We start from the raw sequence: 57,671 nt of genomic DNA, 5'->3' as shown, positions 1-57,671 counted from the left end.
AACTTTCGCTTGAATCTAGCTCTATTTCGAAATTCATGCTCTCACCCCAACCTCTCGCCCACTGCGGCGGGCGAGAGAGAGTCCCTTCGGTTCATCATGGCGGGTTTTCTCCTCGCTCGGCGGGAAGAATGAGCACATACATTACTCGCCAGGAATCCGTTTGAGAAAGACTAATTCGTGATCGGGCAAAAGTTCGGGGTGCAATATACTGACTGCATCAGCAAGCAGTTGATCAACATAGACCGCACCATTGCTAAAGTAATCCTCGGCACGGCCAAAACGATGGAAACTATTACCCTTTTGTAAGGCGCTAAAGCTGGCGTTTAATGGGTTCGTGGCAATAAATTCACTGGCAGTATTGTCGCTGGGAACATAAACCAAGTTGAACCAGAAATCAGCATTTGCGCCAATTTCAATTGCTTTTTCGAGATCGATACTGCTGCTAAAGCCAGTGCTACCGCCGCCAAGATTCAATTCGGTATCAGTCAACACTAATTCGCCGCCTGCGTCACGCATCAACACTGATTCTAACCGATCAAGGTTGCGTGTGCCAAAGCGACCATCTTGGGTTACATTGCCAATAAGCACGCTTGGTTTGTTGGTTGCTGCTTGAGCTTTTTCGCGTAGTGCCAAATATTCACGCTCGATTGGTGTAAAAATCGCGTCAGCTTTGGCTTCGAGGTTGTAGAACAACGCTAAGAATTTAACTTGCTCAGCCGAGCCAAGTGGTGATTCGGAGAATGGTGAGTAGTGTAGTGCTGGAATACCTACTTGGCGAGCGTTGGTCATCCATTCGCGGCCATTGGTGTTGAGGTAGATATCGGGCTTGCCAGCAGCGATTAATTCGAGATCTTCGCCATAGCTGGCTTCTTTGATCACACTAGCTTTGGCAACTTGGGCTGCAATCGAAGGCAGATACTCGTTGGCACTCCCAGTCATCGAGCCAACCACACCGCTCAAGCTATCGACCACGCCCAAGGCATCCATAGCGGCAAAGGTGCTGCTACCACCTTCCCACACTCGGGTAATTGGGATGGTTACGACCATGGCATTGGCTAAATCGCCTTCAAGTACGGGCGCTGGTGTGCCACACTGCACCAAGATATAGCGATCAAAATCGGTTTTAACTGGGTCAGTATCCAGATCAACCGTGACAACTTTGTAATGCTTAGCATACTCAACCGTCCACTCTTTGGCATAGCTTGGGCTAGTTTTGGAGCTGAAGTAATCGGTTGCGCTATCGTAATTGCTAACACAGGCACTTGGGCTGGGTGCGCTGGTTGCTGGGGTTGTTGCTGCTGGCACAGCACTCGCTTCAGCTACAACAGTTGGTGTGCTACTAACAGGCGCAGCAGGGCTAGTTGGATTTGTGGTTGGTGTAGTTTGAGTGCCACAAGCGCTAATCAAGCCTGCTACCACAAATAAGGCGATCATTCGCTGCTTAAACATTGGGTTCCTCGCAAAATCTATACTACAACAGCAATACGTGTAGCATGCTGGGGGATGATGCTACACGTATTGCCAAAACATTAAGTTAAATCAGGGCTAAGCCGATTGGTTGGCTAGCGCTTGGCGTAAACTTAATGGCCGCATATCAGTCCAAACCGCTTTAATGTGATCTAAACAGGTTTGTTTATTGCCGCTCACTCCAACATTACTCCAGCCCAGCGGGTTTTCGCGTTCGGCAGGCCAGATAGAGTATTGTTCTTCGTGATTGATCACAACGTTATAGATTGTTGTATCGTCATCTGTTGTTTGCACGTGGCATACCCCCTTGAAAATGGATCACAATCACTAAGTATAGAAAACCTCAAGAAATAATGTTGTCTGATTAAGCACCAAATATTGGTGTGATATATGACAAGAATATTGTTTGATTTGCGACTGCATTAGGCCTCAAACCTGTTTAGAATGCTCGCTTGGACGAGGTGTGTATTTTAGGAAGCCTCCCCTATGCTTCCAGAATGATAGATTTCAGAAAGCGATAGTGTCTGTGTTAGAGCATGCGAATCTCCCTCCGGCTACAACGCTGGTGGATGTGCTGCGTTTGAACGCATTGGAAGCGCCTGAACAGCAGGCGTATCGGTTTTTAAATGGTCAATTCGCAACCGAAGATTTAAGCTATGCCGAGCTGGATCGGCGGGCGCGGCAGGTGGCGGTTCGTTTGCAAGCGCTGAATGCGCAGGGCGAACGGGTTGTATTACTCAATGACCCAGGCCTTGACTATATTGTGAGTTTTTTGGGCTGTTTGTATGCGGGGGCGATTGCTGTACCATTGTATCCGCCAAAATTGCAACAGCTTGAGCGCCATTTACCGCGTTTGTTGGCAGTTGTTGCCAATGCCACACCACGCTTTGCGCTGATTGATCGGCAGTTTGTCAGCCAAATTGAGCGGTTGCTGGCTGTCGCACCGCAATTGCAAGCACTCCAATGGCTAATCTGCGATGAGAAAGTTGATGCTGGAGCGTGGCAAGTGCCACAACTTGAAACCCATAACTTAGCTTTTTTGCAATATACCTCTGGCTCAACTGGCCAGCCCAAAGGTGTGATGGTCAGCCATGGTAATTTGCTGGCCAATTTGGCGCAGATTCAGCAGCGGTTTGGGCATGATGCGACCAGTCAAGGGGTGATTTGGCTGCCACCTTACCATGACATGGGTTTGATTGGCGGAATTTTGCAGCCATTGTATAGCCGGTTTCCAGTGGTTTTGATGTCGCCTGTGGCTTTTTTGCAGCAACCATGGCGTTGGTTGCAGGCGATCAGCGATTATCGCGCCACAACTAGCGGCGGCCCGAACTTCGCCTATGAATTGTGTGTGCGCAAAATCACCCCAGCCCAACGGGCTACGTTAGATTTGCGTTCGTGGCGAGTGGCCTTCAATGGTGCTGAGCCAATTCGGCCAAACGTCTTGCGTCAATTTGCCGAAACCTTTGCTGATGTTGGTTTTGATCCAGCGGCATTTTACCCAACCTATGGCATGGCCGAAGCAACCTTGATGGTCAGCGGTGCACATTTGCCCCGCTTGGCTCAGCCTGAGCCAGAATTAATTAGTTGTGGCACGGTAATCGACGAGCATGAGTTGTTAATTGTTGATCCTACGAATCTAGAGGTTTTGCCTGAAACTGCAGTTGGCGAAATTTGGTTGCGCGGGCCAAGCGTCGCCCACGGCTATTGGGCGAGTGCTGAATTGAGCAAGGCAACCTTTGCCGCCCAACCACGCGAGCGCAACGAGCACTTTTTGCGTACTGGCGATCTGGGCTTTTTGCGCAATGGCGAGCTGTATATCAACGGGCGCTTGAACGATCTGATCATCATTCGCGGGCAAAATCATTATGCCCATGATTTAGAATTGAGTGTTGATCAGGCTCACCCTGCCTTGCAACCCCAAGCCTGTGCAGCGTTCAGCCTCGATGTCGCTGGCGTTGAGCAATTGGTGCTAATGCAGGAGTTGCGGCGTGAACAGCGTCAGCATGATCCAGCCCCAATTATGGCCGCCATTCGCCAAAGCTTAGCCCAAACCCATGGCTTGCAAGCCTATGCGATTGTGTTGTTGCGGCCTGGCCAATTGCCACGCACCTCAAGCGGCAAACTTCAGCGCTATCGTTGCCGCGAATTATTTCTCGGCGGCGAATTAACTCCAATTGCCCAAACGATCGTTGCCAGCGTCGATCACGATTCGCTCGATTCTCAGCAGATCAGGGCATTGCCAACCACTGAGCAACCAGCAGCCATCGCCACTTATTTGCGCCAACAATTCAGCCGCCAGCTTGGTTTTGAAGTTGACGTAACGTTGCCGATCCAGCAGCTTGGGCTTGATTCGCTAGCGGCAATTGACCTGCAATATCAGCTAGAGCAGGATCTTGGGCTAGTCGTCGGTTTTGGGCAACTGTTGGGCCAACAATCGCTGCTGGAGCTTGCCGATGAGCTAGCCCAGCAATTGCACGAACAAACCTTGGTTGTTCCAACAATTGCGCCAAGCGCGGTTTCGTTTGGTGAGCAAGCCTTATGGGCGCTCGATCGGCTGCATCCCAATAGCACGGCCTATACGATTGCGCGGGCTTGGCGTTTTGAGCAGCCGCTTGATCCAGCGCACTTCGCCGCAACATGGGCAAGCTTGGCCGAGCGTCATGCGGCGCTGCGCACCAATTTTGTCGAGGTTGACGGAGTGGTGCAACGGGTGGTGCATGCCAAAGTTGAATCACTGGTACGGCTGGTTGATGCCAACGCATGGGATGCCACCCAACTTCACGATTATCTCCAAGCCCAAGCCAAGCAACCCTTTGATTTAGCCAACGATCGTTTGGTGCAGGTTCAATTGATCGCGCACCCCAAAGGTCAGGTGTTGTTATTACTGGCCCAACACACGGTTGTCGATTTACAATCGTTGGCGGTGTTGCTCCACGAAGCGCAGCAACTGTATCAGGCCTTGGCTGAACAACGGGCTTGGCACTTGCCGCCTGCTGCCGATTATCGTGAGCATGTCGCTTGGCAACAGGCTTGGTTAGCCAGCCCCGCCGGCCAAGCCTCCCACCAGTTTTGGCAACAGCAAACTGCTGAGGGCTTGCCAACGCTTGAATTGCCCAGCGATTACCCACGCCATGCCCAGCCAAGCCAGGCTGCCAGCTATCATTATTTGATTGAAAATAGTCTGCTGAACAAAATAAATGCCCAACCCCAAACCTTGCTGAGCACACTCTTGGCTGGTGTGGCGCTGCTGCTAAACCGTTATAGTCAGCAACGGCAGTTTGTTTTGGCTACCCCAACCTTGGGGCGCAATGCCCAATCGCGCTCTGGCGTTGGCTACTACGTTAATCCGGTGCTGATTAACTGGCAGTATCAGCCGAATCTCGCGAATACTGAGCTGTTGGCTTATACCCAAAACCAAGTCTTGGCGGCCTTTGAGCATCAAGCTTATCCGTTTGATTTGGTTTTGCGTTCGTTGCAGCACGACCGCCACAATCCGCCGATTCGGGTGATGGTGGTGTTACAACAAAGCCCGCTGGGGCAGGCCTTGGAGCTTGGGGGCTTGGCACTGGGCCGCGAGCAAACCAGTATGTATTTTGCTGACCACCAAGCCCAAATCATTGAGCTAGCGCCAAACGACTTGCAATTTGACATAACCATTACCTTTGCGCCACTAGAACAGGGCTTAGGCCTGCGGATCGATTACGATCAAGGCTTATTTGCTACGGCCACGATCGCGCAATGGAGCCAGCATCTCAAGCAAACGCTGGAATTTTTGGTGAGCACGCCGCAACCTATGGGTGAATTGAGCTTGAGCACGCCAGCCTTAGTGCCTTCGCAAGCCTTTGAAACCGGATGCTTAAGCCAATGGTTTGAAGCGCAAGTTGCCAAAACACCTGACGCGATTGCCCTGACCGACGGTCAGCAGCATTGGACCTATCAGCAGCTTAATCAACAAGCCAACCAATTGGCGCACTATTTGCACGATTATGGGATTGGCGCTGGTAGCTTGGTTGGCTTGTATCTCGAACGCTCGGCGTTGGTCGTGCTTAGCATTTTGGCAGTGCTCAAAACTGGCGCTGCCTACCTGCCGATCGACCCGATGTATCCAGCTGAGCGGGTGCAATTTATGCTGGCCGACGCTGATGTGGCATTGTTGTTGGCCGATGCTCGGCTGGCCGAATTTAGCGGCACGCTGATCGATCTCAAGCAGCACGCTTGGCACAATCAACCAACAACCAACCTTGAACTAGCGCTTGATCCGACGCAATTGGCCTATGTGATCTATACCTCTGGCTCGACTGGCCAGCCAAAGGGTAGCCTGCTGAGCCATGCCAATGTGACGCGCTTGTTTAGCAGCAGTCAGCAGCATTTTAATTTCAATGCCAATGATGTGTGGACACTGTTCCACTCGTATGCTTTTGATTTTTCGGTCTGGGAAATGTGGGGAGCGTTGTTGTATGGCGGGCGTTTGGTGGTTGTACCGCAAGCGCTCAGCCGCAATCCCGAAGATTTTTATGCGCTGTTGCAACGCGAACGGGTAACGGTGCTCAATCAAACACCCTCGGCTTTTCGCCAGTTGATCCAGGTTGATCAACAACGTCAGGTCAATTTAGCCTTGCACTGGGTGATTTTTGGTGGCGAGGCTTTGGATGTTGCCACACTCCGGCCTTGGTTTGAGCGCCATGGTGATAGTACACCGCGCTTAGTCAATATGTATGGCATCACCGAAACCACGGTGCATGTGACCTATCGTCCGCTAAGTTTGGCCGATACTGTGAACTATTCGAGCGTTATTGGTCAGCCCTTGTCCGATTTACAGGCCGTGGTGCTTGATGCGAATTTGCAGCCTGTGCCAACCGGAGTTTATGGCGAGTTGTATATCGCTGGGGCTGGTTTGGCAATGGGCTATTTGCGGCGACCTGATCTGACGGCTGAGCGCTTTATGCCGCATCCATGGAGCAACCACGCTGGCCAGCGCTTGTATAAAACTGGCGATCTCGCACGCTGGAATCAGCAGGGCGAGCTGGAATATCGAGGTCGCAGCGATCAGCAAGTCAAATTACGTGGCTTTCGGATTGAATTGGGCGAAATTCGGGCAGCGCTCTTGGCCCATCCAGCGATTCGCGAGGCGGTGGTTGATGTAGCTGAGCTAGAAGTTGCTGCGCCAATTGCCGATGCTCAGCCCAGCCAACCAACGCTCAACGAATTACGCCCATTCATTAAAACTGCCCAGCGCCAAGCCCCAACGCTAGAGCAACGCTTGGTGGCGTATGTTGTGGCGAGCGAGCCAGCACCGACGACAATTAGCGCATTGCGCCGATTTTTACGCCAACGCCTGCCCGATTATATGCTGCCTGCCCATCTGCTTTTGCTTGAACGCTTGCCCCTGACCAGCCATGGCAAACTTGATCGAGCAGCCTTGCCAGCGATTAATCAGCAACGCCCTGAGCTTGAAACGGTTTATCGTGCGCCGACCACTGGTTTGGAGCAGCAGCTTGCCAGTATTTGGAGCGCCGTTTTGGGCGTGCCAACGATTGGGCTTGATGATAATTTCTTCGATCTTGGTGGTGATTCAATTTTGAGCATCAAACTGCGAGCGCAGGCTGCTGAACAAGGCTTGCACTTCAGTTTACAACAATTGTTTGCCAACCCAACGCTTGCTGAGCTGGCTCCCTTGGTCGAGCAAAGCAGTGATCAAGCTGAACTGATTGCGCCGTTTAGCCTGATCAGCGCCGCTGATCGCCAGTTGCTGCCTGCCGATATTGAGGATGCCTATCCTTTGGCGCGAATGCAGGCAGGCGTAATTTTTCACTGCCAGCTTGAGCCAAATACGCCGCTGTATCACGATATTTTTATCTATCGCATCCGTGTTGCGTTTGATGCCGATTTGTTGCGTCAAGCAGTCCAGCAGTTGATCGATCGTCATGCCGTGCTGCGAACCTCGTTCCATATGCATGGATTTAGCCAGCCCTTGCAATTGGTACAGCGCCACGTCGTCGCACCGCTCACGATTGAAGATTGGCGCGATTTGGACGAGGCAGGCTATCAAACTCGCCAAACAGCTTGGATTGAACAAGAAAAGCAGCGCCACTTCGATTGGCAAACTGCACCATTGATTCGCTTTATTGTGCAACGAGCCAGTGACGATAGCTGTGATTTGGTGCTGAGCTTCCACGACACGATTTTTGATGGCTGGAGTACTGCCTCATTGCTGACCGAATTGATGCTGCGTTACGATGGCTTGCTCAATCAGCAACCGCTTGATCCAACTCCGCCGCTAGTGCAGTATCGCGATTTTGTGGCTCAAGAACAGCGGGTGCTCGCTGATCCGCAGGCGCAAGCGTTTTGGCGCGAAGCTTTGGCTGATGCTAGCGATACGCCATTGCCACGCTGGCCGCGTCCTGCCGCAACCAGTGCCGTGCCCGACGTGGCAGTGCTTGATGTACCAGTCTCGGCCCAGCTTTCGCAGCAATTGCATGAATTGGCTCGCCAAGCCCATGTGCCAGTAAAACATGTCTTGTTGGCGGCGCATATGAAGGTGATCAGCCTTGTAACTGGTCAACGCGAGGTAATCAGTGGCCTCGAAACTAATGGGCGACTCGAACGCCACGATGGCGAAAAAACCATTGGGGTGCATTTGAATATGCTACCATTTCGCCAATACTTAGCTCCGATGAGCTGGCTGAGCCTGATTCAACAAGTCTTTGCGGCTGAATTGGCGCTCATGCCCTATCGCCAAATGCCTTTAGCCGAATTGCAACGCGAACGGCGCGGCCAGCCATGGTTTGAAACGGTCTTTAACTATACCCATTTTCATGTGTTCGAGCAGCTGCAACAGCTCAAACAACTTGAGGTGATCGGCGGACGAGGCTTTGGCCAAACCCACTTTAGCTTGCTTGCCGAGTTGAATCTCAATACCTTCACTGGGCAATTGCAAATCGATTTGGTTGGTAATTTGCACGAGCTAACTCCTGAGCAATTAACCTTGATTGGCAATTGCTATGCGCAGGTTTTAGCAGCAATGGTGGCTGAGCCAAACGCAGGCCATCATCTGCACCATCATTTAACTGCGGCTGATTTGGCGCAATTGCAAGCGTGGAATGCAACCGAGCAGCCATTGGCTTATGCTTCATTGGTAACAGCCTTTGAACAGCAAGCGCTGCAACATCCCCATGCTTTAGCCGTGGTTGCGGCTGATCAAGCGTTGAGCTATGCCGAACTCAATCAACAAGCCAACCAACGAGCGCATAGCCTGCGCCAACGTGGCATCGGAGCCGAAATGCTGGTGGCTGTTTGTGTTGAGCGAACTAGCGATTTATTGATTAGTTTGTTGGCGGTGCTCAAAACTGGTGCTAGCTATTTGCCGCTCGACCCGAGTTACCCCCCAGCCCGTGTGAATTGGATGCTCGCTGATAGCCAAGCGGCGCTCTTGCTAACCCAGCCCCAATTCACAGCGTTATTTGCTGATATTCAAATACCTGTCTGCTACACAGATGAACAACATACTTCAACCGCTAACCTTGCAAGCGCGATTGAACCCAGCCAACGTGCCTATGTGCTCTATACATCTGGTTCGACTGGCCAACCCAAAGGCGTAGCCATTAGCCATGCCGCCTTGAGCAACTTCTTGCAATCGATGCAAACCCAACCAAGCCTCCAGCCAACCGATCGCTTGTTGGCAGTAACGACGGTGGCCTTTGATATTGCGGGCTTGGAGTTGTACTTGCCCTTGTGGGTTGGGGCGACGGTGGTGCTAGCGCCCGCCAATGCTGCTGCCGAAGGTTTTGGCTTGGCCGAATTGCTGCAAAGCCACCAAATCACGGTGTTGCAAGCGACTCCTAGCACATGGCGGATTTTGCTGGCAACAGGCTGGCATGCCCCAACTGGGTTTAAAGCCTTGGTTGGCGGCGAAGCCTTGCCCAGCGATTTGGCCGGGCAATTGCTGAGCGCAGGCGTGACCCTCTGGAATTTGTATGGACCAACCGAGACCACGATTTGGTCAACCGCCGCTGCACTCAGCCAAACGCCTGTCCACGCTGGGCGACCAATTGCCAACACCGAAATCTATATTCTTGATCAGGCTTTGCAGCCTGTGCCGCTTGGTACGCCTGGCGATGTATATATTGGTGGTTTGGGCTTGGCGCGAGGCTATCATCAACGGCCTAATCTCACGGCTGAGCGCTTTATTCCGCATCCATGGAGCCAACAAACTGGTGCTCGCTTGTATCAGGTTGGCGATCGGGGTCGCTATTTGCCCGATGGTTCGCTAGAGCTTTTGGGCCGCAGCGATCAGCAAATCAAGCTGCGCGGCCATCGAATTGAGCTGGGCGAAATTGAAAGCGCCTTGCGAACGCTGTCTACAATTCAGCAAGCAGCGGTTGCGGTGTGGAATGAGCAATTAGTGGCCTATGTGGTCGCTGATCATCATTTTGAGCCTGCCGAAGTGCAACAACAACTGAGCCAACAGCTGCCAGTTTATATGCTGCCGCGTAGCTATCAGCGTTTGGATGCGCTGCCGCTGACTGCCAATGGCAAACTTGATCGCCGCAACCTGCCTGCGCCTGATCAGGCACTTGTACCTGAAACTCACGGCTATGTTGCGCCAACGACTGGCTTACAAACGGAATTGTGTGCGATTTGGGCACAGGTGTTTGGGATTGCACAAGTTGGCATCCACGATGATTTCTTCGCGCTGGGCGGCCACTCGCTGCTGGCGACCCAACTGATTATTCAATTTCGCCAGCGCTTTTTTGTTGATCTGCCGTTGGCGCAATTGTTCAATGCGGCCACGGTGGCGAGCTTGGCAACCTTGATCGAGCAGTTGCAAGCTGATCAGGGTCAAACTGCTGAACTAGCGGCCCTGCTTGATGAGCTTGATCAATTGAGTGATGACGAGGCGCGTGCCCGTTTATTGGCTGATTTTTAGCGAGGCTCACCCATGGATGCTCTCCAGCAACGCTTGGCGCAGCTTTCGCCCGAAAAACGCGCCTTGCTTGAACAATTACGCTTGCAACGCCAAGCAACGCCAGCGATTACGCCGCGTGATCCTGCGCAAATGGTGCCGTTATCGTTGGCACAGCAACGGCTTTGGCTGGTTGAGCAAATGCGGCCAGGCCAGGCTACCTACATCATGCCCTGTTTGCTGATGATCAACGGTTCGTTGGATCGTGCTGCTTTGGCGACGAGCCTGAGTTGGTTGCTCCAACGCCATGAAGTGCTACGCACCAGCATTCAGCCTGACAACCAAGGTGCATATCAACAGATTCACGAGCCTTGGCAGGTAGAATTGGGGTTGGTTGAGCTTGATCAAACCCAGCTTGAAACTCAGTTACGCCACTATGCCCGACAACCATTTGATTTGCAGCACGCGCCGTTATGGCGTGCCGCGTTGTGGCGCTGTGCTCCAGAGCAGCATGTTTTAGGGTTGATGCTGCATCACATTATTGCTGATGGTTGGTCGTTAGGTGTGTTGATGCACGATTTGGCGCTGGCCTATGCGCATTTTGCCACAGGCGCAGCGTTAAACCTTGCTCCGCTGGCAATTCACTATGGCGATTATGCCTGTTGGCAAGCCCAACAGCCAGCAACGCTGACCCAAAGCAGCCGTGATTTTTGGCTGAAGCTCTTGCACGATGTACCAACTCTGGCCTTGCCAACCGACTATCCTCGACCTGCTGTTCAATCGTTTCAGGGGGCACAAATCGCTTGGCGCTTGCCGAGGGAGTTGGTCGAACAACTCAAGCAACTTAGTCAAAGCCAGAGCGCAACCTTATTTATGAGTTTGCTAACGGCATTTTATTGGCTTTTACACTGGCTAAGTGAGCAAACTGATTTAGTGGTTGGCACTGATGTTGCAGGGCGACAACAGCCTGAGACCCATCAATTGATCGGCTTTTTCATTAATCAATTGGTGCTACGTCAACAAGTTCAGCCGCATCAATCGTTCCAAGCAAGCCTACAACAAACCCGCCAGCTCACATTAGCGGCCTTTGACCACCAACATGTGCCATTCGATCAAGTTGTCGAATGGTTGAACGTTGCCCACGACCCCAGCCGCACGCCGTTGTTTCAGGTCAAATTTGTGTTGCAAAACACGCCCTTGCCCAACTTACAACTAGCAGGTGTGCAGCTTGAACGCATGGATCTTGATCCGCACACTGCCAAATTTGATTTGCTGATCAATCTTTGGGAAGAGCATGCAGGCTTAGCGGGAACCCTTGATTACAACACCGATATTTTCGCAGCGCAGCGCATGCAGCAATTACTTGAGCGCTATCAGCTGGTGCTTCAGTTGATCGTGCTTGAACCGACGATCACGCTTGCGGTTGCGGTGCAGCGTTGCCAAAGCCACGAGCGCGAGCTTCAACAGCAACGGCTGGAGCAACGCAAGGCAGCAAATCGTTCCAAATTAATCCTGAATCGGCGACGGTCGAGCACCGAGCCAACCCAATAGAAGGATGATTGTATGCAGCAACATGAAGTTGAGCATTTTCGGCTATCGCCGCAACAAACCCATACATGGTTGGTTCAACCACAAAGCCAGCAACCCTTGGGCACATGGCTGCTGGTTGAGTTAACCACTCCGCTTCGTTATGAACGTTGGCAAGCTGGCTTGAATGTTGTGATCGAGCGCCATGAGGCGTTGCGTACCCGTTTCGAGCAGATCGCTGGGCTAAAGCTACCAGCCCAAGTGCTGCACAACCAAACAGTGGTCTTGCATCAGCAGCAAATAGCCGAATCGCATCAGATTGCTGAGCTTGCAGCGCCAGCTGATGCTGGTTTGATGCAGATTACGTTATTTGAGCATGGCCAACAGCAATGGCTTGGGTTGTGGCTAGCGGCCTTGGTTGGCGATGCCACTAGTGCCCGATTGCTGCTCGAAGAATTGACCCAAGCCGCGTTGGCTCCGCATGAATTGAGCGCAAGCGATGAGCTGATGCAGTATATTGACGCTGCTGAATGGCAAAATGGCTTGCTCGAAGCAGCCGAAAGCGCCGCTGAACGGGCATTTTGGCAAACGCAGGCGATTAAGCAAGCACCGCATGATCTGCGGGGCTTTGCACGCTTGACCCAAACCCAGCCCACTCGGATCAAGCTTAACCTTCCTGCAAGCAGCAGTATCGCGATTAATGCTTGGTTTACTCAACATAATGTTGATTTAGCGAGTACGGTGCTCAGCCTTTGGCGTTGGTTGCTCAGCCGCAGCAATTATGGGCAAACGCCAGCGTTGGCGCTGGCCTGCGATGGCCGTTCGTATGCAGAGTTGGCCAATGCCCAAGGCTTGTTTGAGCGCTATCTGCCATTGTTACCAAACGAACTTGCTGCCGATCAGCCAATCGCCGAGGCTATAACCACGCTAGCCCAACAGCTAGCCGATTTAGCGCAGTTCCAAGAGTATTTCAGTTGGCAGCAACTTGCGTTGGATCAGCCGTTAGCGTTGGCATTTGCCCATTATCGTTGGGAAACAGCGGCGCACTATCAGCTTGAACACCTGACCAGCCATACTGATCTGTTTCGCTGTAAATTAAGCCTGATCGAGCAAGCTACAAGCTGGCAATTGACCTTAGATTACGATGCAACTAGCATGCGCTCTGAGGTTGCCGAGGCCTTGGCTGAGAGCTTAATCACAATGCTGGTTTGGCTTGGGCAACAATCCAACCCGACCTTTGGGCAACTGCCAATCATTGGGAGCAATACCCAAACATTATTGACTAAGCAGGTCAATGCAACCGATCGGCCATTTGCTGCAACGCCAATTCACGATCTGATTGATCAGCAGGCACTACACAATCCGCAAGCAATTGCTGTGCAATTTGGTGCAGAGCAACTGAGTTATGCCGAGTTGGCTCAGCAAGCCAACCAACTGGCCCAACAATTAATCCAACACGGTATTCAACCCGAGCAGCGGGTTGGCTTGTATCTTGAGCGCTCGCCGCTGATGGTCGTGGCCTTGTTGGCGTGTCTCAAGGCTGGCGCGGCCTATGTGCCCTTAGAGCCAGAGTATCCCGCCGAGCGGATTCAGTATATTCTTGCTGATGCGGCGATTCAGTTGGTGTTGAGCCAAACCAGCCTCATGCCTAGTTTGCCGTGTAGCGTTGCCCAATTGGCGGTCGATCAGTTGCAATTTGATCAAGCGAGTGCCGCGCCACGTTTGAACTATCAGCCTGCGCAATTGGCCTATCTGCTGTATACCTCTGGCTCGACCGGCCAGCCCAAGGGTGTGATGGTCAGCCACGCTGGTTTGAGCAACTATGTGCAATGGGCGATCACGGCCTACGATTTGGCGGCTGGTACAGGTTCGTTGGTGCATTCGCCATTAGCCTTCGATTTGACCGTAACCAGTTTGCTTGTGCCCTTGTGTGCTGGCCAAACCGTGCGTTTATTGCCAAGCAATGCTGGGGTTGAAACGCTAGCCCAAGCACTGCGAGCCAGCACTGATCTGAGTTTGCTCAAACTGACACCAGCGCATTTGGCGGTGCTGAATCAATTGATCACTAGTGCTGATTTGGCTCAACGCAGTAGGGCCTTGGTGATTGGCGGTGAGGCGCTTGATGCAACTACGTTGGCTCCATGGCGCACCCACGCTCCTGAAACCCGCTTGTTCAACGAATATGGCCCAACTGAAACAGTGGTTGGCTGTTCGATCTACCAAACCCAAACCACTGATTCGGCTGCTGGCGCGGTTTCGATTGGTTTGCCAATTGCCAATATGCGTTTGTATGTGCTTGATGAGCGCTTGCAACCTGTGCCATTTGGGGTTGTTGGTGAGCTGTATATTGGTGGAGTTGGGGTTGCCCGCGGTTATAATCAGCGCCCTGATCTGACCGCTGCCCAGTTTGTACCTGATAACCTGAGTGGAATCGCTGGCGCACGGCTGTATCGCACTGGCGATTTGGCGTGTTGGGCCTGGGATGGAACGCTGGAATATCTTGGGCGGCGTGATACGCAAATCAAATTGCGTGGCTATCGAATTGAGCTGGGCGAGATTGAGGCAGTGCTGCAACGCTTGCCAATGGTCGCTTCAGCACTGGTCTTGCTGCGTGGCACAGGCGACGATCAACGCTTGGTCGCCTATCTCCAAGCCACACCCGATGCCGACTCCACGCAATTGAGTGAACAAGTGGTGTTGAAATATGCCCAACAATTCCTGCCACAGTACATGTTACCAAGCAACGTTGTGTTGGTTGAGCAATGGCCGTTGACCGCGAATGGCAAAATTGATCGGGCGGCCTTGCCCGAACCAACCGCTATAAACAATTATGTTGCCCCAACGACCCCTGAAGAAGAAATTTTGGCAGCCATTTGGGAACAGGTGCTTGAGCACCCAATGATTGGGATTGATGATAATTTTTTTGCATTAGGCGGCAATTCAATTCGCAGCATTCAGGTGGTGGCCCAAGCCAAACAGCGCGGCTTAAATCTGAGTGTTGAAATGCTGTTCAATCAGCCGACGATTCGTAGTTTGGTTCAAACTATGGTCTGCTCTACAGAAAATCAAATAATCGAATACACACCCTTCAGTTTGATTAGCCCTGCTGATCATGCCTTGCTCCCAAATACTATTGTTGATGCCTTCCCGATTGCCAAGTTGCAGGGTGGCATGATTTTCCACAACCAATTCAACCCTGAACAAGCGCTGTACCACGATATTTTTAGCTATCGGATGCGGGTCGTGCTCGATTTGGCGTTGTTGCAACTGATCGTCGATGATTTAGTGGTGCGGCATCCAGCGCTACGCACTAGTTTTGATCTGACCAGCGCCAGCGAGCCGTTGCAAGTGGTGCATGCCCAAGGCGCAAACCTGTTGAATATTATCGATCTGCGCAACCAGCCTGTTGAACAGCACGATCAATTAATTGAAGCTTGGATCGCCGCCGAAAAGCAGCGCGGTTTTGAGCCAAGTAGCCTGCCGTTATTGCGGTTCCAAGTGCATGTGCGGGCTGATGATGAATTGCAATTTTCGCTGAGCTTTCACCATGCGGTGATCGATGGCTGGAGCGATGCGATAATGCTGACTGAGCTGTTTAGCGATTATGCGCGGCGCTTGCAAGGCCAAACCAGTAGCCTTGTTGCGCCTCAAATTGGCTATCACGAATTTGTACGGCTAGAACAAGCAGCAATTCAGAATCCTGCGACCCAGCAATTTTGGGCTGACCATTTGGCCCAAGCCAGCCCGATGCGCTTGCCGCGCTGGCCGAATGTGCCGCGTTCAAACACCAGCCAATCACAACCAGTTGCAATTAGTGCTGAGCTTTCGCAAGCACTTAAAGCCTTGGCTCGCCAGCTTGCCGTGCCAATTAAAGATGTGCTGTTGGCAGCGCATTTACGGGTGATTAGCATCCTGACTGGTCAGTTCGATGTAGTGACCAGCATGGTTTCGAGTGGGCGGCCTGAAACCCTTGATGGTGAACGGGTTTTGGGCTTGTTTATCAATAGTATTCCTCTACGAATGCAGCTGAATCAGCCAACGTGGCGTGAACTTATTATGCAGACCTTTGCTGCTGAACGTGCCAGTCTGGAGCATCGGCGCTACCCAACTGCCGAGTTGCAACGCCACAACGGCGGTTTGGCTTGGTCGGAGAGTTTGTTCTACTTCACCCACTACCATATCTTCCAAGCCTTGCAAAACATCAGTGAGCTGGAGTTGCTTGATGTGCTGCCCTACGAAGTTTCGAGTTTTCCATTAGTTGCCAACTTCCGCATCGATCCCTTTACGAATGACATTAACTTGAGTTTGACCTGTGATGGGCGAATTTTGACCAATGCCCAAATCGAAGCGATTGCAGGCTATTATCAAGTCTGTCTGACCGCGATGGTTGCCGACCCTGCGGCAGATTATCGCGCTATGCCATTGTTGAGTGATACTGAGCAACACCTATTGCTTGGATTTAATCGCACCGAAGTTGCACAATCGTCGCCTGATCTTGTTGGTTGGCTGGCCGAAGTGGCTCAACAGCAGCCAACTGCCCAAGCCATCCAAGCCTATGATGGGGCGTTGAGCTATGCTGAGCTTGAGCAACGCGCAACGGCTTTGGCGGGCTATTTACAAACGCAGGGGATTGGTGCAGAAACCCGGGTTGGTATCAGCCTTGAGCATTCAACCAGCTTGATTGTGGCGATTTTGGCGGTGCTCAAAACAGGGGCTGCTTATGTGCCACTTGACCCCAACTACCCACGTGAGCGGCTTGAATTGATGGCGAGCGATGCTGAATTGAAGCTCTTGATTTGCCAACAGCCAGACATCTGGCAAAACCTACCTGCAAACTCTGCCTGTTTAGGCCTTGCTGATTTAGATTCTGCCCAAGCGCCATTTGTGCCAGTCACGATTCATCCGGCGCAGGCCGCCTATCTGATCTATACCTCTGGTTCGACAGGCCGCCCCAAGGGTGTGGTGGTCAGTCATGCCAATCTGCATAGCTCCACGTTTGCCCGAACGCTTGCCTATCGCGAGCCGCTGACGAGCTTTTTATTGCTTTCATCGTATGCCTTCGATAGCTCGATCGCTGGAATTTTCTGGACACTGAGCCAAGCTGGCTGTTTGGTACTGCCCGATCAAGCGCAACGCCACGATGTTCTAGCGCTAGCCAGCATGGTCGAACATCATCAGATTAGCCATACCTTGGCAATTCCGTCGTTGTACGCGGTATTGTTGGAACAAGCCGAATTAAGCCAATTAGCTAGTTTGCGCGTGGTCGTGGTCGCGGGCGAGGCCTGTACCACCAGCTTGGTCAATCGCCATTATCAACAACTGTCAACGTGTGCCCTATACAACGAATATGGCCCAACCGAGGCGACGGTTTGGGCAAGCGTTGCCAAACTAGTACCGCAACAACCGATCTCAATTGGCGGCCCGATTGCCACGATCCAAGCCTATGTAGTTGATCCAAGCTTGCAGCCTGTGCCAATTGGAGTTGCTGGCGAATTGTTGATTGCTGGTGCGGGTATTAGTCGCGGCTATTGGCAACAACCAGCGCTGACCGCCGAGCGGTTTATGCCCGACCCATGGGCCGAACAGCCAGGCCAGCGCTTGTATCGCACTGGCGATTTAGCCCGTTGGTTGCCCGATGGTCAGCTTGAATTCTTAGGTCGCATCGATCAACAGGTCAAAATTCGCGGTTTTCGGATTGAGCTTGAAGAAATTGCCCAACTGCTGCGCCAACACCCCGCCTTACGCGAGGCTGTGGTTACCGCTCAGCCCGATCAGCATGGTCAATTACGCTTGGTGGCCTATATCGAGCCACGCAATTAAACAATAGGAGTTTTAGCTGTGGAAGCAAAATCTGGTTTGAAAAAACAACTTGGCAGCATTAAACGCCAAGCCTTAGCGACCGATCAACAAGCGTTGGTGACGACGAGCTTTTTAAGTGAGGGCCAAAACTTGCCTTTGGTGGTGCGGCCAAGCGTTGCCGGGGTTGATTTAGCGCAATGGGCAACCAATAACTTAGCGTGGCTGACGACGCAATTGCATCATTACGGCGGGGTTTTATTCCGTGGTTTTGGCGTAGATACCGCCCAAGCTTTCGAGACGGTGATAAGCGCTGCCTCAGGTGAGTTGCTGGAATATCGTGAGCGCTCGTCGCCGCGCAGCCAAGTGCAAGGCAATATCTACACTTCGACCGAGCATCCGGCTGATCAAACGATTTTTCTGCATAACGAAAATTCGTATCAACAAGCCTGGCCGCGCCAAATTTTCTTCTGCTGTACGATCGAGCCGGCCACGGGCGGCGAAACCCCGATTGCTGATGTGCGCAAGGTTTATCAACGGCTTGACCCAGCCTTGCGCCAACGTTTTATTGATCGCGGCATTTTGTATGTGCGCAACTTTGGCGGCGGCGTTGGTCTTGATTGGCGCAATGTCTTTCAAACTGCCGATCGGGCTGAGGTCGATGCCTATTGCGAGCGAGTTGGGATGCAGGCAATCTGGGGCGAAAACGACCATTTGCAAACCCGCCGCATGGGTCGAGCTGTGGCAACCCATCCCATTACTGGCGATCTCGTTTGGTTTAATCATGCAACTTTTTTCCATGTGAGTACACTTGAAGCACCGATTCGCGATGGCTTATTGGCCCAATTTAAGCCCGAACAATTGCCAAACAACAGCTATTACGGCGATGGCAGCCCAATTGAGCCAGAGGTAATGGAAACGCTGCGGGCAGCCTACCACGCCGAAACGATTATGTTTCCGTGGGAGCGTGGCGATGTGCTGATGCTCGACAATATGTTGGTGGCTCATGCGCGTTCACCATTTACGGGCAGCCGTCAGGTGCTGGTGGGTATGGCTCATCCAACCACCCATGGCGATGTTGCTAATGCAATCAATGGTTAACGGAGCTGAATTATGAATTTAATCAATAAGGTTAATAGTGCTGCGGCACTGCCGTTGCGCGAGTATCTTCAGCACCATTTGCCTGAGTCAATGCTACCAACGGCATTTGTCGAACTTAGGCAGATTCCACGTTTGCCGAATGGCAAGGTTGATCGGGCAGCCCTGCCAACTATCGATTTTCAACAATATAGTGATCCTGAGCACTATGTTGCACCGCGCACTACCACTGAACAGCAGCTTGCTTACATTTGGCAGCAAACCTTGCGTGTGCCACAGGTGGGGATTCACGATAATTTCTTTGCCTTGGGTGGCGATTCGATTACTAGTATTCAGGTGGCCGCGCGAGCCAATCAGGCTGGCATTCGGCTGACAGCGCGTCAATTATTTGAGCAACCAACGATTGCCCAACTTGCTCATGGTGTCGCTATCACCGATCAGCGTAATTTGCTCGATGAAATTGTGCTTGATCCAGCAATCAATCCGCTTGGTCTAGCTCCCTATCACGAGCACATGCCCCAATCAATCCTGTTGACCGGGGCAACTGGCTTTTTGGGGCCATATTTGTTGGCTGAATTGCTCACACAAACATCTGCCCACATCTATTGTGTGGTACGAGCCGCTGATGAGACCCAAGCTTTTGCCAAAATTCGCCAACAGCTTGAACATGCCAATCGTTGGGAGCCAGCCTTTGCTTCACGGCTCATCGTGATGCTTGGGGATCTGAGCCTTCCGCAGTTAGGCATGACTGCGGCAGACTGGCAGATGTTGGCTCAAACTATTGATCGGATTTATCACAATGGCGCAGTCGTAAATCTGGCGCATTCATATGCCCAACTCAAAGCTAGTAATGTGCAAGCAACCATTGATTTGCTGCGTTTGGCAAGTCAAGTCAAGCTTAAATCAATGCACTTTAGTTCTACGACCAGTGTTTTTCCAGCAAACACCGCTGCTACAGTACGCTATGAGCAAGAACTGCCATCAACACCAGATGGCCTCATCACTGGCTATGCCCAAACCAAGTGGGTTGCTGAACACCTGTTGCTGCAAGCCCGCGCCCGCGGTATTCCGATTAATTGTTATCGGCCAGGCCGCATTGGTTGGGATACTCAAACGGGTCAGTGGAATCGTGGTGATGGTTTGTATCGGTTGCTCCAAGGCTGTTTGCAGTTAGGTCGTGCGCCGTTGGTTGATCGGTTGGCTGAAATTACTCCGGTTGCTTATGTGGCCCAAGCGATGGTGGCGCTTTCGTTGCAGCCAAGCGGCCAAGGGCAAACGTATCATTTGGTCAACCAACAGCATATCGCTTGGAATCAACTGATTAATTGGATGCAAGAACTTGGGTATCCCATTGAACAGGTTGATCTTGATCAGTGGATGCTGCAATTACAGCGGCAAACCAAGGATGTACCAAATACTTCTCTGCAATCACTGTTAACCTTAGCGCAAGCGGCAGTGAATGGCCCACATGCTGAGCAAGCCTATGATCAAACTGCGATGCAAGCTGCGCTTGCAGCAACTGAGGTTATGCTACCAACGCTTGATCGAACAAGCCTTCAACAATGGTTGGCACAACTACGTTTTTAACTTTCATATCCATTGTTTCGATAATGCAGGGCTGAGCAAGAAACTGGTTAGCTCTGCGTGACGTTTTGCTAGCAACTTACCCATCCTAATTAAAACAGGGATCGATCATGCGTCGAATTTGGAAATTTACGCGCTGGATTTTGTTGGGCTTGCTCGTGCTTGGCTTGATCACAGGTACTGGCGGCTATGTGTATTTACGCCAGTCGTTGCCCCAAACCAGCGGCACAATTGAGCTGACTGGGATTCAACAACCTGTCACAATTGTGCGCGATCAAGCTGGAGTGCCGCATATACAGGCTGCCAATTATCATGATGGCTTGTTTGGATTAGGCTTTGTGCATGCCCAAGATCGGCTGTGGCAGCTGGAGTTTCAGCGCCGCTTGGCACGGGGCGAGCTTTCGGAGGTGCTTGGCCCAGCAACGATCGAAACTGATCGATTTTTGCGAGCTTTAGGCTTGGTTGATGCTGCTGTAAACGCTTGGAACGCGCTTGATCCAGCTAGTCAACAGGCAATTCAAGCTTATATTGCGGGAATCAATCAATTTATTATTCATCACGATGGCATGGATTTGCCGCCAGAATTTACTATTCTGGGGTTTAGCCCACGTTTGTGGCAGCCAATCGATGTGCTGTTGACTGGGAAGTTACAGGCTTGGAGCCTTGGGGCCAATTGGAGTGCTGAGGTTTTGTATAGCCAGCTCATTGCTCAGGTTGGGCCAGAACGCGCAGCTTTTTTGTTGCCAGCGGCTAGCCCCGACGATCCATTGATTTTGCCCGATGCAACCTATAGCGCTGGTTCGGCTCCTGCTCCGACGATGGCCAGCTCTAACTTCTGTGGAGCTAATGCCGACAGTTGTACAAGCCTGTTGACCCGAGTTGAGCAGTTGCATCAGCAATTTAAGCTTGCTGGGAGTTATGTAGGCAGCAATAGTTGGGTTTTGGCAGGCCAACATACTAGCAGTGGTAAGCCATTGCTGGCAAATGACCCTCATCTTGCGGCCCAAGCACCCTCAATTTGGTATCTAGCCCAGATTCAAGCCGGTGAACTTGACGTAATTGGTGCAACCTTACCTGGTGTTCCGGCAGTGATGATTGGGCATAATCGTTCGATTGCCTGGGGGCTGACGAATACCGGGGTTGACGTGCAAGATTTGGTGATCGAACGGCTTGATCAAGCAGGCAACGCTGAATATCTGGGCAAACCTTATCCGTTGACTCGACGCGATGAAATAATTAAAGTTAAAGATCAACCAGATCACATGCTGCAAGTACGCAGTAGTCGGAATGGGCCGATTATCTCCGATGTTGATGCTGAACTACAAGCCACCAACCAAGTGCTTGCGTTGCGTTGGACTGCGCTCGAACCGACTGATACAACCATCACTGCTTTGTTGCAATTGAATCTTGCCAGCGATTGGCAGACATTTCGCGCAGCTTTGGCCTGGTACCAAGCCCCTATGCAAAACTTTAGCTATGCCGATGTCAATAACAATATTGGCTTGCAAATCGCTGGCCGCTTGCCAATTCGCGCTAACGGTGATGGCCGCTTGCCCGTTGAAGGTTGGAATCAGCAGGCAGCGTGGTTACGCTTGAGTGAGTTTGATGAATTGCCATTTAGCTATAATCCGCCAAGTGGCATGCTGGTTTCGGCCAATAATCAGGCAGTTGCCGATGATTATCCCTTGTTGATTAGCCGCAGTTGGGCTCCAGCCTATCGTGCTCAGCGAATTTGGCAATTGCTCAGTGAAAAGCCAACCTTTGATCAAGCTGATATGCAACGAATGCAGGCTGATCAACGCTCATTGCAAGCTCAACAGCTTTTACCGTTATTGCTCACGGCCCAAACCACTAATCCCCAAGCCTTGCAAGCCTTGGAATTGCTCAAAAACTGGGATGCAAGCTTGACAAGTGATAGTGCGGCGGCGGCAATCTACGAAACATGGTACTTGCGCTTGGCACGGGCAATTGTAGTTGATGATATAGGTGAGCAACTCTGGCGCTCGTATAGCTATCATGAACAATTTTTTGCGCTGGCGATTCCCACCATCTTGCAAACCAACGATCAGGCGTGGTGTGATGATCAAACAACTGCCGAGCCTGAATCGTGCGCATTATTGATCGGTCGGGTGTTGGAGCAAACGCTGGCCGAATTAAGCGCTGAGCATGGCGGCGAGATTGAGCAATGGCGTTGGGATTCAATCCACCAAGCAGTCTTCCCACATGCCGTATTCGCTGGCATCGAACCGCTTGATAGCTGGTTTGGTCATACAATTGGCAATGGCGGTGATAGCGCGACGATCAATGCTGGTCCAACCGATCGGATTGATTTTGTGCAATATGGTGGGCCGATCTATCGCCAAATTGTGGATCTTGGTGCGCTTGATAACGCCGTCTATATCCAAACCCCTGGGCAATCGGCGCATATCCTGAGCACCCATTTTGACGATTTACTTGAACCATGGCAACGTGGCGAATATCTGCCAATGCGCTTGCCACAGCCCGCTGAAACCCAAACGACGCTGAGGCTTCAGCCAGAATAGGAACCAGCATGACAACTACCGATTGGGGCGCAATCGATCAAACCAGTGCTGCCCCCACCCATTGTATTGGCTATCTCAACACGGTCAGCGAGCTTGACCAAGTGGCGCAATATAAGGCCATGACCTTTGAATTACTGGATCTACAACTAGGCCAGCGGGTGCTTGATGTAGGCTGTGGGGCGGGCAACGATGCTCGCTCGATCGCCCAGCGAGTTGGCGCTGAAGGGCTGGTGATTGGGCTTGATAATAGCGAAGCTATGCTGACAAGCGCCCAAAATCACCCTGCCAACCACGGGCTAAATGTACGCTTTGAACATGGCTCGATTGATGCGTTGCCCTTTCCTGATGGCTATTTCGATAGCTGTCGAGCCGATCGGGTTTTTCAACATTTGGAAGATCGCAAGCAGGCCTTAGCCGAAATGCTGCGGGTAACCAAAGTTGGCGGCAGCATTGTGGTCAGTGACACCGATTGGGAAAGCCTTTTAATTGATGGCCCTGATAAAACGCTGCTACGCCAGGTTGTGCAACGGATTACGGATCGGGTGCGCAATGGCTGGTCGGGCCGTCAACTGCCGCGTTTATTCCAGCTTTCGGGGTTGCAACAGGTGCAAACAACCGCGATGACAATTATTGAAACCAATCCAACCCTTGCTGATCAACTGTTCGGTATCCAATCGGCGATTAATGATCTGCTGCAACAGGCCCAAATAACCCGCGAGGCAGCGCTCGACTGGCAGCGCTATTGCCAAACTGCCAGTCGCTTGGGCGTTTTCTTCAGTGCAATTACTGGATTTGGGGTTGTTGGGATAAAGGGTTAACCTCTGATAGCGTAGCTGAATCGAACGATTGAAGGATTGACCTATGTGGCAGGTGGTTATACAGGGTTAACTTTTGATAGCGTAGCTGAATCGAACAGTTGAAATAGCACCGTAAACAAATAATTCAGGGTATAATCATCGCTATTATGGACGGTTTCGCACTGATCATCGCTCCCTATACACTGAAGTTGTGCTGGAACAGGAAGCTTCGCCATGGGCTTTCTTTATTTGCGATCCTCTTTTTAGCCCTGTTGAACCCGTGGCTCTGTCTGCTTCACTGCGATATGATCAGCCAAGAAGCTACTGATCAGATGATTGTGCAACCGAATGGGGCAGGATTTATTTGTCTTCTTGCCCAAACCCATCGCACGCAGCCAGACGATAGTCGCTATCATATCAATTCGCATCAGGGTACTGGTCAGATACAAGCACAAGCATTCTACCCAATGGTACTAACGGGTAGCGTATTCATTGCAATGACTTGGTTTTGGTGCTTGATTTCCCCTGTTTCCCAAGCAGCCTATACTCCTGTTTTTGCCGACCCTCATGTTCCTCCTCCCCGTTTTTTCTAGGATAGATACACTGGTTCTTAATTGATACGCTTGTCGCATTTCTTGGTCGGATGGCAGCATCCCGACCGCTGTATGATCTTTTTCTGAAAGAGTGTCTCCATGTTAAAACATTGTTTCGCACCCATGATTGGTGTCTTGCTGATCATCACTGCTTGTGGGACAACCCTTACCACCCAGACCCCTGATGCGGTTCAACCAACGAATCCATCAACGAGTACCGCAACGATCAGTACCACCACTGCTCCAGCATCGGCAGGGTACCCTGTCACGATTGAAAACTGTGGGCGGAAACTTACCTTTGCGAAAGCGCCAGAGCGGATAATTAGTCTCTGGCAACCACCAACGGAAATGCTGCTTGCCTTAGGTTTAGGTGACCGCATTGTTGCGGTTGGTGGCAATTACGATGACTATCCCGCAAATCTTCAGGCCGAAGCCGCGACCCTCAAACAAATCGGGACGGCGATGCAATGGCCGGTCAAAGAAGTGACGCTTGCCGAAAATCCTGATTTCGTTATCTCGGAACAACTCGAAGGCTTTGCATTCGATAGCAATTCAGGGTATGCCACGGTCGCTGAATTGGAAGCCGCTGGGGCACAGGTCTATTCCAACAATGCCTGTACGATGGCTGATGCAGGAAGCAAACGTCTTGAGCAAGTCTATACTGATCTTGCGAACTTGGGGGCGATTTTTGGGGTGTCGGAACGAGCTAATGCGATTATCACCGACCTTCAGTCCCGTCAAGCCGCGATTGAACAACGGATGGTTGGGGTTTCACCTGTGAACGTTCTGTTCTACACCGGGGGAGAAGGCCCGCTCAACGTGCTCTCGGGTGGAGTCTGGGGCGATTTGATTGTGCGAGCTGGCGGAAAAAATGTCTTTGATCAGGATGTTTTTCAAGTGAGTGCCGAAGAATTTGCGGCGGCGCAACCCGATGTCATTTTGCTGGGGACATTTCCTGGTCAGGATGCCGCAATGCTGGAGTCGTATCTCAAAACAACCTTTCCGACCATCCCAGCAGTCCAAAATAATCGGTTGATACCTATTCCCACGATTAATACCGAAGCCAGTATTCGCATTATTGATGGCCTTGAGCAAATTGCTCGGGCGCTGCACCCAGAGGTATTCGAGTGATCGTGCGTCATTCCCATGACCCACAATCGTCACCGCGCGTACCACCAGCAATTCCCGCCATTGGGGGGTTGCTGGTGGTACTCACGCTCATGTTGATTGGGGTCATTTTGCTTGGTGTTGCTATTGGCTCGGTTTCAGTGCCCGTGCCGATCGTTGCCAAGATTATTCTCAACCACCTGATGCCGAACACAGTTTCCGTGACATGGACTCCCACGCAAGACCAGATTGTGTGGCAATTTCGCCTGCCGCGGGTGTTATTAGCCGTCATTGTTGGTGCGGCACTATCAGTCAGTGGGACAGCCCTCCAAGCCATGGTGCGAAATCCTCTTGCCGATCCGTATCTGTTTGGTGTTTCCTCGGGCGCATCCGTGGCAGCGGTTGCAGTGCTCACCCTTGGTACTGCTGCTATTGGCGGATTATCCCTGTCGTTCGCGGCATTCGGTGGGGCCATGCTGACCATGGTTGTGGTCTATGCCTTGGCACAGCAATCGGGTCGTGTTATCCCAACACGCCTGGTTTTGGCAGGGGTGTCGTTGGGCTATGTGCTCTCAGCGATGACCAGCTATCTCGTGTTGCGCTCAACTACGCCCTATGGTGGTGCCGCAGCGGTATTAACCTGGTTGGCCGGAAATTTGGGCGGCGCAAAGTGGCAGTATCTTGGTCTTCCCAGCCTTGCGGTGTTGGGCTCGACAGGACTTTTAATGCTGCAATTTCGTTCACTGAATGCGGTCTTAGCTGGCGACGAAACGGCCATCAGTCTAGGGGTGAATCTTCATCGGTTTCGGATACAGCTGTTTGTGCTGAGTTCGTTGATGGTGGGAACAGTCGTTGCCATGAGTGGAGCGATTGGATTTGTCGGCTTGATGATACCGCATATTGTCCGCCTGTTGGTTGGCGTGGATCATCGCTATGTCTTGCCAACCAGTGCCTTGTTGGGAGGGGTGTATATGGTGCTGGTTGATTTGATTGGGCGAATCGTGATCGCACCCCAAGAACTGCCCGTTGGTATTGTGACTGCCATGATTGGAGGACCCTTTTTTATCTGGCTTATGCGACAGCGTTCGGGAGGTGTCGGATGAAGCTCACAATTCACCACGTCGCCGTCTCGGTGAGCAGTCGTCAGATTGTCTCCAATATTGATTTAGCTGTTCAGCCTGGTGAAATTGTGGGTTTGGTTGGGCCAAACGGCAGTGGCAAATCAACGATTTTACGGACGGTCTATCGCATGTTGCGCCCCAGTGCGGGCTTTGTGCAGCTTGGTGACGACGATGTGTGGCAAATGTCGCCACGGACAAGTGCCCGCCAGACTGCTGCGGTTGTCCAAGAAAGCACCCACGATGTGGCCTTTACGGTTGCCAAAATGGTCCAGATGGGTCGAACCCCCCATAAAGGCTTTTTTGCTGGTGATACCGACCATGATTGGCAGGTGACGACAACGGCATTAGCGCGGGTGCAGATGCTCGATTGTGCCAATCGCCCATTCAATACGCTTTCTGGTGGTGAAAAACAGCGGGTGTTGATTGCGCGGGCTTTAGCCCAAGAACCGCAATTGTTGGTGTTGGATGAACCAACAAACCATTTGGACATTCATTATCAGCTTGACATCCTCGAACTCGTGCGCAGCCTTGGCATCACAACGTTGGTCACTGTCCACGATCTTAATCTTGCCGCAGCCTATTGCGATCGATTGTATGTGCTGTCGGCAGGAACGATCGTTGCCGAGGGCACACCAGAACAGGTGCTCACGCCGCACTGGTTGCGTGATATTTTTTTGGTCAATGCGGTTATTCAACGCCATCCCGTTACCAATCGTATTCAGCTGGCGTTATTTCCCTTAAGTCATCGCCACGAAGGAGGCTAGATGTCCATGGCAACGAATGAACCATCCATTACGATGTCCACTACGCGACGATCCGTTGCGATTGTGTTGTATGAAGGCTTCACGGCGCTTGATGCGATTGGCCCCTATGAGGTGTTGGTGAGCCTACCCGATACCGATGTGTATTTTGTTGCGGATCAGCAGGGACCAATCTATGCCGATACTGGTCAACTGGCGTTAGTTGCGACGGCGACATGGGATGAGCTTCCGCATCCGACGGTGGTTGTGATTCCCGGCGGAGCGGGGACGATGCAGGCTCTTGCACATCAACCCCTTCTGAATTGGCTTCAGACGGCAGCTCCGACCGTTGAGTGGATGACCTCAGTCTGTACTGGAGTGTTTGTCTTAGGAGCAGCGGGATTGTTGCACGGCTTACAGGTGACCAGCCATTGGACATCGCGCGAGTTTATTCATCAATATTGTGCTGCAACGTATACCGCCGAACGCTTTATTCAGCAAGGCAACATTATTACGGCAGCGGGAGTCTCGGCTGGCATTGATATGGCTTTATTTTTGGCACAGCAGTTGAGCAGTTCGCAGACCGCCCAGGCCATTCAACTGGCGATCGAATATGATCCACAGCCTCCCTTTTCGGGGGCAGGCGATTTTCAACAAGCGGATCAGGCCTTAATTGATGAGACGTATACCGTGTTATCGAAATATCGGGTGAAGGGGTAGCCCATCCTGTCCCATTCCATACCCTGATCTGCCACGATGCGCGATGATGTGATACTATACCGACCATACCGTCATCGCGCATTGCCAAATGGATAGCAATCAACATGATCCACCAGCACACACAACCAGCTCCACGCCGAGGCACGCTGACTGCGCTGTGCTGGTGGGTTTGTGGTTGGGTTTTCGTGCTTCAGCTGGCACTTATCTGTCCCTTGGCCTGCATTCTTCATGAATCCATTATTCAATCGCTGCCCATTGACCCGTTTCCAGCAATAGCCGTCGGGCAATTTGTCTGCATCGTCAACGCAACGCCACCAGCCAGCGGCGATGCAACAACACCAGCATTGACAACGATGACCCAACACCATGGATTTGTAGCCTTGTTTGCCATGGCGGCTGTTGGCTGGGCATGGTCTTTTTATCGTGCCGAAACACTAATTGTGTTCCGCCAGATATGTTCACATCTGCGCTCTCATCCAATCCCCCCGATCCTTCCCCCACCTCGGCTGCTCTAACGACGTATGCCCCTCGCTCAATCGGTATCAGATGGTTTGTTGCTGTGTTATCCAGCAGCGGTTAGTCTGACTTTGGCGTGGTTCGCGTTGTTGATCATTCCTCTGAAGATCAAGCGTGTATGCACTTGCCAGCGCTGGATGACCACTAGGAGGATTCATGGATACCATCACTGTGTTATTTCAAGCCCTAGAAACCGGGTTGCTTCAGTTGTGTACTGAGCGGCAAATTTCGCTGCACCAGTATCGTCAAACGCTCGCATCATTAACCATTGCCGAAATGACGGCCTGTGGCTATCTCGCCTATGATGCACCGCTTACCCATGGGTTGGAACACATCGCGCACGCTGTGCAACCACCCCAGCACGATGGTGACTATACAGTGCATACCAATTAAATCGACTCATCAGACTATAGGTGCAGAAGGACGCAAACGCATGACGATGCTATGGACTGAGGCAACGGCAATCAGTGCCCAACCAGCCCGCTTAATCATTGAACAACTTGTCTGTCGCTATGGGGCAACCTGCGTGGTTGATCATGTTGATCTCGCGCTGAACCCTGGTGATCATGTGGCGCTGATTGGCGGCAATGGTTCTGGGAAATCAACCGTCCTTCGGGCAATTATGGGATTTCATCCGATTAGCAGCGGCACATTAGTACTAGACCAGCAAACCATTCACCCACGTACCAAACGAGCAAACCAGTATCGCCACATTGCTTGGATGCCACAGCGGCAAACGCTCGGGCATTTTCCACTACGGGTGCGCGAGTTACTCGAACGAAGCGGCAATGTACGCCTTGCCATCCAAGCAGCAGCGCACCTCGCTGTAGACCAGCTCATGGATCGCCCCATGCAGACCCTTTCGGGTGGTCAGATCCAGCGGATCTTTTTAGCACGCGCCATTGGCAGCCTTGGCGCAGGGGCAGGACTGTTATTAGCAGACGAACCCACGGCGGCACTCGATTTTGCAGGTCAAACCGTCGTTGCCGACGTGTTGGCAAGCCTGCCAGTCACAATGTTGGTCGTTACCCATGATCGGGCAGTCGTGGCCCGTTGTCAGCGGGTGCTTGAAATGGCGGGCGGCAGTCTGCGGGAACTTGCTGTATGAACAGTGTGGAATTCATCGATTTGCTGCGATTGCTTCCGGTGCAACGCGCCATCATTGCCTTGATCGTCGCTGGTAGCGCCTTTCCCATTATTGGGGTCTGGATCATGGGACTCAACATTTTGCCTGTTCGCTTTGCCATGATGCATGTCGCTTTATTTGGGATTGCGCTTGGCTTATTACTTGGCATTGAGCCGACGCTTATCGCCTTGCTGGTGTGCGGCGCGAGCGGAGCCAGTCTTGCCCCGCTTGCCCATCGCCCCGCTGGACTTGCTGGCCCCATGGGAATTGTGATGACCATGGCGATTGCTAGTGCGCTCTTATTGCTTTCGCAAACGGGGATCAATGCCAATGGGGCATTTGAACTACTCTGGGGATCAATTCTCGCCACCCGTCAATCGGACTTAATCGTCCTTGTCGTGGTCAGTATCGGAATTCTCGGGGTTTATGGCTGGCAACGGCGCGACATCGCCTTGCTCTTGTATGACCGCGAAATCGCGTTGTGCTCCGGCATTGCCGTTGATCGCCTTACGATGGGGTTACTGATCATCATCGCGCTTTCCATTGCAGCAGCCGTGCGATTAACCGGAGCCTTATTAGTCGATGCCATTACGATTCTTCCAGCGATTGCCGCCCGCAATCTTGGTCAATCACTCGGCAGTATGATTGCGTGGGCAATGGCGATTGGGGTAGTCGGAAATCTGGTTGGGTTTTGCTTAACGCTCATGTTCAATCAACCACCAGGGCCAATGCTGGTGATCACGGTTGGCTGTATAACCATCCTCAGTTATCTTCGAAAGGAACCAGTTTAATGCGAAAATTATGGCTTTCATTAATCACCGGCGGTTTTCTGTTGGCAAGTTGTGGCAGCACGGTTGCACAGCCAAACACCACCGCGCCATCGGCGACGACAACCAGTGCACCATCTGGCGCAACCCAACCACTGAAGATTGTTGCGTCAACCAGTTGGGTTGGCGCGTTTGCGAAGGCAGCAGGTGCAACAGATATTACCATTATTGCGCCATCGAGCGTCCAGCATCCACCTGATTACGATCCAAAGCCATCCGATCTCCAAGCGGTTGCTGATGCTGATTATGTCCTCTATGCAGGCTTTGAAGGGTTTGCCCCACGCTTACAAGAGGCCGTTGGTGGGAGTGCTGAACGCTTACTCACCGTCCAAACGGAAAACAGCCCTGCGGTGATTAAGGCGGAGGTGCTTCGATTAAGCGATCTCTTTGGGACACGGCCACACGCCGAAGCCTTTTTGACGCGCTTTGATGCTGAATATACCCGTCTATCCCAAGACGTTCGTACCGCCATTGGGGCACAAACCCCCATTGTGGTGAGTCAAGCCTTTGTGGTGCCATGGGTTGGCTTTGCTGGGCTTGAGCCAGCGGGTGTGTATGGGCCAGCGCCACTTACGCCGGAAGAATTGGCAACCTTAACCAAAGCCCAGCCACGCTTTATCTTTGAGAATGTGCATATGGGTGGCGGCCAACCAATCGCGGAAGCAACGACGGCAACCGTGATCAACTTGATCAATTTTCCTGATGCCGATCTTGATCTGTTGGCGGTGTTTCAGAAAAATGCTGATACCTTGAAGTCGGCATTGGGCACAACCCCATAACCCAATACTCGCGCAGTGCTGAACGGCGTAATCCCTATAATCCGTAAATATTCCCATGATCGGCCTTGTTCAGTAGTGGAACAACGCTGGACGAGGCCGACACTGGAGCTATCGGTGTGAAACAAACCATCCATACCTTGATTATCGTTATAGCCTTATTGGCAACGAGTATGGGCGTTGGCGTAGCCGCCCATGCTGATCGCTTGCTGATTGTTGCACTCCCAGCCGCTGTTGGTCTGATCATGCTCTTACGTAGCTTGGGGGCATCGGCGGAGCGGGCCGCATGGGCTATTTTTACCGTCTGGCTTGGGACAACCTATATCCAACAGGGCACGTTGCTCGAAATGGGGATAACAGTCTTCTATGGCGGTTTTGCGCTCCTTGGGGTCTATCGTTCGCCATATTTTTTGGTCGGCGCATGGCTCTTTCACCCAATCTGGGATAGTATCCCACGTGATTTACCAACCCATCTCCATGCGCTTCCCCATGCCTGTATCCTGTTTGATATTCCGATCGGCATGTATCTCCTCTGGGCGATTCGCCAGCGGCGCTGGTCAATCCAAGCGCAGGATGCGCGATGGTGGCAATCGATCATTCTCGCAAGTTACCCAGCGGTGCTCATCCTGATGCTCAGCCTAAGCGTCACGATTGGTGCGCCCAGCGGATACCTTCTGTGGATGGCAATTCCGCTCGCGCTTGTATTACTCGCGGCAACACATTGGCTTAACCAGCAAACGCAGCGAGCAACATGGGCAGTTTTGGCCGGCTTTGTTGGGATGACCTATGCCCATACGGGAGGCCTGCTAGATCAAGCCTTCTTTTTGGGCAGCGTTGGGTTAGCAGCGTATGGCTATTTTGGCTCATCATTCGCCTTGGTTATCACATGGGCATTCTTCATTGTTTGGTCATTGCTCCCTCACACCTTACCAGTTGACTATAGCGATCTTCCACGCGCCATGATCCTCTTCTGCATTGTCTGTGGAGGTTATATGACATCGCAATTTAAGCACTACCGCTGGAATCCCAGCAACAGTACGCCATCATCCGATGGGGAAGGAATTACTCGATGAGTATCAAAGTGAAATGGATTGTCCTGCTCCTATGGCTTGGGGTCAGTTTGAGTGCATGTAGCCGAGCGGGCAGTGATGATCCGATGTTACAGGCGCACCTCGAACAAACACCGAATACCTTGGGGCAACACGCAATCATCATCACAATTCAGGATAATGGAGCACCGCTGACCACCCCAGCCGTCCAATTAGAAACAACGATGAGCCATGCGGGAATGGCCTCACAGATGATTCCGATGGAATCGTTGGGGGACGGTCGCTATACGGCAAATCTTAATATCGACATGCTTGGCGAATGGGTCTTCATTGTCCATGTTCCCGATCCCACAGGAGCGACTAGTGCACGCCAAAAGACCCTTCCTGCGTTTAACATTCAGTAGTAGTACACGAAGCTATTGCTCCAACCATGGGTCTTCATCGCAACAAGCCTACTACTCCTGATCCGCGCATCCCATATGGTTACGAATCCCCATCATATAGTGACCATATGGGATAGTATAGCGTTTAAACGCACGCCAAAATAGCATAGGACATATCAAGTCTAAACTCCCACAGCGCCAAGTGATGTGAGTAAGCCACTATATCACGGGCTTATTACTGCATTCAAGCCTTGATTTTGGTGTTGAATTTGACATGAATGCTGCGTGATTCGATACCGATTTTTGGGCAAGGCCGCGCTAGAATAATCGCTTGGACGAGGTGTGTTTTTGTGGAAGCTTCCCCTCTAGGCTTCCCGCATAGATAGATTTCAGAAAGCGATGCCAACTGTGTTAGAGCCAATAACGCCTGATGCGCTCAGCGAAACGTTGCGCCAGTATTTGCAAGCGTATCTGCCGGATTATATGCTGCCAGCGGCGTTTGTGCCGCTTGAACAGATTCCGCGCTTGCCGAATGGCAAAATTGACCGTGCGGCCTTGCCAATGGTCGATTTTGCAGCCCAGCATGAGCAGCAAACCCAAACGGCCCCACGTAACCCGCTTGAGCAGCAGCTCGCGGCAATTTGGCAGCAAACCTTGCAAGTACCAAGCGTGGGCATTCACGATAACTTTTTTCAATTGGGCGGCGATTCAATTTTGAGCATTCAGGTGATTGCTCGTGCTAATCGAGCTGGCATACGGCTGACTACGCGCCAATTGTTTGAGCAGCCAACGATTGCCCAACTAGCAAGCTTGGCGCAAACCACAACAATAGATGTTGCTCATAGCGAATTGTCTGCTGGACAGATCGTTCCCCTAACACCAATTCAGCGCTGGTTGCTCGCTGATCCTACTGATCCCAGCCAGTTTAATCAGGCACTCTTTTTGCAATTTACTCAGGCTATTGATTCGAATTTGGTGGCATCGGCGGTTGAGCACGTTGCACAGCTACATGTCAGTTTGCGTTTGCGCTATCGCCGTACTGCTGATGGTTGGCAACAATTTGTGGCTGCTGCTGATGCACCACTGGTTGAATTTGAGCAAATTAATGCTCAAAACCTCAATCCAACGGAGCTGGCTGAGCTTTTCGAGGCTACAACTGAACGACTGCAACGGCCCTTTGATTTGGCGAAGGCTGCACTGTGGCGAATTGCCTACATCGCCATGCCTGATGCTCAGCCCGCCCGCTTGCTGTTGGTCATGCATCACTTGGTGGTTGATGGGGTTTCGTGGCGAATTATCATTCAAGATCTCGCCCATGCCTTGCAAAACCAGCCATTAACCAAACCAGCTGTCGGTTTTGCCCAATGGGCTATTGCTTTAGAACGCTATGCCCACCGCACCGAATTGCAGCAGCAACGTGCATATTGGCTAGCCCAAACCAGCACTGATCCCTTGCCAGTCGATGATATAACTGGACATAATGATTATGCGAGTGTTGCGACAATCACTAAGCAATTGAGCCAGGCCCATACCACAGCCTTAATTCATCAAGCATCCCAGGCCTATCAAACCCAGATCAACGAACTATTGCTAGCAGCCTTGACCCAAACCATCACCGCTTGGAGCGGCCACGCCGATGTGGTGCTGCAACTCGAAGGCCATGGTCGCGAGGAGCTGGATCAGCCGCTCGATCTTTCGCAAACTGTTGGGTGGTTTACTACGCTGTTTCCAATAAAGTTAAGTCTGCCACAAAAACTAGGCTCCAAAAACCTGATCAAACAGATTAAAGAACAGATACGTGCAGTTCCCCAACGCGGGTTTGGCTATGGCTTGTTACGCTCAGCTGATGCGGCGTTGCAAGCTATGCCAACCCCAGCGATCAGCTTTAACTATTTTGGTCAACTTGATCAAACGCTCCAGTCAAGCAAATTATTCAGTGCTGCGCCCGAATCGACCGGAAGCGCCGTGTTGCCGCAGCGGCGGCGTGAACAACTGCTAGCGATCAACTGCCAAGTTTTGGCGGGCCAATTACAGATCGAATGGTCGTATAGCCAACATCTGCATTCAGCAGCAACAATCGAGCGCTTGGCTGAAGCATATTGTGCTGATTTAGTTGGGTTGATTGAGCATTGTTGTCAACAAACCCAACCAAGCTTTACGCCTGCCGATTTTCCTTTGGCGCAAATTACCCAAGCCCAACTTGACCAGATTGAGCAAATATATCCGCCGTTTGAGCAATTGTACCCTCTTTCATCGCTGCAACAGGGCATTTTGTTCCATCGCTTGTATGCGCCGGACGCTGGTGATTATATTACCCAAATGCAGTTTGAAATCACGGGTCAGCTCAATCATGCGGCATTTAGTGCTGCTTGGAATCGAACAATTGGCCATTATAGAATGCTGCGAACCGCGTTTGTTTGGCAAGATTTAGCTGAGCCACTGCAATTGGTGCTGCGCCAAGCTGTAATCACGATCGATTTTCAACAGTTACCCATGAATAGCCTTGAACAAGAACAGGTGCTTGAAGCCTATTTGCAGGCTGATCGCACACGCGGCTTTGAGCCAACCCAAGCGCCATTGATGCGTGTTGCTTTGTTCGAGCGTGCACCGCAACGCTATTGCTGTATCTGGACGAATCATCATTTGATCATCGATGGCTGGAGCTTACCGCTGATTCTTGATAGCTTGTTTCGCTATTATCAGGCTGAAATCAATCAGCAACCACTGGAGCTTGCCCCAGAAATTCCTTATCAACGCTATATTCAATGGCTGGCTCAACATAATGATCAGCAAGCTACAGCATTTTGGCGTGAATTATTGCGCGGTTTTACTGCTCCAACAAGCTTGGCGCTTGAACGGTTTGGCTCGACCCACGCTGAACGACACTATAGTGCGAGTTGGCTCCAGCTTGATTCTGCTATAACTCAGCAGCTTCAACAGTTTGCCCGCGATCATGGCCTAACCGTGAATAGCCTGTTGCAGGCGGCGTGGGCCTTGGTTTTATCACGCTACAGTCATCAAACTGATATCGTGTTTGGTACAACGACGGCTGGCCGCCCAACCGATTTGGCCGGAGTTGAGCAGATTGTCGGGATGTTCGTGAATACGCTGCCCACGAGAGTTAAGTGGGATTTGCAGCAGCCAGTGTTGGATTGGCTACAAGCCTTGCAGGCTCAAGAGAGTGCTGTGCGCAGTTACGAGGCCAGTTCGCTCATTGAAATTCAGGCATGCAGCGAGTTGCCACGCAATAGCCCGCTGTTTGAAAGTATCTTGGTCTTTGAAAACTATCCGGTGAGCAGTAGCGATTTAACTGGTTTGGGCGATTTAGAGTTACGTTTGGTTCCTTCGCGCGAGCAAACCAACTATCCTTTGACCTTAGTTGCTGTGCCAGGTGATGGGTTGGCCTTCAAGTTGATGTATCAACAAGGCTACATCGACCAACTTACTAGCCAGCGCATGCTCGATTATCTCCAACAAGGCTTAGCCGCAATGCTAGCGCAGCCCAAGGCAAGGCTTGGCCAGCTCAATATTGGGCATCCCAGCGAAATCCAAGCCTTGGCTGATTGGAACGCAACCGCAGCACCGCGCCAAACCAGCTCGTTGCTTGAATGTTTTTACCAGCAGGTCGCAGCTCAGCCAACAAGCATCGCCGTCGCATGGCGTGAACAACGCTGGAGTTACTTCGATTTAGCACAGGCGAGCCAAGCAATTGCCGGCTATTTGCGCGATCAAGGGGTGCAACGCCAGCAAATTATCGGCCTACGAGCTGAGCGCAACCCGCAGTTTGTCGCAGCGTTGTTGGCGATCTTGCAATTGGGCGCGGTGTATTTGCCGATTGATCCTCAGCATCCAGTGCAGCGCCAACAGCAACTTGCTCAGCATGTCGATTGGTTATTGACTGATGCCTTGGCTGAAGCGCAGCCTCAGCAACTCGATTTGGCTCAGGCGTTGGGCTACGATCAACCTGCATCCGACTTTGTGCAACTCCATGATCGAGATTTAGCCTATGTGCTGTTTACCTCTGGCTCGACCGGCACACCCAAGGGCGTGATGATCGACCATGCAGGGATGCTGAATCATATTGACGTAATGATCGAGCGTTTGGCGCTAACCCAAACCGATTGTATTGCCCAAAGCGCTGCCCAATCGTTTGATATTTCGGTTTGGCAGTTGCTGACAGCGCTCGTGGTTGGCGCTCGGATGCAGATCATTGATGATCAAACGATGCGCGATCCGCAGGCCTTGTTAGCTAAATTGGCAGCGGCTAACGTTTCAATCTTCGAGCCAGTGCCCAGCCTGATTCAAGCCCTACTCGAAACGATTGCAAGCCTTGAGCAAACCCCAAGTTTGGCTGCTTTGCGTTGGGTGCTGCCAACTGGCGAACATTTGCCGCGTGAGCTAGCCCAACAATGGTTTGCCCACTATCCTTATATTCCCTTGCTGAATGCCTATGGTCCGGCTGAATGCGCCGATGATGTGACGCTTTGGCCGATTGCCAGTGCTGTTGAGCTACCTCAAAACGCCATTCCAATTGGCCGACCAGTAGCCAATGTGCGGGCTTATGTACTTGATGCCAGTTTGCGGCCAGTACCGATCGGCGTGGCAGGCGAGTTGTATATCGCTGGAATTGCGGTTGGTTGGGGTTATTTGGCCGATCCCCAACGCACCGCTAGCCTGTTTTTGCCCGATCCTTGGGGCGAACCAGGGGCGCGAATGTATCGCACTGGCGATTTAGCGCGTTACAACCAAGCAGGTGTGTTGAGCTTCTTGGGGCGTAGCGATCAGCAAGTCAAAATTCGCGGCTTCCGAATTGAGCTAGGCGAGATCGAAGCCTGTTTATTGCAGCATCCGGCGCTGCATTCGGTCGCAGTTGCTGTGGTTGGCGTAGCTGAGCAAGCACGTTTGATCGCCTATCTGGTGGCGAAAGCTAAACCAGTCTCCGATCAATTACTACGTGATTTTGTCCAAGCGCGGTTGCCGCATTATCTGCAACCAAGTGGCTATTGTTGGTTGAGCCAATTGCCGCTCAATGCCAATGGTAAATTAGACCGTCAGCGCTTGCCAATTCCCCAGCTGCAAACCGCTGAACGACTGATTATCGCTCCCCAAAACGCTGATCAAGCCAAATTGGCCGAGCTTTGGGCGGCAATCTTGCAACGTGAGCAAGTTGGAATTAATCAGAATTTCTTTGAACTTGGCGGTCATTCATTATTGGCAACCCGCTTGGTCAGCCAAATTCGCCAGTATTGGCAACTCGATTTGCCAATTCGGAGCGTATTTGAGGCTCCGACAATCGAACAACTGGCTGATGTGCTTGATCTCCTACGCTGGGCGCAACAGGCTAATCAAGCTCCAGCTCAAGCCCGCGAACAAGGAGCAATTTAATCATGTGGCAATTGTTGACCCAATTACGGGCAGCCGATATTCGGATTTGGCTTGAAGGCGAGCGCTTATGCTACGATGCCCCACCAGGCGTACTAAGTGAGCAACTATTAAGCCAATTACGCCAGCATAAGGCCGAACTATGCCAATTTTTGGCGCGAACTCAGCCCAATCAATTTGCGCCGATTCCAAGGCTGGAAGATGATCAACCTGTGGCGCTAAGCTTTGCCCAGCAACGGTTGTGGTTTTTGCATGAATTTGCCCCCACCAGCACGGCTTATCATCTTCCGGCGGCAATTGAACTCAATGGCGAGTTGGATCGTACAGCCTTGCACCAGAGTTTCGAGCAACTGATCGAACGCCATACAATCTTACGGAGCCATGTGCTGTGGCAGGATGGCCAGCCATTGCAACAGGTCGCCGCCAATTGGCAGTTACCTTGGGCTTTTTATGATCTGCGTTCAGCCAATGATCCTGCGGCTGAATGCTATCAGCAGTTGTTGGCAGCCTTTGAAGCACCCTTCGATCTCGCGATTGCGCCATCGCTGCGTTGCGTTTTAGTCTGCTTAGCAGAAAAACAGCATATTCTTTTGGTCACACAGCACCATTGGATTAGCGATGGCTGGTCGATTGGAATTATGATCAACGAGCTAGCCCACATCTATCGAGCAACATTGAACCAACAACCGCATCAGCTACCAACCTTACCGGTGCAATATCGTGATTTGGCGGTCTGGCAGCGCCAACAATTGCAGGGAGCAAAGTTAACGCAATTGTTGACGTACTGGCGACAACAATTGGCCGATTTGCCCAATTTGGCGTTGCCTTACGAAGCCCAAAAGCCCGCCCAAACGATGTCAACCAGCATTCCAATCCAACTTGATCGCGCCTTGGTCGAACGCTTAACCAACCTAAACCAAACTCATGGCACGACCATGTTTATGAGCTTGTTGGCGGGCTTTTTTGCGCTGTTAAGCCGTTATACGCAGCAACACGATTTTGCGGTTGGTTCGCCGATTGCTGGGCGTTTGCAGCCTGAAGCTGAGCCTTTAATTGGTTGTTTTATCAATAGTTTAGTGCTACGAGCTGATTTAAGTGGCCAGCCCAGCTTTCGTCAATTGTTGGAGCGGGTGCGCCAAACCAGCTTGGCGGCCTATGCACACCAAGAATTGCCGTTTGAATTGCTAGTTGAGGCCTTGCAGCCTGAGCGCAAACTCGATCAACAACCCCTATTTCAAGCGCTATTTGCTCTGCAAAATATGCCAACTGGCCAGCTTGAAGCCCCAAATCTGGTAATCAAACCCTATGCATTTGCCCAACAAGCGCCTCAATTTCCGCTTAGTCTGATCTTGTTTGAGCAAGCGGGTCAGATTACGGGCGAGCTGAATTATGATCCACAACAGCTATCGCAGCAGTTTGCCAGCCAATTTGCCGCGCACTATGCCCAATTCTTGACGCAGTTGCTGGTAGAACCAGATACGGCAATCGCTCAGCTGAAATTATTGCAGCAACCTGAACAGGATAAGGTGCTCAATCTACTAAATTCAAATCGGCAAGTTTACCCGATCAACAATAGTTTAGTTGCACGTTTTACCCAACAAGCGCTGGCAACGCCCCAAGCAATTGCCTTGAGTTATGCCGAGCAAGCGATCAGCTACCAACAATTGGCCGAAGCTGCCGATCAATTGGTCTATGTGCTTTTGGCCCAAGGTGTACAACCTGAACAACCAATCGGCTTGTTGTGTGAGCGTTCGCCGCAATTAATTATTGGCATTTTGGGAATTCTCAAGGCTGGCGCAGCCTATCTGCCGCTCGATCCGCAGTTGCCTACCAGCCGAATCGAATGGATGCTGGCCGATGCCCAAGTTAATTTAATTGTTACTCAAAACAGTCTGTTGCACAGTGTTAATTCACAAGCAACCACCATTCTCAACCTTGATCAACTTCCAACCACCAAACTCACTCAATTACCAACTATCCATCCCGATCAACTTGCCTATATCATTTATACCTCTGGCTCAACTGGGCAACCCAAAGGCACGTTGTTGAGCCATGCCAACGTGTTGCGCTTATTCGAGGCGACAGTTGCTACGATTAAACCTAGTGCCAATGATGTTTGGAGCTTATTCCATTCATATGCATTCGATTTTTCGGTTTGGGAAATTTGGGGGGCATTGCTGTATGGTGGACGTTTGGTGGTTGTGCCAAGTACCACAACTCGCTCACCCGAAGCGTTCAGCCAATTGTTGGCAGACGAATCGATAACTGTGCTCAATCAAACACCCTCGGCGTTTCGTCAACTATTACCCCAACTCACGCCAGCGGTGGCCGCGAATTTGGCGCTGCGCTTGATTATCTTTGGTGGCGAGGCGCTTGATCTGGCCAGCCTCGCCGCTTGGTATCAAGCCTATCCTGCGCCCGCCCCGCAACTGCTGAATATGTATGGCATCACCGAAACTACGGTGCATGTGACTGAGCGTTGGTTGGAGCTTAATGACTTGATCGAGGCAAAAGCCAGCCTAATCGGCTTGCCAATCGCCGACTTAACCATGTATCTGCTCGATCAGTACGGCCAACTTGTGCCTCAAGGTGCAGTCGGCGAGATCTATGTGGGCGGGGCAGGTTTGGCGCGGGGCTATCTCAAGCAAGCGGCGTTGACCGCCCAACGCTTTGTGCCTGATCCATGGTCAAGCACTGGGGCACGGCTCTACCGCAGCGGCGATTTGGCTCGGATTAATCAATTTGGCGAGCTAGAATACCTTGGGCGTAGTGATCAGCAAGTCAAATTGCGCGGCTTTCGGATTGAGCTAGGCGAACTTGAACAAGCGATTTGCCGCCAAGCAGGAGTTGCTGATTGCTGGGCGTTTGTGCAAAAACTTGATCAACACGAGCGCCTAGTAGTTTGGGTTGTGCCAAATCAGCCAGCGCTTAGCGTTGAACAATTGCGCCAAGCGCTGGCTCTCGAGCTGCCCCATTATCTGCAACCCAATCTCTGGCTGCTGTGCGAACACTTGCCGCTTACCAACAACGGCAAACGCGATTATGCTCATTTATTAGCGCAACTTGACGTAACGCTTGAGCAAGCATCAAGTATTGCCCCCAATAATCCAATTCAAGCGCTGATTGCAGCAATTTGGCTTGAGATTTTGCAGCAACCAATTGCCAGCATTGATCAAAACTTTTTCGAGGTTGGCGGTAATTCGTTGAATGCGGTTTTGGTGCTAACCCGCATTCGCGAATTATTACGGGTCAATCTGAGTTTGCGCAGCCTATTTGCCCAACCAACCATTCGCGGTGTTGAACAAGCCTTAGTACAGCAAGAACCCAAGCCTGGCCAAACTGCCAAAATTGCCGAGTTGGTGCAAAAACTCCAGCAAGCTACACCTGAGCAGCGCCAACAAGCCTTAGCATCCAAGCGCCAAGAACGGACGGTCGGCGAATGAGCTATTCAAATATTACCCAACTCGTGACCGCTCAAGCCAACCAAACGCCTGCCGCTTGGGCAGTGCAAACGCCTACAGGTTATGGATTAACCTTTGCCGATCTTGAGCAACAATCTAGCCAAGCAGCGGCCTATTTGCAACATCTTGGTGTACAACCAGCGAGTGTTGTGGGCATTTGTTTGCGCCGCACGCCACAGCTCATCGTGTGGATGCTGGCAATTCTCAAGGCTGGTGCGACCTATCTGCCGCTTGATCCGGCCTATCCAACCGCGCGGTTGCAATTTATGCTGGCCGATGCCAAGGCCTTGCTGGTCGTCAGCGAAACGTCATGCCAAGCAGCTTTACCCCTGAATACCATTGAGTGGGTGTTGATTGATCAGCCTTGGTCGAGGGAGTTGGCATGGCGCGAACCCTTCTATCATAGCGCAATCCCTGCTTATATCATCTATACCTCTGGCTCAACCGGCCAACCCAAAGGTGTGCTGATTAGCCATGCCAATGCGCTCACCTTTTTAGCATGGGCTGAAACCACGTTTAGCGTAGCCGAACGCGCTGGAATTTTAGCGGCAACCTCGATCAACTTTGATCTTTCGATCTTCGAGATTTTTCTGCCATTGATTAGTGGCGGTACGTTGGTGCTGGTGGAAAATCTGCTTGATCCAGCGCTGTTTCACTCGCAGCATCCGATTTGTTTGATCAATAGCGTGCCGTCGGCGGTGCAAACGTTGTTGCAACATACGGCACTTCCATCTAGCGTGCTCACGGTGAATCTTGCCGGCGAGCCGCTGAGCTTGCGATTAGCGCAGCAACTCTATCAACAGCCAAACATCCAGCGCGTATTCAATTTATATGGGCCAACCGAGGCCACGACCTATGCCACCTACCAGCTCGTTGAGCGCACTGCCAGCCGGCCGCCAGCGATTGGTCAGCCGCTCACTGGCACGACCTGCGTTATCCTCGATGCGCACTATCACCCTGTTGCCGCTAAGGATGTTGGCGAATTGTTTATTGCTGGGCTGGGCGTAGCGCAAGGCTATTTGCAACGCCCCGATTTAACTGCCGAACGTTTTTTGCCCAATCCGTGGGCTACCACGCCTGGCGAACGAATGTATAAAACTGGCGATTTGGCTCATTGGAACGCGGCAAACGAGCTTTGTTACCTAGGACGTAACGATCAGCAGGTCAAAATTCGTGGCTTTCGGATCGAGCTTGGTGAGATTGAGGCCCAGATTCTGCGCTTAGCACCATTGCAAGCGGTTGTGGTTCAGCCAATTACGCTGGTGGCTGATGATCCGCAGTTGACCGCCTATCTGGTTGCTAATCAGCCGATCGATTGCGAAGCCTTACGCGCTAGCTTAGCCCACCATGTGCCAAGCTATATGCTACCAAGTTTTTGGGTACAGCTGGCCGAACTGCCATTAACACCCAATGGCAAGCTTGATCGAGCGGCCTTGCCATGCCCTGATGCCCCAATTAAACAACCATTGCAAAGCTCAACTGAACAGCGTTTGGCGATAATCTGGCGCGAAATCTTGGGCGTGGAACAGCTTGGGCGTGAGAGTAATTTTTTGCAGCTTGGTGGTCATTCGCTCAATGTGATGCAAGTGCTCAAACGAATTGAGCAGACGTGGCAGCTTCAGCTTTCGATTACGCGCTTGTTTGAGCAACCAACCTTGGCAGCTTGGGCGCGGTTAATCGATCAGCAGCAGCAAGCCTTTGCTCAGGCTGAACCTCAATTCTATCAGCGCACTACGCAATTGCATCAGCTTTCGTTTGGCCAACAACGCCTGTGGTTTGCCGAGCAATTACACCCAAACACCGCCTACAACGTCATCCACGCATGGCGCATCGATGCTCTGCTTGATGCGGTTGCGCTTGAACAAAGCTGGCTAAGGCTGATCGAACGTCATGAAATGTTACGCAGCAGCATTCAGCTCATCGCGGGTATTCCACAACAAACGATCATGCTCAAGCCAGTTTGGCAGCTCCAATCTGCGCCGCAGGCAAGCTTAGAATACTTGTTAAGGTTGCTTGATCGGCCATTCGATTTGGCGCAAGCCCCATTGTTACGGGTTGGCTTGGCGCAACACCACGATCACGCCATCATGCTGGTAGTTATCCACCATAGCATTATTGATGCTTGGTCGTTGGGCGTGCTGTGGGCTGAATTAAGTCAGCTGTATGCAAGCTTCTTCGAAAACCAACCAATTCAGCTGCCAAGCCAAGCCTACGATTACCTTGATTTTGTGGCTTGGCAGCGCCAGCAGCTTGATTCGGCGTGCTTAGCCCAATTGCAAACCTACTGGCAAACCCAGCTTGCCCAGCTTGATCCGCTCCCAGCTTTGGCGACCGATTACCCCCGTTCGACGCACATGCAGGGCTTGGGCATCAGCCAAACCTATCAACTTGATCAGCAGGTTATCCAAGCATTACAAGGCTTGGCCAACGCCAATAACGCTAGTTTGTTTATGCTGTTACTGGCGGGATGGGCGAGCGTGCTCTATCAACGCACTCAGCGCAGCGATCTGCTGATTGGCACGCTCAGCGCTGGCCGTGAGCATGCAGCGTTTGAGCGTTGCGTTGGCTTTTTTATTAATATCTTGCCCTTGCGCCTGCATTGCGCCGCCGAGCAAACGTGGCTTGATCTATTGCAGCAAACCCGCATGGTTGCCTTACAAGCATACCAACACCAAGCCTTGCCATTCGAGCAGATTGTGGCCAACGTGGCTCATGAGCGCAACAACCAACCGCAGATTCCGCTAATTCAAAGTTTGTTGGTGTTGCAAAACGCGCCCAGTCAGCCCTTAGTTTTAGGTGCGCCAGCCCAAGCCCTAGCTACGCCAATTCAGGCCAGCAAAACCGATTTGGTGCTGTTGGTGCAACCCGCTGCAACTGGCTATCAACTGACCCTAGAATATGCGAGCGAATTGTTCGTCGCTGAATCGATTGCAGCGTTGGCCTCCGATTTCCAAGCGGTTTTAGGCCAAATGGCGCAGCATCCTACCAGCACACTTAGCGCTGTTCAGTTGGCTGGGCATTGGACGGCGGAGCACTATTCCAACAAATTACCCACGCTTCAGCCAATGGCCGCCCCGCCGCAAACAGCGCTAGAGCAAACCCTTGCCGATATGTGGCAAGAGGTCTTGGGCTTGTCAATTGATAATATTCATGCCGATTTCTTCCGCATGGGCGGCCATTCACTCAACGCCACCCAAGTTGTCTCGCGCATGCAACAGCTTTTACAGGTAACTACAAGTATTCGAATGTTGTTCGATTATCCAACGATTGCCCAATTAAGCCAGCATTTGCTGGCGAATCAAGCTCAGGCAGAGCGAATCAATAAAATTGCCACCGCACTGCAACAGATCAAAACCATGAGTGCCAGCACCAAACAGGCCTTGCAACAAAAGGCCGCAGGAAGGATAAGCCAACCATGACCCAAACCTTGCCCCAAGGCTTTTCGACCGATGACCTTGAGTTGCTGGCCTATTTGCTTGAAGAAGCAGGCATTGATCATGCCGTGCCAAACCAAATTCAGCCTCGTCCAGCCAACCAGCCAGTTCCACTGTCGTTTGCCCAAGAACGCTTGTGGTTTATCGACCAGCTAGAACCTGGCAATCCAGCCTATAATATTTTGTTTGCGGTGCAGATTGACGGCCCGTTGCATGTCGCATACTTGCAGCAGAGCTTTGATGCGGTGATTGCCCGCCACGAGAGCCTGCGTACCAGCTTTCCAGTGCTCAACGATCAGCCGATTCAGGCGATTGCTGAAAAACATGATTTTGACTTAACAATCGTCGATCTCCGCTATTTAGCAGCAATTGAACAAGCATCAACAATTGAACAACTATCAATTGAACAACGCTCAATTATCGAACAGCAATTACTGATCGATAGTGCCCATCGTTTTGATTTGGCGCAAGGCCCATTGCTGTATGGTCGTTTGCTCTGGCTGGCCGAGCAGCAATATGTGCTGATTCTCAACTTGCACCATGCGATTTTTGATGGCTGGTCGTTGGCAATTTTTATTGAGGAATTGCGCCATTGCTATAGCGCCTTGCTTGCAGGTCAAGCGCTCGATTTAACCCCAGCAGCGTTGCAATATGCCGATTTTAGTTATTGGCAGCGTGAATATTTGCAAGGCGAGGTTTTGGCCGCGCAATTAGCCTTTTGGCAAAACCAATTTGCTGGACGTTTGCCCACCTTGGCCTTACCAACCGATCGACCACGCCCAAAACACGAGACTGGTCGTGGCGCAGCCTTGCCATTTCGTGTTGATCAGGTATTAACGGAGCAGTTGCAACACCTCGCCCAAAACGAACATGCCACGATGTTTATGCTGTTATTGGCGGCATTTCAGCTGATGCTGGCTCGCTATAGCCAACAGCAAGAGTTTGTGGTTGGCTCGCCAATTGCCAATCGTGATCGGGTTGAAATTGAGCATTTGATCGGCTTTTTCGTCAATATGCTGCTGCTGCGTTGTGATGTTCAGCCGCAGCTGAGCTTTCGCGAATTTCTGGCGCAAGTGCGCGAAACGACGCTCGAAGCCTATGCCCACCAAGATTTGCCCTTTGAGCAGTTGGTCGAGGTGCTTCAGCCCGACCGTGGCGCAGGCTATGGTTCGTTGTTTCAGGTGATGTTTGTGCTGCAAAATACGCCTAAGGTCAACTATGAGATCGCCGATTTGCAGCTGAGCTTTCTCGATACCGAGGCGCATAGTACCAAATATGACCTGACCATGACCTTGACTGAAACCGCAACTGGGCTGGAAGGTTGGTTTGAATACAACACCGATTTGTACGATCAGGCCACGATTCAGCGCATGCTTGGGCATTATCAACAAGTATTACGGGTGGTTGGCGAAGCGCCTGATCAAGCACTTAATGCGATTAGCGTATTTGATGAGCAAGCCCAAACGGCTTTATTCAAGCTAAGCAATCAAACTCAGCACGATTTTGGCCCTGCTGATTTCTTAGAACGCTTTGCCAATCAAGTGGCAGCGACACCCAACGCGATTGCGGTGCGCGATGCCCATCAGCAGTATTCGTATCAGGCTTTGCAGCAACGAGCTATGGCTTTGGCGGCCCAACTGCAACAGCATGGCGTTAGGCAAGAAACCCTCGTGCCAATTTTGTTGCCGCGTACCAGCGATTTTGTGGTTGCGGTTTTGGGTGTTTTTTACGCTGGGGCAGCCTATTTACCGCTTGACCCTGCGTGGCCAGCCCAGCGTAGCGCCCAGATTTTGCAGGGATTGGCGATTCCTGCCTTGATTTGCGAACCCGATTTAGCCCGTTGGTTTGCTAAGCATGTTCAGCCGTTGTTTAGGCTTCACAATCAGCCGCAGTTAATCGAACAATGGAATGATGCAGCAACCAAGCTTGTTGTAAGCCAAACCCATCCGCAGCAATTGGCCTATACCCTGTTTACCTCTGGCTCAACTGGCACACCCAAAGGAGTGATGATCGATCAGGCTGGGATGCTCAACCATCTGTTGGTGATGAATCAGGTGCTGGAAATCCAAGCCCATGATGTGGTGGCCCAAACCGCTTCGCAATGCTTCGATATCTCAGTGTGGCAGATGCTGTCGGGCTTGTTGGTTGGCGCAACGGTGGCAATCATTGATGATCAGACGATGCGTGACCCGTTGGCCTTAGCCCAAACTCTGGCTGAACAGCAAGTCACAACTTTCGAGCCGGTGCCAAGCCTGTTGCAAGCCTTGCTTGAAACATTGCAAACCCCTGCTGAACAAGCCTTATTGCACCGCTTGCGCTGGGTTTTGCCAACCGGCGAGGCCTTGCAACCAGTTCAGGCCCGTCAATGGTTTGCCACCTATCCGCAGATTCCGTTGCTGAATGCGTATGGGCCTGCCGAATGTGCCGACGATGTAACCCTGCAACGGCTTGATTCTGCTCCGACCGAAGGCCATAGCACCATGCCAATCGGCAAGCCTGTCGCCAATATGCAGGTGTTTGTGCTTGATCCAAACTGGCAATTGTTGCCATTGGGCGCAGTCGGCGAATTGTATATCGGTGGAGTTGGGGTTGGTCGGGGCTATTTGAATGATCCAGCCCGCACTGCCAGCGCCTTCGTACCCAACCCATTTGCTGATAATGGCAGTCGGCTCTATCGTACTGGCGATTTGGTGCGCCAAACTGCTGATGGGGCTTTGCACTTCATTGGTCGCGCTGATCAGCAAGTTAAAGTGCGCGGCTATCGGATTGAACTAGGCGAGATCGAGGCGGTCTTGGCGGAATTGAGCTGGTTGCGCGAGGCGGCGGTGCACCCTTGGCAGCAACAATTAGTTGCCTATCTGGTTCCGGTTTCCGATACTCCTGATTTGATCAGCCTTGTGCAGCCTGCGCTCCAACAGCGATTGCCCAGCTATATGCTGCCAAACCAATATCTGGTTTTAGATCAATTGCCGCGTAACCGTAATGGCAAGCTTGATCGTCAACAACTGCCAGCGCCGAATCCTGCCAACCTTGGCTTTCAAACACCGCTGGTTGTGCCACGTACCCAGCACGAGGCCGAACTCGCGGCGATTTGGGCTGACGTACTTCAACTTGACGTAATCAGTATTGATGCCAATTTCTTCAGCAGCGGCGGCCACTCGCTCTTAGCAACGCGGGTGATGCTACGCACACGCCAGCATTATGGCCGTGATTTACCATTGCGCATGATTTTTGAAGCACCAACTATTCGTGAATTTGCTGCCTTATTGGAACAGCAACAAGCAGTGTCAGCGCTCCCTAACCTACTCGTGCCTATTAAACCCCAAGGCTCACGCACGCCACTGGTGTGTGTCCATGCAATTGCGGGCACGGTTGGCTGTTATAGCGAACTAGCAATTGCACTTAATCCTGAACAACCCGTGTATGCCTTGCAAGCACCTGGCATTGACGGCGGCACAACCCATGCCAAGGTTGAAGCAATTGCCCAAGACTATTGCCAAGCATTGCGACAACTGCAACCTCAGGGGCCATATCGTTTGGCTGGTTGGTCATTTGGAGGTTTGGTTGCGCTTGAAATGGCGCGACAACTGCAACTTGCTGGCGAGCAGGTATCTATGCTCAGTTTGATCGATAGCTTTCTGGCCGAGCCAACGCCTGATCCATTCCCATTGATTCAGAGCTTCGCCGCCGATCTGTTTGCTGATGTTGATCCATTGGCGGCGCAACAGATCGATTGGCCCGCGATTGTAGTGCTGCCTGCTGAGCAACAATTGGCGGCGCTCTATCAACAAGCCCAACAGGCTGGCCTAATTGATCGTGATCTGCCGTTCGATCTGGCACAACGCTTATACGCGGTTTTTACCAGCCATGCCCACGCCATACAAGCCTATCAGCCCGCTATATATCTTGGGGAAGCTCAATTGCTGCAAGCTCAAGCCAACCCAGCAGCAGCTCGCCGCTGGCAAGCAGTCATTCCAAATCTGCACATTCAGGTAATCGGCGGCGATCATATCAGCATTCTGCGGCAGCCCCATGTGCATGGTTTAGCAAATGCCATAGAGCAGAGAACATAGGGTCGGAAATGCGCAATCGAGGTTTTAACGCAGAAACGCAGAGCAATAATGGCTATGGGCTATCGGCACAATTGTTGGTATGTTCAAGCAATCTTCTATAGCTCTTAGTTGTTAAACCAAATCAACCATAGCCAATAACCTTATACAAGGAATATCATCAATGCAACGTGAAATAACCACGATCAATACCACCGCGTTCGACCAATACGAATCCAATGTGCGCTCCTATTGCCGTTCGTTTCCAACGGTGTTTCGCCAAGCCCAAGGCTCGCTGCTGTATAACGAGCAACAACGTGCCTATATCGATTTCTTTGCTGGGGCGGGAGCGCTAAACTACGGCCATAATAACCCGCAGATCAAACAAGCCCTGCTCGACTACCTCGAATCCGACCAAATTATCCATGGCTTGGATATGTATACTAGTGCCAAACGCAGCTTTTTGGAGCGGTTTAATCAGGTTATTTTAGCGCCACGCAACTTGCCCTACAAAGTTCAATTTTGTGGGCCAACTGGTGCAAATGCGGTCGAGGCGGCGCTAAAACTGGCGCGAAAAGTCACGGGTCGCACGAGCGTGATCAGTTTTATGGGTGGCTATCATGGCTTGTCGCTGGGTGGGTTAGCAGTCACGGGCAATGCCGAGCATCGTGCTGCCGCTGGTGTGCCACTGGCTCACACCAACTTTTTGCCCTATCCTCGTGGCCCATTAGCGGCAATCGACTCGTTGCACTATCTCGAAACCGTCTTGACCGACACCCATTCTGGCTTCGATAAACCAGCGGCGATCATCCTAGAGACAATTCAGGCCGAAGGCGGCATTTACGTTGCCCCAACCGAATGGCTGCAAGGATTGCGACACCTCTGTGATCGCCATGGCATTGTGCTGATCTGCGATGATATTCAGGTTGGTTGTGGTCGGACTGGCAGCTTTTTCTCGTTTGAGGCGGCTGGAATTGTGCCCGATTTAGTCACGCTTTCCAAGTCGATTAGTGGTTATGGCTTACCCATGGCGCTGGTCTTGATCAAGGCTGAATATGATCAATGGCAGCCAGCCGAGCATACTGGCACATTTCGTGGTAATCAATTGGCATTTGTAGGGGCAACTGCTGCGCTCGATTATTGGCAAACTGATGCCTTCAGTAGCTCAATTCAGGCACTTGCCCAGCAACTCGAAAGCTTTTTGCAAACCCAGATAGTGCCGCTCGATCCGCGCTTGGCAATTCGTGGTAAAGGCTTGGTTTGGGGGATTGATTTTGCCGAACTTGGCCCAACCGCTTCGAAAACGATTATGCAAGAATGTTTTGCCCAAGGGTTAATTATCGAGCGGGTTGGTCGTGGCGATAGTGTGCTGAAAATCATGCCGCCATTAACCATCGATTCAGCCTTGCTCGCTCAAGGTTGTGCCATTCTGCAACAGGCGATTCAAACCTATTTGGCAAGTACAAAGGAATAAGCATGCAGTTTCCGCTAGCGCGTTATCGTCGTTTACTGGCAACCTATCTCAAGCCACAGCGTGGGCGGGTGCTCGGCTTAGGATGCTTGGTTTTTCTGGGCATTGGCTTGCAATTGCTTAATCCGCAAATTATGCGCCGATTTTTAGATTCGGCGCTCGCTGCTCAACCTTTGGAGCAACTGACCAAACTGGCATTACTCTTTATGGGTATCGCCTTTGGACAACAACTTTTAGCGCTCGGTGCGGTTTATCTGAGCGAGCAAATTGGCTGGACCGCAACGAATGCCTTACGTGCCGATTTGACCGCCCATTGTCTGCACTTGGATAGTAGTTTTCACAATCACAAAACACCAGGCGAGCTAATCGAGCGCATCGACGGCGATGTTACGACCTTAGCCAACTTTTTTACCCAGTTTATTATTCAATTGCTGGGCAATGGCTTGTTGCTGCTGGGGATTATTGTGGCCTTGGCCTTGGAAGATTGGCGGGTTGCAGTTGGGCTAATCGTCTGTGTGGCAGCGGCGATCAGCCTGTTGCAAAAAATGCAACGGGTTGGCGTACCACTCTGGGGCGAATCACGCCAAGCGAGTGCTGAGCTGTTTGGCTTTTTAGAAGAACGCTTGGCGGCAACCGAAGATATTCGCTCAAGCGGCGCACGCAATTATGTGATGCAACAGCTCTATCGCCAAATGCTCGTGCTCTATCGCAAAACTCGTAAAGCTGAGCTAGCCACCGCTTGGCTCTATAACGCTGGCCAATCGATGTTTATTATCGCCAGTGGTTTGGGTTTGGGCATTGGTATCTACCTGTATCAACAGCAACAAACGACAATTGGTGGCGTGTATATCATCACAGCCTATATTGGCTTGCTCACCACGCCGCTCGAGCAAATTTTACGCCAAATTCAGGAGTTTCAAAAAGCCAGTGCCGGCATTTTGCGCATCGATGAATTGCGCCAGCAGCGACCAGCAATCGTTGATGGCACTGGCCCGACAATCCCGCAACAAGCACTTGATCTGCGGTTTGAGCAAGTTTCATTTGGCTATAACACCGATACGCCAGTCTTGCGAGCGCTTTCGTTTGAATTACCCGCCCACCAGATTTTAGGCGTATTGGGACGGACTGGTAGCGGCAAAACGAGCCTGATTCGGCTTTTGTTACGCTTGTATGATCCGCATCAAGGTACAATTCGCTTAGGCGGCATCGATATTCGCAACACCAGTTTAGCCGATTTGCGCCGCTCGATTGGCTTCGTGAGCCAAGATGTGCAACTATTTCATGCCAGCGTTCGCGATAACCTGAGCTTTTTCGATCACAGAATTGCTGATCAGCAATTGCTGGCTGCCTTAGAAACCCTCGGCCTCACCAACTGGCTTAACAGCCTTGAACATGGCCTCGATACGCTGATCAAGCCAAATGGGCTTTCGGCGGGTCAGGCTCAGCTCTTGGCATTTGCGCGAATTTTGCTAAAAGACCCACGATTAATTATCCTCGATGAGGCTTCATCACGGCTTGACCCAGCGAGTGAGGCGATTGTCGAACGCGCCTTAGATCGGCTGTTGGCAGGTCGCACCGCAATTATCATTGCCCATCGGTTGGCAACCTTACAACGCGCCGATGCGATTTTAGTGCTCGATGCTGGCACAATTCGTGAGTTTGGCCCACGCCAAGCACTGTTACAAAACCCTCAATCGCAGTATAGCCAACTGTTGCAACATGGCATAACCGAGGTGTTCGCATGAAAGCTTGGCAATTAATGCTGCGTTTGATCCGCTATCGGCCAGCAATCTATGGCTTTGGGGTCTTGATTTGGAGCATATTTTTTATCTCGCCCTTGCTGCCTGGCCTGATCAATCGGGCAATTTTCGACCAACTCAGCGGCGCGGCTCCAGCGGTATTTGGCATCTGGACGCTCTTAGCCCTCTTGATCACCACTGAGATTAGCCGACGTTTATTGACCCAACTTGGAACCGCGATGGATATCTCGGTGCAATATAACATTGCAGGCTTGTTGCGCAAAAATATGCTGAAGCGGATTTTGGCTCAGCCAGGTGCCCAAGCCTTGTATACCTCATCAAGTGCGGCGATCAACAATTTTCGCGATGATGTTGAGGAAATTCTGACCTTTAGCATTTGGCTGCTTGATGTATTTGGTAATGTGCTGTTCAGCCTGATTGCGCTAGGAATCCTGTTACAAATCAATCAACAGGTAACCTTGGTTATTTTGGTTCCATTGCTGATCGTGGTTTCGGCCTTTACCGTTGCCAATCAGCGGATTCAGCGCTATCGTCAGGCCAGCCGCGCCGCAACGAGCAAGGTTTCCGATTTTCTGGGCGAAATGTTTGGGGCAACCCAAGCGATCAAAGTGGCGAATGCTGAAACTGCGGTAATCGGCCATTTTCAACAACTCAACGACCAACGTCGCCAGTTTATGGTCAAAGATCGGGCATTTACGGCCTTGCTTAGCTCCGTTTACGCCAACACAATTAGCCTTGGCACGGGCATGATTTTGTTGCTAGCAGGCGAGGCAATGCGTACTGGCAATTTTAGTGTTGGTGATTTCTCGCTGTTTGTCTATTATTTTTCAATGGTTACCCGTTTGCCCTCACTGATTGGCTTGTTGTTGACCCACTACAAACAGGCTGGAGTTTCGTTCCAGCGCATGCAACAGCTATTAAAGGATGCAGCACCAAGCGCTTTGGTTGAACATGGCTCGATTACGCCCGATCAACAGCTGGATTTTAGCCCAGCCAAGGCCTTGCCAGCATTGCAACGGCTTGATATAAGCAACTTAAGCTATTGCTACCCCAACAGCCAAGCTGGTATCAAAGCGATTGATTTCAGGCTTGAGCGTGGCCAATTTGTGGTAGTTACGGGCAAAGTTGGCTCAGGCAAAACCACCGTATTGCGGGCCTTGCTTGGTTTAGTGCCAGCCCATGGCACGATTCTCTGGAATAATCAGCCGATCGAACAACCTGCAGAGCAACTCATTCCCCCCAATTGTGCTTATACCGCGCAAGTGCCGCGCTTATTGAGCAGCTCGCTGCACGATAATTTGAGCCTAGGGCTGAATTTGAGCGCTAATGAATTACAACAGGCGATTGAAACGAGTGTATTAGCGCCAGATCTACAGCATATGCCCGCAGGCCTAGCGACCGAACTTGGTTCACGGGGCGTGCGTTTATCGGGCGGTCAACTACAACGAGCAGCTTTAGCGCGAATGTTAGTGCGTTCGAGCGAGTTGATGATCGTTGATGATTGTTCGAGTGCCTTAGATGTGACCACTGAGCAACAACTGTGGCAAGGCCTACGTCAGCACCCAACCACATGGCTGGTTGTTTCGCATCGCTGCGCCGTCCTTCAGCTTGCCGATTGGGTAATTGTTATGGACGCTGGTCAGATTGCAGCCCAAGGCCCACTAAATGATCTACTCGAAACATCGCCAGCTATGCGTGAACTTTGGCAAGCTGAGCCGAGCAATCAAAAACTATTGCTTGGTGTTGATGCGCACGTTTAGCCACGACTACCGTGCTGCACAATAAACATGGGTACTACTTACATACCGTGAGCCATTCCATGGGACACCTCACCGTTGAGCCGTTTTCACGGGACGGGTAATCGATCGACTCGTAGGTCTGCTGCATGATACCGTGCTGACTTTGGCGGCCCACGGATGGGGGTTTAATCTCTCCAACACAGTCGGCGCTGCAGGCATGAAAATAAACTCACCTCATCCGTTGAGACGTACCTCCATGTTTTTGTGCTTGTATACCAGTCCCAAAAATTTAAATCGTGCTGCCATGTGACAATCCGTGTCACAGCGGACTGCTACGCTCGCTGGATTGAAGCTACAGCTACCAAAGGAGGGTGCTTCATCGTTACGGTGGATGGATACTATGAGGCAAAAGACAAAACGATCGACAAACTGTTTCAGTTTTATCACTCTGACTACGTCGATGACCAGAACTTCGATCACTACGCCGCAGAACGGTTGCGTGCTGCTGACACCCTCATTCTTAGTGGGAGAACATCCTTTCTCGGCAACAAGCAGTACTGGACTAGTGTTCCCAATGACCCCAATGCTACACCGATCCGCCGTGAGCTGGCCGACCTGTACCACCGTACCGATAAACTGGTTATTTCGGACACGATCCGTCTGCCTGATCTCGCGCCGTGGAAGAATACGCGTATCGTTTCCATTGCCGATGCTCCCAATGAGATCCGAACTCTCAAAGAGCAGCCAGGCCGAGATATGCTCATCCTCATGGGCCGTGTCCTGTGGAATGCCTTGCTCGTCCATCGCTTGATCGATGAACTCCATCTCACCACCTTTCCGATCATTGCTGGCGACGGTATTCCACTGTTCAATGGTCGTCCACCCATCGCGCTCAAGCTCATCCACAGCCGCCAATGGCAAGGTTCTGGCAACAGCCTAGCCTGTTATCGGGTGGATTATGAGTCGGCTCTGTCCGAACGTGAAGCGGAATAGCGTCCTGTACTGTAAATTCCCCTTCGGTGCAACGGCTGGGCGATCAGGCGAATGCGCATCAGTGCATGTTAGGGTGCTGGTTCTCCACATCGTCGGCTGCGCTTTGCGTGTCGTTCGTTGCAAGACCAGTTTTTTTCGGCTTTGATAGGCCTCCACATACTGGCATACAACAAGATCTCCCGTACAAAACGCCGCCTGCCACCGATTGGCCGCCGCATAGCGAATATAAAATCGTGGGTTTGGGCCTTCTACGCGGGAGCATCGCAGACGCATAAGACTGACACTGCCTCCAAGTCGGTAGCATATCCGTTGGCAATTCTGATGACACAGATCACTAGGACACGGGTTAGGCAAGATGCTATACTTTCACTTCATAATTGACTTGAAACAGCGTGTCCGAAGGTTTCATGGATTTGTATGATAAAGAAAAGGCGTATCATGGTGCGGTTGTATCGGCTTCAAGTAACGGCCATTCTATACCATATGGTGCAGATTCCTGAAGAAGAGGGATGGGTGAATGATCAGTTGAAAAGATTAGGATAAGAAGAAGGGGAGAGTACTTTGTGTCATGAAGAGGCAGCACCGTGCCGCTGGTAGTCGAGGCGTGGAAAAGTCCACGCCAAGTGCGCGATACGATTCAGGGGTCACGCCGATGGCGCGGCTGGACTGGGTAGGGTTGAAACACAGTGAGATTCAAGCCCACTTGAAAGCGCTGCGGGCCACCGTGGATGCGATTCCGATTGATGTGCTGCGACTCTGGCAGGCCCAAAACGGTCAGCCTGCGCGGCTCGAAACGCTGATGGCTGCGGCTCCTACCCTTGAGGAACAGGTGGCCATGGGCATTACGCTGATGCGGCGCGGGCTGCTCGTCTGGAAACGCGACGGCTCGCGCTGGATTCCCAAGCCGTTGGAATCGCTCAATGACCAAGCGCTGATTACGCAGCATTTGGACTTGATTACGCAGGTCGGGGCACAGGTCACGCATATCAAGGATAGCCGCACGGGCACGCTCACAGGGCGGGGTGGCTGGCTCCAAGTCGAGGTGAATGGGATTCAGGGCTGGTAGAGTTGGTCAAAGATGGATTGGTGCGGGTGGTGACATAGCGGCACGGGCCATGGTATGCTGATGCCGATGGAGACGACCGTACTCCGTCGGTGCTTCGCCCATGCCCATGCGCTCAATCGTGCGAGGGTCGTTCTATCCTAGCGCCCAGTGGCGGCGGTCGCAGATCATACCTTTATCCCGAGCGATACGGAGGCGGTGATGCCAACTATCACAATCATGACGGGGGGAACCCGGGGCGATGTCCAACCCTATGTTGCCCTTGGGGCAGGCTTACAGGCAGCGGGCTATACCGTTCGGATTGCGGCCAGTGACAATTTCGCTGGCCTCGTCACGGATGCAGGTTTAACCTTCGTCTCAACCGGCGAGAGCATTGAAGCGCTGCTGAATAGTCCCCCATGGCGTGCCACCCTCGAGCGCGGCAACTTCGTGACGATTCTTCGGCAGATGCAGCGCGAGATGCGCAGCCGTGCCGCCCAGCAAGCCCGCCAGATTCCGACTATCATTCACGGGAGCGATCTGTTGATTGCGGGCATGGCGGGCTTTGGTGGCGCGTTTACCGCCGCATTAGCAGCACAGATCCCGATTCTGATCGCCCATCTCTTTCCCTTTACCCCAACGCGTCGGTTTCCTAGTCCGCTTATCCCCGTTGCGACCTTGGGGGGCATGCTAAATCGCCTCTCTTTCCGCGTGATGCAGCTCGTGTTTTGGCAAACCTTGCACGCCGCCGATGCAGCAACGCGGACGACCCTTGGATTGCCCGCTGCACCGTTGGGTGGCCCCTTTGGCCAGTATGAGCGCCAGCAGATCCCTGTCATGTATGGCTATAGTCCGCATGTCCTGCCACGCCCCAATGATTGGCCCCCGCAGCATGTCGTCACGGGCTATTGGTTTCTTGACCCACCGCTGGGGTGGATACCCCCTGCCGATCTCGTGGCGTTCCTTGCGGCAGGTCCCCCCCCGATCTATCTTGGGTTTGGCAGTATGGGTGGCCGCAATCCCGAAGCTGCGGGGCGCATGGCATTGGAGGCACTGGCCCAAACGGGGCAGCGTGGGATTCTTGCGGCGGGCTGGGGCGGATTGACGGTGCGTGATGTTCCCCCGACCGTCCATCTGCTGGAGGCCATCCCACATGCGTGGTTATTTCCACACCTAGCAGGGATTGTCCATCACGGGGGAGCGGGCACGACCGCCGCTGCATTGCGGGCAGGTGTCCCATCAATTGTCGTCCCGTTTATGGGCGATCAGGCATTTTGGGGGAAGCGGGTAGCAGAGTTAGGGGTCGGGCCGCCACCGATCGCGCGAACATCTCTCCGCAGTGTGCAGTTAGGCCATGCGATTGAGCGCGTGGTACGTGATGCTGCCATGCAGCAGCGGGCGGCCGTATTGGGACAGCAGATCGATGGCGATAGGGGGATTCCGGCGGCAGTGGCGATCGTGCAGCGACTCGTTCCAGTTCCATAACGGCAGCGATAGCAGCGATACCTCCTAGGGTGATGCTGAGCTATCGATTACAGAACGAATAGTGTTTCCCGGGAAACACTATTCGTGCGGTATGCCCCAGACTGAACATAATCAATATTGGATATATTCGATACACAAATCAGCCCCTATAATTAAGATACATTAATCATGTTCTTCACCCCG

The 57,671-nt window shown here is 51.9% G+C and carries 30 protein-coding genes; 28 read left to right on the top strand and 2 right to left on the bottom strand.

Translation table 11 applies throughout. The features are described 5' to 3' along the window. Window positions 1-141: 141 nt before the first annotated feature. Together DEF47_RS08775 and DEF47_RS08770 are read right to left on the bottom strand one after the other, a co-directional pair. Complete coding sequence (locus DEF47_RS08775; RefSeq protein ID WP_012189653.1) at window positions 142-1,449, bottom strand: ABC transporter substrate-binding protein; 1,308 nt, start codon at window positions 1,447-1,449, stop codon at window positions 142-144. Between the two features lie 96 nt (window positions 1,450-1,545). Continuing rightward, window positions 1,546-1,761, bottom strand: coding sequence for an MbtH family protein (locus DEF47_RS08770; protein ID WP_012189652.1), 216 nt, complete (start codon window positions 1,759-1,761; stop codon window positions 1,546-1,548). A 169-nt stretch (window positions 1,762-1,930) separates the two neighbouring features. On the opposite strand from DEF47_RS08770, the gene DEF47_RS08765 reads away from it, so the two are divergent. From DEF47_RS08765 to DEF47_RS08630, 28 genes are all read left to right on the top strand, one after another. Next, window positions 1,931-10,393: a non-ribosomal peptide synthetase gene (locus DEF47_RS08765; protein WP_012189651.1), complete on the top strand. Its 8,463-nt coding sequence runs from the start codon at window positions 1,931-1,933 to the stop codon at window positions 10,391-10,393. 12 nt (window positions 10,394-10,405) lie between these two features. After that, on the top strand, window positions 10,406-11,920 hold the full coding sequence (locus DEF47_RS08760; RefSeq protein ID WP_012189650.1) for a condensation domain-containing protein: 1,515 nt from the start codon (window positions 10,406-10,408) through the stop codon (window positions 11,918-11,920). A 12-nt stretch (window positions 11,921-11,932) separates the two neighbouring features. Beyond that, the gene (locus DEF47_RS08755; RefSeq protein WP_012189649.1) at window positions 11,933-17,716 is read left to right on the top strand and encodes a non-ribosomal peptide synthetase; all 5,784 of its coding nucleotides are present in this window, start codon (window positions 11,933-11,935) and stop codon (window positions 17,714-17,716) included. Window positions 17,717-17,734: 18 nt separating this feature from the next. Next, entirely contained in the window at window positions 17,735-18,793 is a 1,059-nt protein-coding gene (locus tag DEF47_RS08750; protein ID WP_012189648.1) for a TauD/TfdA family dioxygenase, read from the top strand. 12 nt (window positions 18,794-18,805) lie between these two features. After that, window positions 18,806-20,377, top strand: a complete 1,572-nt coding sequence (locus DEF47_RS08745; RefSeq protein ID WP_012189647.1) for an SDR family oxidoreductase — start codon at window positions 18,806-18,808, stop codon at window positions 20,375-20,377. Window positions 20,378-20,484: 107 nt separating this feature from the next. Next, complete coding sequence (locus DEF47_RS08740; protein ID WP_012189646.1) at window positions 20,485-22,917, top strand: penicillin acylase family protein; 2,433 nt, start codon at window positions 20,485-20,487, stop codon at window positions 22,915-22,917. Between the two features lie 8 nt (window positions 22,918-22,925). Further along, window positions 22,926-23,735 (top strand): class I SAM-dependent methyltransferase, encoded by an 810-nt coding sequence (locus tag DEF47_RS08735; protein WP_012189645.1) that lies wholly within the window; start codon window positions 22,926-22,928, stop codon window positions 23,733-23,735. A gap of 671 nt (window positions 23,736-24,406) precedes the next feature. Next, a complete protein-coding gene (locus DEF47_RS08730; protein WP_012189644.1) occupies window positions 24,407-25,438 on the top strand; it encodes an ABC transporter substrate-binding protein in 1,032 nt (343 codons plus the stop codon). Then, window positions 25,435-26,517 (top strand): FecCD family ABC transporter permease, encoded by a 1,083-nt coding sequence (locus DEF47_RS08725; RefSeq protein WP_287045088.1) that lies wholly within the window; start codon window positions 25,435-25,437, stop codon window positions 26,515-26,517. The genes DEF47_RS08730 and DEF47_RS08725 overlap by 4 nt, the downstream gene beginning before the upstream one ends. Continuing rightward, complete coding sequence (locus tag DEF47_RS08720; protein WP_012189642.1) at window positions 26,514-27,299, top strand: ABC transporter ATP-binding protein; 786 nt, start codon at window positions 26,514-26,516, stop codon at window positions 27,297-27,299. The genes DEF47_RS08725 and DEF47_RS08720 overlap by 4 nt, the downstream gene beginning before the upstream one ends. A gap of 6 nt (window positions 27,300-27,305) precedes the next feature. After that, window positions 27,306-27,995 (top strand): DJ-1/PfpI family protein, encoded by a 690-nt coding sequence (locus DEF47_RS08715; protein WP_287045087.1) that lies wholly within the window; start codon window positions 27,306-27,308, stop codon window positions 27,993-27,995. Window positions 27,996-28,099: 104 nt separating this feature from the next. Further along, window positions 28,100-28,510, top strand: a complete 411-nt coding sequence (locus DEF47_RS08710; RefSeq protein WP_041304402.1) for a hypothetical protein — start codon at window positions 28,100-28,102, stop codon at window positions 28,508-28,510. 157 nt (window positions 28,511-28,667) lie between these two features. Beyond that, on the top strand, window positions 28,668-28,904 hold the full coding sequence (locus DEF47_RS08705; RefSeq protein WP_041304400.1) for a hypothetical protein: 237 nt from the start codon (window positions 28,668-28,670) through the stop codon (window positions 28,902-28,904). A gap of 40 nt (window positions 28,905-28,944) precedes the next feature. Further along, window positions 28,945-29,619 carry an ATP-binding cassette domain-containing protein gene (locus DEF47_RS08700; RefSeq protein WP_012189640.1) on the top strand — a complete coding sequence of 225 codons (675 nt, stop codon included), beginning with the start codon at window positions 28,945-28,947 and terminating at the stop codon, window positions 29,617-29,619. Next, the gene (locus tag DEF47_RS08695) at window positions 29,616-30,428 is read left to right on the top strand and encodes a metal ABC transporter permease (RefSeq protein WP_012189639.1); all 813 of its coding nucleotides are present in this window, start codon (window positions 29,616-29,618) and stop codon (window positions 30,426-30,428) included. The genes DEF47_RS08700 and DEF47_RS08695 overlap by 4 nt, the downstream gene beginning before the upstream one ends. After that, on the top strand, window positions 30,428-31,243 hold the full coding sequence (locus tag DEF47_RS08690; protein ID WP_012189638.1) for a metal ABC transporter solute-binding protein, Zn/Mn family: 816 nt from the start codon (window positions 30,428-30,430) through the stop codon (window positions 31,241-31,243). The genes DEF47_RS08695 and DEF47_RS08690 overlap by 1 nt, the downstream gene beginning before the upstream one ends. Before the next feature lie 116 nt (window positions 31,244-31,359). Beyond that, window positions 31,360-32,313: a DUF6010 family protein gene (locus DEF47_RS08685; protein ID WP_012189637.1), complete on the top strand. Its 954-nt coding sequence runs from the start codon at window positions 31,360-31,362 to the stop codon at window positions 32,311-32,313. Then, a complete protein-coding gene (locus DEF47_RS08680; RefSeq protein WP_041304398.1) occupies window positions 32,310-32,693 on the top strand; it encodes a FixH family protein in 384 nt (127 codons plus the stop codon). Before DEF47_RS08685 ends, DEF47_RS08680 begins: the two co-directional genes overlap by 4 nt. A 378-nt stretch (window positions 32,694-33,071) precedes the next feature. Next, entirely contained in the window at window positions 33,072-38,057 is a 4,986-nt protein-coding gene (locus DEF47_RS08675) for a non-ribosomal peptide synthetase (RefSeq protein WP_012189635.1), read from the top strand. A 2-nt stretch (window positions 38,058-38,059) separates the two neighbouring features. Next, complete coding sequence (locus DEF47_RS08670; protein WP_012189634.1) at window positions 38,060-41,497, top strand: non-ribosomal peptide synthetase; 3,438 nt, start codon at window positions 38,060-38,062, stop codon at window positions 41,495-41,497. After that, window positions 41,494-44,934, top strand: coding sequence for a non-ribosomal peptide synthetase (locus tag DEF47_RS08665; RefSeq protein ID WP_012189633.1), 3,441 nt, complete (start codon window positions 41,494-41,496; stop codon window positions 44,932-44,934). Before DEF47_RS08670 ends, DEF47_RS08665 begins: the two co-directional genes overlap by 4 nt. Next, window positions 44,931-49,022 (top strand): non-ribosomal peptide synthetase, encoded by a 4,092-nt coding sequence (locus tag DEF47_RS08660; protein ID WP_012189632.1) that lies wholly within the window; start codon window positions 44,931-44,933, stop codon window positions 49,020-49,022. The genes DEF47_RS08665 and DEF47_RS08660 overlap by 4 nt, the downstream gene beginning before the upstream one ends. A gap of 160 nt (window positions 49,023-49,182) precedes the next feature. After that, the gene (gene ectB / locus DEF47_RS08655; protein WP_012189631.1) at window positions 49,183-50,472 is read left to right on the top strand and encodes a diaminobutyrate--2-oxoglutarate transaminase; all 1,290 of its coding nucleotides are present in this window, start codon (window positions 49,183-49,185) and stop codon (window positions 50,470-50,472) included. A gap of 2 nt (window positions 50,473-50,474) precedes the next feature. Continuing rightward, window positions 50,475-52,214: an ABC transporter ATP-binding protein gene (locus tag DEF47_RS08650; protein WP_012189630.1), complete on the top strand. Its 1,740-nt coding sequence runs from the start codon at window positions 50,475-50,477 to the stop codon at window positions 52,212-52,214. Continuing rightward, window positions 52,211-53,989, top strand: a complete 1,779-nt coding sequence (locus tag DEF47_RS08645; protein WP_012189629.1) for an ATP-binding cassette domain-containing protein — start codon at window positions 52,211-52,213, stop codon at window positions 53,987-53,989. The genes DEF47_RS08650 and DEF47_RS08645 overlap by 4 nt, the downstream gene beginning before the upstream one ends. A 285-nt stretch (window positions 53,990-54,274) precedes the next feature. Then, window positions 54,275-54,961, top strand: coding sequence for a dihydrofolate reductase family protein (locus DEF47_RS08640; RefSeq protein WP_287045084.1), 687 nt, complete (start codon window positions 54,275-54,277; stop codon window positions 54,959-54,961). A 676-nt stretch (window positions 54,962-55,637) separates the two neighbouring features. Then, window positions 55,638-56,027 carry a hypothetical protein gene (locus DEF47_RS08635; RefSeq protein ID WP_287045082.1) on the top strand — a complete coding sequence of 130 codons (390 nt, stop codon included), beginning with the start codon at window positions 55,638-55,640 and terminating at the stop codon, window positions 56,025-56,027. A gap of 198 nt (window positions 56,028-56,225) precedes the next feature. After that, window positions 56,226-57,488: a glycosyltransferase gene (locus DEF47_RS08630; RefSeq protein ID WP_012189626.1), complete on the top strand. Its 1,263-nt coding sequence runs from the start codon at window positions 56,226-56,228 to the stop codon at window positions 57,486-57,488. The last annotated feature ends 183 nt before the right edge of the window (window positions 57,489-57,671 follow it).

This window comes from Herpetosiphon sp. (genome assembly GCF_003512625.1).
GTDB lineage: Bacteria > Chloroflexota > Chloroflexia > Chloroflexales > Herpetosiphonaceae > Herpetosiphon > Herpetosiphon aurantiacus.
This window is presented reverse-complemented; position numbering and strand designations above follow the sequence as displayed.

Bases quoted from the DNA above. Each gene is read 5' to 3' on its own strand.
- DEF47_RS08775 (WP_012189653.1), bottom strand. From the start codon at position 1,449: ATGTTTAAGCAGCGAATGATCGCCTTATTTGTGGTAGCAGGCTTGATT.
- DEF47_RS08760 (WP_012189650.1), top strand. From the start codon at position 10,406: ATGGATGCTCTCCAGCAACGCTTGGCGCAGCTTTCGCCCGAAAAACGC.
- DEF47_RS08755 (WP_012189649.1), top strand. From the start codon at position 11,933: ATGCAGCAACATGAAGTTGAGCATTTTCGGCTATCGCCGCAACAAACC.
- DEF47_RS08745 (WP_012189647.1), top strand. From the start codon at position 18,806: ATGAATTTAATCAATAAGGTTAATAGTGCTGCGGCACTGCCGTTGCGC.
- DEF47_RS08740 (WP_012189646.1), top strand. From the start codon at position 20,485: ATGCGTCGAATTTGGAAATTTACGCGCTGGATTTTGTTGGGCTTGCTC.
- DEF47_RS08735 (WP_012189645.1), top strand. From the start codon at position 22,926: ATGACAACTACCGATTGGGGCGCAATCGATCAAACCAGTGCTGCCCCC.
- DEF47_RS08730 (WP_012189644.1), top strand. From the start codon at position 24,407: ATGTTAAAACATTGTTTCGCACCCATGATTGGTGTCTTGCTGATCATC.
- DEF47_RS08720 (WP_012189642.1), top strand. From the start codon at position 26,514: ATGAAGCTCACAATTCACCACGTCGCCGTCTCGGTGAGCAGTCGTCAG.
- DEF47_RS08715 (WP_287045087.1), top strand. From the start codon at position 27,306: ATGGCAACGAATGAACCATCCATTACGATGTCCACTACGCGACGATCC.
- DEF47_RS08710 (WP_041304402.1), top strand. From the start codon at position 28,100: ATGATCCACCAGCACACACAACCAGCTCCACGCCGAGGCACGCTGACT.
- DEF47_RS08705 (WP_041304400.1), top strand. From the start codon at position 28,668: ATGGATACCATCACTGTGTTATTTCAAGCCCTAGAAACCGGGTTGCTT.
- DEF47_RS08700 (WP_012189640.1), top strand. From the start codon at position 28,945: ATGACGATGCTATGGACTGAGGCAACGGCAATCAGTGCCCAACCAGCC.
- DEF47_RS08695 (WP_012189639.1), top strand. From the start codon at position 29,616: ATGAACAGTGTGGAATTCATCGATTTGCTGCGATTGCTTCCGGTGCAA.
- DEF47_RS08690 (WP_012189638.1), top strand. From the start codon at position 30,428: ATGCGAAAATTATGGCTTTCATTAATCACCGGCGGTTTTCTGTTGGCA.
- DEF47_RS08680 (WP_041304398.1), top strand. From the start codon at position 32,310: ATGAGTATCAAAGTGAAATGGATTGTCCTGCTCCTATGGCTTGGGGTC.
- DEF47_RS08675 (WP_012189635.1), top strand. From the start codon at position 33,072: ATGCCAACTGTGTTAGAGCCAATAACGCCTGATGCGCTCAGCGAAACG.
- DEF47_RS08670 (WP_012189634.1), top strand. From the start codon at position 38,060: ATGTGGCAATTGTTGACCCAATTACGGGCAGCCGATATTCGGATTTGG.
- DEF47_RS08665 (WP_012189633.1), top strand. From the start codon at position 41,494: ATGAGCTATTCAAATATTACCCAACTCGTGACCGCTCAAGCCAACCAA.
- DEF47_RS08660 (WP_012189632.1), top strand. From the start codon at position 44,931: ATGACCCAAACCTTGCCCCAAGGCTTTTCGACCGATGACCTTGAGTTG.
- ectB (WP_012189631.1), top strand. From the start codon at position 49,183: ATGCAACGTGAAATAACCACGATCAATACCACCGCGTTCGACCAATAC.
- DEF47_RS08650 (WP_012189630.1), top strand. From the start codon at position 50,475: ATGCAGTTTCCGCTAGCGCGTTATCGTCGTTTACTGGCAACCTATCTC.
- DEF47_RS08645 (WP_012189629.1), top strand. From the start codon at position 52,211: ATGAAAGCTTGGCAATTAATGCTGCGTTTGATCCGCTATCGGCCAGCA.
- DEF47_RS08630 (WP_012189626.1), top strand. From the start codon at position 56,226: ATGCCAACTATCACAATCATGACGGGGGGAACCCGGGGCGATGTCCAA.